Origin of the sequence: Neisseria sp. 83E34 (genome assembly GCF_001308015.1) — a bacterium.
Classification (GTDB): Bacteria; Pseudomonadota; Gammaproteobacteria; order Burkholderiales; family Neisseriaceae; genus Neisseria.
On the sequence record NZ_LGYH01000001.1, the window covers coordinates 284,838 to 342,382 of the forward strand.

General features: G+C 49.5%; 50 protein-coding genes, 8 tRNA genes and 1 pseudogene (1 of these 59 only partly in view). 36 read left to right on the forward strand and 23 right to left on the reverse strand.

The genetic code is table 11. The annotated features are described in order from the left end of the window. A protein-coding gene (infB, locus tag AKG09_RS01325; RefSeq protein ID WP_054617701.1) for a translation initiation factor IF-2 crosses the window boundary here: on the forward strand, window positions 1-1,212 show its end. The gene continues 1,596 nt to the left of window position 1, outside the view; 1,212 of the gene's 2,808 nt are visible here — the last part of the coding sequence; the start codon falls outside the window, past its left edge; its stop codon occupies window positions 1,210-1,212. Between the two features lie 356 nt (window positions 1,213-1,568). Next, a complete protein-coding gene (locus AKG09_RS01330; RefSeq protein WP_054617702.1) occupies window positions 1,569-2,231 on the forward strand; it encodes an OmpA family protein in 663 nt (220 codons plus the stop codon). 76 nt (window positions 2,232-2,307) lie between these two features. Here the strand turns inward: AKG09_RS01330 and AKG09_RS01335 are convergent, their stop codons facing one another. The 9 genes from AKG09_RS01335 to AKG09_RS01375 form a co-directional block, all read right to left on the reverse strand. After that, on the reverse strand, window positions 2,308-2,733 hold the full coding sequence (locus tag AKG09_RS01335) for a hypothetical protein (protein ID WP_054617703.1): 426 nt from the start codon (window positions 2,731-2,733) through the stop codon (window positions 2,308-2,310). 434 nt (window positions 2,734-3,167) lie between these two features. Beyond that, the gene (gene rraA / locus AKG09_RS01340) at window positions 3,168-3,656 is read right to left on the reverse strand and encodes a ribonuclease E activity regulator RraA (protein ID WP_054617704.1); all 489 of its coding nucleotides are present in this window, start codon (window positions 3,654-3,656) and stop codon (window positions 3,168-3,170) included. Between the two features lie 77 nt (window positions 3,657-3,733). Next, a complete protein-coding gene (gene rfaD / locus AKG09_RS01345) occupies window positions 3,734-4,738 on the reverse strand; it encodes an ADP-glyceromanno-heptose 6-epimerase (protein ID WP_054617705.1) in 1,005 nt (334 codons plus the stop codon). Window positions 4,739-4,928: 190 nt separating this feature from the next. After that, window positions 4,929-5,330, reverse strand: coding sequence for a hypothetical protein (locus AKG09_RS01350; RefSeq protein ID WP_054617706.1), 402 nt, complete (start codon window positions 5,328-5,330; stop codon window positions 4,929-4,931). A 191-nt stretch (window positions 5,331-5,521) separates the two neighbouring features. Continuing rightward, the gene (gene rfaE1, locus AKG09_RS01355; protein WP_054617707.1) at window positions 5,522-6,469 is read right to left on the reverse strand and encodes a D-glycero-beta-D-manno-heptose-7-phosphate kinase; all 948 of its coding nucleotides are present in this window, start codon (window positions 6,467-6,469) and stop codon (window positions 5,522-5,524) included. A gap of 47 nt (window positions 6,470-6,516) precedes the next feature. Then, a complete protein-coding gene (pyrF, locus tag AKG09_RS01360; protein WP_054617708.1) occupies window positions 6,517-7,248 on the reverse strand; it encodes an orotidine-5'-phosphate decarboxylase in 732 nt (243 codons plus the stop codon). A 34-nt stretch (window positions 7,249-7,282) separates the two neighbouring features. Beyond that, window positions 7,283-7,765 carry a DMP19 family protein gene (locus AKG09_RS01365; protein WP_156320775.1) on the reverse strand — a complete coding sequence of 161 codons (483 nt, stop codon included), beginning with the start codon at window positions 7,763-7,765 and terminating at the stop codon, window positions 7,283-7,285. Between the two features lie 68 nt (window positions 7,766-7,833). Next, window positions 7,834-9,006: a lipopolysaccharide assembly protein LapB gene (gene lapB, locus AKG09_RS01370; protein ID WP_054617882.1), complete on the reverse strand. Its 1,173-nt coding sequence runs from the start codon at window positions 9,004-9,006 to the stop codon at window positions 7,834-7,836. Further along, window positions 9,006-9,347, reverse strand: a complete 342-nt coding sequence (locus tag AKG09_RS01375; RefSeq protein WP_054617709.1) for a lipopolysaccharide assembly LapA domain-containing protein — start codon at window positions 9,345-9,347, stop codon at window positions 9,006-9,008. Before AKG09_RS01375 ends, lapB begins: the two co-directional genes overlap by 1 nt. A gap of 193 nt (window positions 9,348-9,540) precedes the next feature. On the opposite strand from AKG09_RS01375, the gene AKG09_RS01380 reads away from it, so the two are divergent. Both AKG09_RS01380 and waaF read left to right on the forward strand, forming a co-directional pair. Next, window positions 9,541-9,729, forward strand: a complete 189-nt coding sequence (locus AKG09_RS01380) for a zinc-finger domain-containing protein (RefSeq protein WP_054617710.1) — start codon at window positions 9,541-9,543, stop codon at window positions 9,727-9,729. A 73-nt stretch (window positions 9,730-9,802) separates the two neighbouring features. Further along, window positions 9,803-10,816, forward strand: coding sequence for a lipopolysaccharide heptosyltransferase II (gene waaF, locus AKG09_RS01385; protein ID WP_054617883.1), 1,014 nt, complete (start codon window positions 9,803-9,805; stop codon window positions 10,814-10,816). Between the two features lie 68 nt (window positions 10,817-10,884). Here waaF and AKG09_RS01390 read toward each other — a convergent pair whose 3' ends face one another. The 4 genes and pseudogenes from AKG09_RS01390 to AKG09_RS01405 all read right to left on the reverse strand — a co-directional run. Beyond that, window positions 10,885-11,397, reverse strand: coding sequence for a hypothetical protein (locus tag AKG09_RS01390; RefSeq protein ID WP_054617711.1), 513 nt, complete (start codon window positions 11,395-11,397; stop codon window positions 10,885-10,887). A 182-nt stretch (window positions 11,398-11,579) separates the two neighbouring features. Beyond that, a complete protein-coding gene (locus tag AKG09_RS01395) occupies window positions 11,580-14,012 on the reverse strand; it encodes a DNA translocase FtsK (protein ID WP_054617712.1) in 2,433 nt (810 codons plus the stop codon). Window positions 14,013-14,190: 178 nt separating this feature from the next. Continuing rightward, window positions 14,191-15,300, reverse strand: coding sequence for an anhydro-N-acetylmuramic acid kinase (locus AKG09_RS01400; RefSeq protein ID WP_054617713.1), 1,110 nt, complete (start codon window positions 15,298-15,300; stop codon window positions 14,191-14,193). Between the two features lie 410 nt (window positions 15,301-15,710). Then, a pseudogene (locus tag AKG09_RS01405) lies at window positions 15,711-16,280 on the reverse strand (cytochrome c5 family protein); the annotation flags it as partial. A gap of 278 nt (window positions 16,281-16,558) precedes the next feature. Here AKG09_RS01405 and AKG09_RS01410 point away from each other — a divergent pair. From AKG09_RS01410 to ilvC, 5 genes are all read left to right on the forward strand, one after another. Next, window positions 16,559-16,634 (forward strand) — tRNA-Arg (locus AKG09_RS01410). A 394-nt stretch (window positions 16,635-17,028) separates the two neighbouring features. Next, on the forward strand, window positions 17,029-18,807 hold the full coding sequence (gene ilvB / locus AKG09_RS01415) for a biosynthetic-type acetolactate synthase large subunit (protein ID WP_054617715.1): 1,779 nt from the start codon (window positions 17,029-17,031) through the stop codon (window positions 18,805-18,807). Next, a complete protein-coding gene (gene ilvN / locus AKG09_RS01420) occupies window positions 18,807-19,298 on the forward strand; it encodes an acetolactate synthase small subunit (protein WP_054617716.1) in 492 nt (163 codons plus the stop codon). Before ilvB ends, ilvN begins: the two co-directional genes overlap by 1 nt. Before the next feature lie 105 nt (window positions 19,299-19,403). Further along, on the forward strand, window positions 19,404-19,706 hold the full coding sequence (locus AKG09_RS01425; protein ID WP_054617717.1) for a putative quinol monooxygenase: 303 nt from the start codon (window positions 19,404-19,406) through the stop codon (window positions 19,704-19,706). Window positions 19,707-19,750: 44 nt separating this feature from the next. Continuing rightward, window positions 19,751-20,764, forward strand: coding sequence for a ketol-acid reductoisomerase (ilvC, locus tag AKG09_RS01430; protein WP_054617718.1), 1,014 nt, complete (start codon window positions 19,751-19,753; stop codon window positions 20,762-20,764). 229 nt (window positions 20,765-20,993) lie between these two features. Here ilvC and gyrB read toward each other — a convergent pair whose 3' ends face one another. Further along, window positions 20,994-23,384 carry a DNA topoisomerase (ATP-hydrolyzing) subunit B gene (gyrB, locus tag AKG09_RS01435; protein ID WP_054617719.1) on the reverse strand — a complete coding sequence of 797 codons (2,391 nt, stop codon included), beginning with the start codon at window positions 23,382-23,384 and terminating at the stop codon, window positions 20,994-20,996. A gap of 313 nt (window positions 23,385-23,697) precedes the next feature. Here gyrB and pgsA point away from each other — a divergent pair, with 313 nt between their 5' ends. The 8 genes from pgsA to AKG09_RS01465 all read left to right on the forward strand — a co-directional run bounded on the left by pgsA (window position 23,698) and on the right by AKG09_RS01465 (window position 25,106). Next, a complete protein-coding gene (gene pgsA / locus AKG09_RS01440; RefSeq protein ID WP_054617720.1) occupies window positions 23,698-24,261 on the forward strand; it encodes a CDP-diacylglycerol--glycerol-3-phosphate 3-phosphatidyltransferase in 564 nt (187 codons plus the stop codon). Between the two features lie 103 nt (window positions 24,262-24,364). Beyond that, window positions 24,365-24,440: transfer RNA gene (locus AKG09_RS01445), tRNA-Gly, on the forward strand. Between the two features lie 29 nt (window positions 24,441-24,469). Beyond that, a tRNA-Gly gene (locus tag AKG09_RS01450) sits at window positions 24,470-24,545 on the forward strand. A gap of 29 nt (window positions 24,546-24,574) precedes the next feature. Further along, a tRNA-Gly gene (locus AKG09_RS01455) sits at window positions 24,575-24,650 on the forward strand. Window positions 24,651-24,692: 42 nt separating this feature from the next. After that, window positions 24,693-24,766, forward strand: a tRNA-Cys gene (locus tag AKG09_RS01460). Between the two features lie 25 nt (window positions 24,767-24,791). Then, window positions 24,792-24,869 (forward strand) — tRNA-Cys (locus tag AKG09_RS11800). A gap of 27 nt (window positions 24,870-24,896) precedes the next feature. Beyond that, window positions 24,897-24,974, forward strand: a tRNA-Cys gene (locus AKG09_RS11805). Between the two features lie 42 nt (window positions 24,975-25,016). After that, window positions 25,017-25,106: transfer RNA gene (locus tag AKG09_RS01465), tRNA-Leu, on the forward strand. Between the two features lie 366 nt (window positions 25,107-25,472). On the opposite strand, the gene AKG09_RS01470 is transcribed toward AKG09_RS01465, so the two are convergent. The 6 genes from AKG09_RS01470 to AKG09_RS01495 form a co-directional block, all read right to left on the reverse strand. After that, window positions 25,473-26,054 carry a superoxide dismutase gene (locus tag AKG09_RS01470; protein ID WP_054617721.1) on the reverse strand — a complete coding sequence of 194 codons (582 nt, stop codon included), beginning with the start codon at window positions 26,052-26,054 and terminating at the stop codon, window positions 25,473-25,475. 151 nt (window positions 26,055-26,205) lie between these two features. After that, a complete protein-coding gene (gene trpE, locus AKG09_RS01475) occupies window positions 26,206-27,681 on the reverse strand; it encodes an anthranilate synthase component I (protein ID WP_054617722.1) in 1,476 nt (491 codons plus the stop codon). A gap of 144 nt (window positions 27,682-27,825) precedes the next feature. Beyond that, window positions 27,826-28,140, reverse strand: a complete 315-nt coding sequence (locus AKG09_RS01480; protein WP_009117183.1) for an integration host factor subunit beta — start codon at window positions 28,138-28,140, stop codon at window positions 27,826-27,828. A 12-nt stretch (window positions 28,141-28,152) separates the two neighbouring features. After that, entirely contained in the window at window positions 28,153-29,832 is a 1,680-nt protein-coding gene (rpsA, locus tag AKG09_RS01485; protein ID WP_054617723.1) for a 30S ribosomal protein S1, read from the reverse strand. A gap of 149 nt (window positions 29,833-29,981) precedes the next feature. Beyond that, window positions 29,982-30,641 carry a (d)CMP kinase gene (cmk, locus tag AKG09_RS01490; RefSeq protein ID WP_054617724.1) on the reverse strand — a complete coding sequence of 220 codons (660 nt, stop codon included), beginning with the start codon at window positions 30,639-30,641 and terminating at the stop codon, window positions 29,982-29,984. Window positions 30,642-30,793: 152 nt separating this feature from the next. Next, entirely contained in the window at window positions 30,794-31,222 is a 429-nt protein-coding gene (locus tag AKG09_RS01495; protein WP_054617725.1) for a molybdopterin-binding protein, read from the reverse strand. Window positions 31,223-31,470: 248 nt separating this feature from the next. Between AKG09_RS01495 and AKG09_RS01500 the strand changes: the two genes are divergently transcribed. The 4 genes from AKG09_RS01500 to dusA all read left to right on the forward strand — a co-directional run bounded on the left by AKG09_RS01500 (window position 31,471) and on the right by dusA (window position 39,261). Continuing rightward, window positions 31,471-31,668 (forward strand): CsbD family protein, encoded by a 198-nt coding sequence (locus AKG09_RS01500; protein WP_054617726.1) that lies wholly within the window; start codon window positions 31,471-31,473, stop codon window positions 31,666-31,668. 434 nt (window positions 31,669-32,102) lie between these two features. Then, the gene (locus AKG09_RS01505) at window positions 32,103-35,780 is read left to right on the forward strand and encodes a nitrate reductase subunit alpha (protein WP_054617727.1); all 3,678 of its coding nucleotides are present in this window, start codon (window positions 32,103-32,105) and stop codon (window positions 35,778-35,780) included. A 222-nt stretch (window positions 35,781-36,002) separates the two neighbouring features. After that, window positions 36,003-38,114 carry a nuclease-related domain-containing protein gene (locus AKG09_RS01510; RefSeq protein WP_197272086.1) on the forward strand — a complete coding sequence of 704 codons (2,112 nt, stop codon included), beginning with the start codon at window positions 36,003-36,005 and terminating at the stop codon, window positions 38,112-38,114. A 136-nt stretch (window positions 38,115-38,250) separates the two neighbouring features. After that, window positions 38,251-39,261, forward strand: coding sequence for a tRNA dihydrouridine(20/20a) synthase DusA (dusA, locus tag AKG09_RS01515; protein WP_054617729.1), 1,011 nt, complete (start codon window positions 38,251-38,253; stop codon window positions 39,259-39,261). A gap of 265 nt (window positions 39,262-39,526) precedes the next feature. Here the strand turns inward: dusA and lptG are convergent, their stop codons facing one another. Both lptG and lptF read right to left on the reverse strand, forming a co-directional pair. After that, complete coding sequence (lptG, locus tag AKG09_RS01520; protein WP_054617730.1) at window positions 39,527-40,597, reverse strand: LPS export ABC transporter permease LptG; 1,071 nt, start codon at window positions 40,595-40,597, stop codon at window positions 39,527-39,529. Continuing rightward, window positions 40,594-41,706 carry an LPS export ABC transporter permease LptF gene (lptF, locus tag AKG09_RS01525; RefSeq protein ID WP_054617731.1) on the reverse strand — a complete coding sequence of 371 codons (1,113 nt, stop codon included), beginning with the start codon at window positions 41,704-41,706 and terminating at the stop codon, window positions 40,594-40,596. The genes lptG and lptF overlap by 4 nt, the downstream gene beginning before the upstream one ends. 104 nt (window positions 41,707-41,810) lie before the next feature. On the opposite strand from lptF, the gene AKG09_RS01530 reads away from it, so the two are divergent. The 14 genes from AKG09_RS01530 to AKG09_RS01595 all read left to right on the forward strand — a co-directional run bounded on the left by AKG09_RS01530 (window position 41,811) and on the right by AKG09_RS01595 (window position 52,349). Further along, a complete protein-coding gene (locus tag AKG09_RS01530; RefSeq protein WP_054617732.1) occupies window positions 41,811-43,238 on the forward strand; it encodes a leucyl aminopeptidase in 1,428 nt (475 codons plus the stop codon). A gap of 86 nt (window positions 43,239-43,324) precedes the next feature. After that, on the forward strand, window positions 43,325-43,852 hold the full coding sequence (locus tag AKG09_RS01535; RefSeq protein WP_054617733.1) for a hypothetical protein: 528 nt from the start codon (window positions 43,325-43,327) through the stop codon (window positions 43,850-43,852). Between the two features lie 17 nt (window positions 43,853-43,869). Continuing rightward, window positions 43,870-44,310 carry a DNA polymerase III subunit chi gene (locus AKG09_RS01540; protein WP_054617734.1) on the forward strand — a complete coding sequence of 147 codons (441 nt, stop codon included), beginning with the start codon at window positions 43,870-43,872 and terminating at the stop codon, window positions 44,308-44,310. A 69-nt stretch (window positions 44,311-44,379) separates the two neighbouring features. Then, on the forward strand, window positions 44,380-44,628 hold the full coding sequence (locus AKG09_RS01545; protein WP_054617735.1) for a DUF1289 domain-containing protein: 249 nt from the start codon (window positions 44,380-44,382) through the stop codon (window positions 44,626-44,628). Window positions 44,629-44,753: 125 nt separating this feature from the next. After that, window positions 44,754-45,473 (forward strand): ribonuclease III, encoded by a 720-nt coding sequence (rnc, locus tag AKG09_RS01550; RefSeq protein ID WP_054617736.1) that lies wholly within the window; start codon window positions 44,754-44,756, stop codon window positions 45,471-45,473. A 67-nt stretch (window positions 45,474-45,540) separates the two neighbouring features. Beyond that, complete coding sequence (gene era / locus AKG09_RS01555; protein ID WP_054617737.1) at window positions 45,541-46,464, forward strand: GTPase Era; 924 nt, start codon at window positions 45,541-45,543, stop codon at window positions 46,462-46,464. Window positions 46,465-46,473: 9 nt separating this feature from the next. Continuing rightward, the gene (locus tag AKG09_RS01560) at window positions 46,474-47,043 is read left to right on the forward strand and encodes a class I SAM-dependent methyltransferase (RefSeq protein WP_054617738.1); all 570 of its coding nucleotides are present in this window, start codon (window positions 46,474-46,476) and stop codon (window positions 47,041-47,043) included. A 72-nt stretch (window positions 47,044-47,115) separates the two neighbouring features. Then, the gene (locus AKG09_RS01565) at window positions 47,116-47,487 is read left to right on the forward strand and encodes a SirB2 family protein (protein ID WP_054617884.1); all 372 of its coding nucleotides are present in this window, start codon (window positions 47,116-47,118) and stop codon (window positions 47,485-47,487) included. A 13-nt stretch (window positions 47,488-47,500) separates the two neighbouring features. Then, window positions 47,501-48,457 (forward strand): glutathione synthase, encoded by a 957-nt coding sequence (gene gshB, locus AKG09_RS01570; RefSeq protein ID WP_054617739.1) that lies wholly within the window; start codon window positions 47,501-47,503, stop codon window positions 48,455-48,457. A gap of 66 nt (window positions 48,458-48,523) precedes the next feature. Next, a complete protein-coding gene (locus AKG09_RS01575; RefSeq protein WP_054617740.1) occupies window positions 48,524-48,934 on the forward strand; it encodes a diacylglycerol kinase in 411 nt (136 codons plus the stop codon). An 18-nt stretch (window positions 48,935-48,952) separates the two neighbouring features. Then, window positions 48,953-49,411, forward strand: a complete 459-nt coding sequence (locus AKG09_RS01580) for a copper chaperone PCu(A)C (RefSeq protein ID WP_054617741.1) — start codon at window positions 48,953-48,955, stop codon at window positions 49,409-49,411. Between the two features lie 51 nt (window positions 49,412-49,462). Then, window positions 49,463-50,311, forward strand: coding sequence for a presqualene diphosphate synthase HpnD (gene hpnD / locus AKG09_RS01585; RefSeq protein ID WP_054617742.1), 849 nt, complete (start codon window positions 49,463-49,465; stop codon window positions 50,309-50,311). Continuing rightward, window positions 50,308-51,609 (forward strand): hydroxysqualene dehydroxylase HpnE, encoded by a 1,302-nt coding sequence (gene hpnE / locus AKG09_RS01590; protein WP_054617743.1) that lies wholly within the window; start codon window positions 50,308-50,310, stop codon window positions 51,607-51,609. The genes hpnD and hpnE overlap by 4 nt, the downstream gene beginning before the upstream one ends. A gap of 11 nt (window positions 51,610-51,620) precedes the next feature. After that, window positions 51,621-52,349, forward strand: a complete 729-nt coding sequence (locus AKG09_RS01595) for an SDR family oxidoreductase (RefSeq protein ID WP_369814073.1) — start codon at window positions 51,621-51,623, stop codon at window positions 52,347-52,349. A 280-nt stretch (window positions 52,350-52,629) separates the two neighbouring features. On the opposite strand, the gene purL is transcribed toward AKG09_RS01595, so the two are convergent. Continuing rightward, window positions 52,630-56,595, reverse strand: coding sequence for a phosphoribosylformylglycinamidine synthase (purL, locus tag AKG09_RS01605; RefSeq protein ID WP_054617746.1), 3,966 nt, complete (start codon window positions 56,593-56,595; stop codon window positions 52,630-52,632). Between the two features lie 391 nt (window positions 56,596-56,986). On the opposite strand from purL, the gene AKG09_RS01610 reads away from it, so the two are divergent. Further along, the gene (locus AKG09_RS01610) at window positions 56,987-57,505 is read left to right on the forward strand and encodes a hypothetical protein (RefSeq protein ID WP_156320766.1); all 519 of its coding nucleotides are present in this window, start codon (window positions 56,987-56,989) and stop codon (window positions 57,503-57,505) included. The last annotated feature ends 40 nt before the right edge of the window (window positions 57,506-57,545 follow it).

A 57,545-nucleotide genomic window follows, 5' to 3' on the forward strand; every position in this document is an offset into this window, starting at 1 on the left:
AAAGCAGCCGGTGTGCCGATTGTGGTTGCTGTGAACAAAATCGATAAAGAAGCCGCCAACCCTGAACGTATCCGCCAAGAATTGACCAATTATGAGGTTATTCCGGATTCTTGGGGCGGTACAACCCAGTTCGTGGATGTTTCTGCGAAACAAGGTATCAACATTGATGCTTTGTTGGAGGCCGTATTGTTGGAAGCCGAGGTGTTGGAGCTGCAAGCGCCGGTAGATGCACCTGCTAAAGGCATTATTGTCGAAGCACGTTTGGACAAAGGCCGTGGTGCGGTAGCAACGTTGTTGGTACAAAGCGGTACTTTAAGAAAAGGCGACATGCTGCTTGCCGGTACGGCTTTTGGTAAAGTGCGTGCGATGATTGATGAGAACGGTAAGCCGGTTGATGAAGCTGGGCCTTCTATTCCGGTGGAAATTCTAGGCTTGTCGGATGTGCCGAATGCCGGTGAAGATGCGATGGTGCTGGCAGATGAGAAAAAAGCCCGTGAAATTGCATTGTTCCGCCAGGGTAAATACCGTGACGTACGTTTGGCTAAACAGCAGGCAGCCAAGTTGGAAAACATGTTCAGCAATATGGGCGACGGCCAAGCGCAAAGTTTGTCTGTGATTATCAAAGCCGACGTACAGGGTTCATATGAAGCGTTGGCCGGCAGCTTGCAGAAACTTTCTACCAATGAGGTTAAGGTGAGCGTGTTGCACAGCGGTGTGGGCGGTATTACCGAGAGCGATGTAAATCTGGCAATTGCTTCCGGCGCGTTTATTATCGGATTTAACGTGCGTGCAGATGCTTCAGCCAGAAAACTTGCTGAAACTGAGGATGTAGAAATCCGCTACTACAACATCATTTATGATGCAATTGATGATGTGAAAGCAGCTATGAGCGGCATGCTGGCTCCGGAAGAGAAAGAGCAGGTAACTGGTACGGTGGAAATCCGCCAAGTGATTTCGGTATCGAAAGTGGGCAATATTGCCGGCTGTATGGTAACCGACGGTGTGGTAAAACGCGATTCGCATATCCGTTTGATCCGCAATAATGTGGTTATTCACACTGGCGAGTTGGCTTCTCTGAAGCGCTTCAAAGATGATGTGAAAGAAGTGCGCATGGGCTTTGAGTGCGGCTTGATGCTGAAAAACTATAATGACATTATGGAAGGCGACCAGCTGGAAGTATTTGATATTGTAGAAGTAGCGCGTACATTGTAATGTTGTACGTTGGAATGCCTGTCTGAAATTTTTTCAGACAGGCATTTTTACGGCTATAGCAAGTAAACTTAACTTTTATATGTTGTTGTTGCGCCTCAGCTCAAAAAGAGAGATTTTGTAAGCCGTTAAAGCAGCAACAAAATCAGTCCCGTACTACCTACCTGTACTGTCTGCGGCTTACTGCCTTGTATCAAAAATGTGTTGATTGACTATAGACGGGCAAAAAACAGGCTAGTCGGTATTCAAACGTAATATCTTGTTAAAGAAACTTTTAAAAAAGTATTTTGTCGGATAATTATAAAAACATTACTGTATGTAAGTTTGTTCACACCCCATTCCTGAAAGGACAGTATAAAATGAACATGATGAAAACTTTAACCGTCTTAGCGGCAGCTTCAACAATGGCTTTAAGCGGCTGTGTGACTGACCCTGTAACCGGTCAGCAAAAAGTAAGCAAAACTGCGATGTATGGTTTGGGTGGTGCGGCTGCTTGCGGTGCAATCGGTGCAATCACTCATGGTGGAAAAGGTGCGCGTAATGCTGCTTTGGCATGTGGTGCGGTGGGTGCCGGTGTGGGCGGTTACATGGATTATCAAGAAGCCAAGCTGCGTGAGAGTTTGAAAAATACTGATGTGCAGGTTTCCCGCGAAGGTAACCAAATCAAGCTGACAATGCCGAGCGCGGTAACTTTTGATACAAACAGCGCAGCGTTGAGTGGTGCGGCAATGGATTCGCTGAACAAGGCTGCGGAAACATTGGTGCAATATCCTGAAACCACGATTACTGTGGCCGGACATACCGATAGCAGCGGTAATGATGCGATTAACCAACCCCTGTCTGAAAGGCGCGCCCGTTCAGTGGCGGATTATCTGGTTCAGCGCGGTGTAGCGGGCTCACGATTGAGCACGATTGGTTATGGTTCGCGCCAACCTGTTGCCGGCAATGATACAGCAGCGGGTAAAGCGCAAAACCGCCGAGTGGAAATTCTGATTAATCCGACTGCTAATGCGGGTAAATAGCTATCTGTTTGAATGAAACAAAATGCCTGTCTGAAATTTCAGACAGGCATTTTTGACGTTCAGAATTGATTAAGCTTTAGAAGTTGCTTTTTTTCTTAGGGTGCTCAGGCAGGCATAAAGAAAAAGCCCAGCCTGCAAATGCGCCGCATAAACCGGCTAACAAACCTTGCGTAAAGCTCAATTCATAAATCAGCCATCCGGTAAGCAGGGAAGTGAAAGCAGCGGTAATCATAGTGATGAACGTGCCGAAAACGCCGCGCTTCAAATCCATAATAAATAACACAGCCCATGTGAGCACTGATGGTAGGAAGCCGAAGCGCCAGCCCATTAAGGCTAAACTAATCAACATGTCAGGATTGCGGGCAGCCTGTACTCCGGGGTTGATTGAAAGCGCAACAATTATCGGAAGGATGCCGACCATGCCGCCGATTAAAGCAAGTGTACCGAGCAGCCACCAGTAGCGTCCGTCGGTTTTTCTGTATTCCCATCCCAGTATATTCATGATGATGTTTCCTGTTTGTGTTTGGTTATTAATGATATATAAGAGTAAATACTCTGAAACTCAGGTGGAATTATAACAACTTTTTAATTAACTTTACAATTAAATATAAAGTAATTTTTAGGTAAATATAATCTTGAGAACTTTTTGATACAGCTCAAACGGTATGATTTTTAATCGGTTTTCTTTTTTGATAGAAGGTTGTTTGGAGTTGATTTAAAGTAAAGAAAATTTAAGAAAATATATTTTAATGTATTTTATTGAAAAAATATGTATTACAATAGATGAGCTTGCTTATTTAATAATAGCGCTCTCATACAACGGCTTGCCCCGAATATTGGTAAGTTCCAATGGTGTCGGGGGGTGCTCGGGTCAAGTCCGAGTATGATGAGCCCACTATTTTTAAATTGATTAACTATAGTGTTTTGATAATGGCATCAAGCACGTTCTATCGGTGTTGCAGATACCAAAACGCCGTCTTCATCGCAATAAACATAATCGCCGGGGCGGAAAGTAACGTTGCCGAATGATACTGGTATATCCACTTCTCCTGCACAGTCTTTGGCGCTCTTGCGCGGGTTGGTGCCCAAGGCTTTGACACCGAAATCCATCAAGCCGATAGCGCTGCTGTCGCGTATTACGCCGTAAATCACAGCGCCTGCCCAGCCGTTTGCAGCGCCGGCTCCGGCAATCAGGTCACCCATCAAGGCGCTGGCAAGTGAGCCGCCGCCGTCGATGATCAGCACTTCTCCATCGGAATTGGTGTTCATCAGCTGCTTAATCAGGCCGTTGTCGCGGTCGCATTTTACGGTGCGTGCGCGGCCGCAGAAGTGGGTTCTTCTGCCGAAGCTGCGGAACTGGGTTTCGCATGATGGGGTGTCGGGTGCGATGTCGATTAAATCGGCGGTGCTGAATTCTTGATTCATGGTGTTTCTCCTTTGTTTTATGGTTTTTAAAATGTGCCTGTCTGAAAATATATGTGTTTCAGACAGGCACGGCCGGGTTATTGATTGTTTTCCAGCAGCCAGTAAACGTAGCGGCTGACGCCCTCGTTTACATCAAAGAAGGCTTCTTCGTAGCCCACTTCGCGCAGTCGGGAAATATCGGCTTCGGTAAAGCTTTGGTATTTGCCTTTGAGTGCGTCGGGGAAGGGGATGTAGCGTATCAATTCTTCTTTAACCAATTCCTGCAAGCTCATTGCCGGCTTGCCTTCGGCGGTGCGGCAGGCGTTGACGGTGGCGGCGGCCAAGTCGTTAAACGGTTGGCTGCGGCCGGTTCCGAGATTGAAGATGCCGACAATTTCAGGGTGGTCTAAGAAAAACAGGTTCACTTTAACCACATCTTCCACGCTGACGAAATCGCGGCTTTGCTCGCCGTCGCCATAACCGTCGTAGCCGCTGAAAAGGTTAACGTAACCTTGTTCGCGGTATTGGTTGAAATGGTGAAAGGCTACTGAGGCCATTCGGCCTTTGTGTTGCTCGCGGGGGCCGTAAACATTGAAATAGCGGAAGCCGGTTACTTGGGCTTTGAGGCCTTCCGCCATGCGGCGGCGTACAACTTGGTCAAACAGAAATTTGGAATAGCCATACACATTGAGCGGGCGCTCCAGTTCACGCTCTTCGCGGAAGATTTCGCCTTTGCCGTATACGGCGGCGCTGGATGCGTAGATAAAGGGAATGCGTTCGTCTTGACACCAATCCAGCAAATCCAGGCTGTATTGGTAGTTGTTTTCCATCATATAGTGGCCGTTGTGTTCCATGGTGTCGGAACAGGCGCCATCATGAAATACGGCTTCGATGTCGTCAAACGGCAAAATATGTTCGCGCACTTGGCGGATAAATTCGTGTTTGTCGAGATAATGGGCGATTTCACTGTCGGCCAAATTGGTAAATTTTTCGCCGCGCGTGAGGTTGTCAACGGCAACGATGTCGGTAATGCCGCGCTCGTTGAGCGCTTTTACGATATTGCTGCCGATAAAGCCGGCAGCGCCGGTTACGATGATGGTCATAGATGTTTCCTTAATGTTGCGGGCGGATGTTTGAAAATGTGTAGCGTTGCGTGGAATATGCAGTGTTTATTTGGATTGTGGAGATATTATAACAAAAGAATTTGGAATGAAACGGGCGGCGATGGAGTGGGTGTTGTGAAAGGTTGAAATGCCTGTCTGAACGTTTTTCAGACAGGCATTATGTTTTTGTTTAACGGAACAGGCGGTCGAACCAGCCGCGTTTTTTCTCAATTTCCTGATTGCCTGTATGGTAAGGGCCGGCGGAAAAAATGGTTTTGCCTTTGTGAAATTCGCGCAGCCACATGTCGCCGAAAGATTCTCCTGCGCCACGGGCGTAAAAGTGGATGTCGGGAAAGGCGGAGGCAATGTGAATCAGCAAGGTGATAAGCTGGTCGGATGTCATGCCGGTAAAACCGTAGGAAAAAGGTTCGTCAACGCTGGCGTCGAAATCGTGCGTAGTGTTTGGATCGAAGCCGTGTTGCGCCAACCATTCGGTTACTACAGGTTCGAGTTTTTGCGGGGTAAAATCACCGTCTTTGTATTGGCTGTCGTCCCAAGTGAACTCTAAACGGGTGCGGTAATATTTGGTCATAATTCCTCACTCTCTCTGTTGTTTCGGTCTGTTGTCAGACTCTATTGCCAAAACTAAATAAAAGATAGCAAGCTTTCAGTTTATTATTGCCTTATAGATTAAGGTAAAAGACGTCAAAGCCTTATTTGTATGGGCAGAGCCGATTGGCAAGCCGCATCTATATATTTGCTTGTCCGATTTATATAAGGTATTTAAAGCCCCTCTGCCAACTCCTCAAAAGAGCATACGGCCGTACCGACTTTACCGACAACAACACCCGCAGCAATGTTGGCCAGCTGCATGGCTTCAGGTAAATCCAAACCTGCGGCTAAGGCTAAGCCCATGCCGGCAATCACGGTGTCGCCCGCGCCGGAAACATCATACACTTCGCGCGCTTGGGTGGGTTGGTGGTGTGGGTCGCCGTCGCGGAAGAGCGTCATACCTTCTTCGCTGCGTGTGAGCAGAAGGGCGTTTAAGCCGAGGCGGCGGCGTAGCTGTTGGGCTTTTTCTGTGAGCGTGGCTTCATCTTTCCAGCTGCCGACCACTTCTTTTAATTCCGCGCGGTTGGGTGTGAGAAGGGTGGCGCCTGCGTATTTTTCATAATCATCGCCTTTGGGGTCGATTAACACGGGCTTGCCGGCTTCGCGTGCCCAGTCGATAAAGGTGGTGACATGGGTAAGGCCGCCTTTGCCGTAGTCAGACAAAATCACCAAATCATATTGCGGCAGCAGCGCTTTGTATTGCTCTTGTACTTGCACCAATATTTCGTGATTGGGGTTATCTTCGAAATCAAGGCGGATCAGTTGCTGGTTGCGTGCGATAACGCGCAGCTTCACTGTGGTGGAGATGGCGGCATCGCGTAGCAGATGTGCCGATACGCCCCATTTGTTCATCAGCATATCGAGGCTGTCGGCAGCTTCGTCATCGCCGGTAACGGAAAGTAAAGCAGCCTGCCCGCCGAGCGCGGCGATATTGCGCGCTACGTTTGCAGCGCCGCCCGCGCGTTGGTCGGTTTTGTCGATTTTGGCAACAGGCACCGGCGCTTCGGGGGAAATGCGGGATACATCGCCGAACCAGTAGCGGTCGAGCATCACGTCGCCCACCACTAAAACGCGGGCATTGGCTAAGCGGCTTCTCAGGGTTTCTGCGTAGAGAATCATGGTGTTCTTTCTTGCATCTCGTATGTTTTCAGACAGGCATTGGGGCTTTATGAAGCAGTAAGGGTGTTTATTTCGCGCAATACTGCCACGGGATCGGCCGCTTGGGTAATCGGCCTGCCCATCACGAGGTAGCTGGAGCCTGCAGCGAGGGCTTGCGCCGGTGTCATGATGCGGCGTTGGTCGTCGTTATTGCCGGTGATGTCGAGGCGGATGCCGGGAGTAACCAATATGAAACTGTTGCCTAAAGCGGCGCGTAGCGGAGCGGCTTCCAAGGCGGAGCAGACTACGCCGTCTAAGCCCGAACTTTGGGCGAGCTTGGCCCAGCGCACAACCAATTCTTCCACTGGTAGCGTAAGCCCGATTTCTGCCAAATCGCTTTGCTCCATACTGGTCAGCACGGTGACGCCGATCAATAAAGGTTTGTGGCTGTGGTTAGCCACGGCTTCGGCGGCAGCTTCCATCATGCGGCGACCACCCGAAGCATGCATATCCACCATCCACACTCCCATATCGGCGGCAACTTTGCATGCTTGCGCAACGGTGTTGGGGATGTCGTGGTATTTTAAGTCGAGAAAAAGCTTGAAGCCTTGGTTAATCAGTTTTTCGGCGAGATTTCGGCCGGTGGCGGTGAATAATTCTTTGCCGATTTTCAATTGGCAGAGTGCGGGATCCAGCTTGCGCACGAAATGAAGTGTGTCGGCTTCGTTAGCAAAATCCAGCGCCACGATCACGGGTGAATAGGGAGCGGGCGGGGTGAAATCGGTGATTAAAGGGTTCATGGTGCATCCTTAAATTATGGCTTTCAGACAGGCATTACGGCGAGATGCTGAATTTGGTTGCGTGATGGGCAATGTATTCGGCTGCTGCTGCCATGTCTGCTTCGGCGCAGTCGTAATAATCGGCATCCAGCTCTTCAAATTCGGGAAATTGTGTCCTCAAGCTGTCCAACTCGGCACCTTCCGAGCTTAAATGCTCAATTTTTTCGCCGTATTTCTGATAAAGGGCTTTGGCTTGATCGAGGATTTTGGGTGTGGGTTTGATTTTCCAGCGGCGCAGACTGTCGGCGAGCGGGTTGAGCAACACATATTCGCCGTAGCCCGAAGCGATAAGCTGCACAAAACCGCCTTCCTGCACTTGGCTGTCGAGATAAACATAAGCCATCAAAGTGTGTTGCTCATCGGTAAGCCGGTCGGCTGCCGCGTCGCCGTGGGTTTCTAAATAGGCGAAATAATAGTCGGCCAACGTGTAAATAAATTGTTCGGGTGAATCGTAGGATTGCGGGTTTAAATCAAGCATGATAATCGGCGCTGTGGGTTGTTGGTGTTCAGACAGGCATCGTAAAGACAATGCCTGTCTGAACAGTATCAAACTTCAATTTTGTTCGGTGTGAACGTTTCCCATTTGTTGCAGGCGGGGCAATGCCAGAAAAAGGCTTGCGATTTGAAATGGCAGTGGCGGCAGCGGTACATCCAGTTTTTCTGTAGTTGACGGCCGATAACGCTTCGTACCATATCGGCATCGCTTTTCCAAGTGGGATTCATATCGCGGATTTGCAGGCCGAGCAGGCGGTACACGCCGTTTAAATCGGGCTTGCGGCGCACGATTTCTACTGCGGTTTCGTTGGCGGCTTTCTCGCCTTTAAGCAGCAGGGATTTTTCGTAAATCACGTTGATTAAATCGACTTGCGGAAATGCTTCGGCATAGCTCACCAATACATGCAAGCCTTCTTCGGATTTGCCAAGGGCATCGTAGGCATCGTAAATCCGCTCGCCCACCATGCTCAGGTAAGCATGGTTTTGCTTTTCGATGGCAGCATAGGCATCCAGCGCAGCGCGGTAGTTGCCGCGTTTGAGCTCGATGTCGCCCAAAATCATATTGGCGCGGGTGCATTTTGAATTGGCTGCCAGAGCAGCTTGGGCATGCTGGTGTGCGCTGTCGAAGTCGGATTTGAACAAAGCGGCCTGCGCCATTTCACAATAAAACTGGGCAATCTCGAACTGGTAGGTCAATTCGTCGTGACTGAGCAGCTTAGCCATGGCAATGGCTTTTTCCCAATCGCGGTCTTGCTGGTAGATATTAAGCAGTTTTTCATGCGCTTCTTTGGCCATATTGCTTTGTTGCAATTCCAAAAAAATCTGCTCGGCTCGGTCAACCAAACCGGCATTTTGGTAGTCTTGCCCCAGTTCAAACAGCACGCGCTCGCGTTTTTCGCCCACGGTGTCTGGCGAATCAAGCAAAGCTTTGTGCATGGCAATGGCCTTGTCGTTTTCGCCGCGCAGGCGGTAAAGCTTGCCTAAGGTAAGGCTTAAATCATAAGAATCTGCGGGCCGTAAATCCACCACTTCGGCGAGGTTGCGGGCAGCTTGTCCGGTATTGCGGTCAACCAGAGCGTCCAAGCTTTTGTAAAATCCGGCGGGCACGCTTTTGGCATGGCGCAGCACGGTTTTCATATCTACACGTGCGGCAAACCAACCCATGGCGAAAAATACCGGCAAAAGAATAATCGGCACCAGCCAGATCCAAGTTTCGGTTTCCATCATTTGGTTTCCGCTTCTTTCTTGTTGGCGGCGGCGGCCGGAGCCGGGTTATGGGGCAGGGGAGCGGGCGCATATAAATCTTGCGCATTCATACGGGCGGTTTTTTCTACTTCGCGGCGCAGGCGGTTGTTTTCGCTGCGCAGGGTCAACAGGCGACCGAACATGGCCAGTACGCCGAACACGGCACCGATCACGAAAAAGCCGAACAATAAGGCAATCAGCGGCAGATCAATCTGTTGCGCAGGCAGATAGAAAAACGGTACTTTTTGCAGATTGTTAATAGCCAGAATTAAAAATACGATAAGAATCAGAATTTTAAAAATTAAGGAAATAAATTTCATTATTCGCTCCGGGTCGAGTTGACGCATTCTGCCGCTAGTTTAAACGATTTAAGGCTTTGAGACGAATTTTAATGGCGGATGGGCTATAAAAAATCATGTGTAATCACTTTGCCGGGAGCATACACAACTGCATACTTATGTCGTACAATAACCGCCATAAAACTAACCCGATAACCTGATTAAGGAACCAATCATGAGCGAAACCCGCGAACCTGTTGTTATCACTCCGCATGATTTGCCGCTGCATTGCTCCGGCCCGAAAAATGAAACCTGGAACGGCCACCCGCGTGTGTTTTTGCCCATTGAATCAAACAGTACGGTGGAATGCCCCTATTGCGGCACGGTTTATCGGCTGGACGGTGAAATCAAAGGCCATCATTAAGTGATTGAAGCAATGCCTGTCTGAAAGCCGCACATCGTTGCTTCAGACAGGCATTGGCTATTAGATGACGAATATGTCTAAGAAAATCCTCATTATTTCTCCGAGCTGGATTGGCGATTGTGTTATGACGCAGCCGCTGTTCCGCCGCTTGCTCAAGCTTTACCCGGGCTCTGTGATAGACGTGTTTGCGCCGAAATGGTCGATGGCTGTGTTTGAGCGCATGCCGGAAGTGAGCCGCATTATTGAAAACCCGTTCGGCCACGGTGAGTTGGAGTTGAAAAAACGCTGGAAAGTCGGACGGGAGCTGGGTAAACAAGGGTATGACCAAGTGATTGTGTTGCCAGGTTCGCTGAAGTCTGCGCTGATTGCCGCTGCTACCGGCATCCGTCAGCGCACCGGTTATGTGGGCGAGTCGCGCTATTTGTTACTCAACGATATCCGAAAGCTCAATAAAGACTACCTGCCTTTAATGGTCGACCGCTATACTTCTTTGGCTTATCCCAGACAAGAGGCGTTTAACGGGTATTCCGATAATCCGCAATTTCAGATAGACCCGGAAAACCAGCAGGCTGCATTGGCAGAGCATGGCTTGAACACCGATCAGCCTGTGCTTGCATTCTGCCCGGGTGCGGAATACGGCCCGGCCAAACGTTGGCCGCCCAAGCATTTTGCCGAACTGGCGCGCCGTTATGCGGAGGAAGGTTGGCAAATTTGGATTTTCGGTTCGCAAAAAGATTTTGATATTGCAGAAGAAATCAATGCTTTGTGCGGCGGTATCTGCATTAATTTATGCGGCAAAACCAGTTTGTCGGAAGCGATAGATTTGCTTGCTTGCGCCGATACGGTGATTTGTAATGACAGTGGGCTGATGCACCTTGCGGCCGCTTTGGGGTGCAAATTGTTGGCTATATACGGCTCTTCAAGCCCCGACCATACGCCGCCGTTGAGCGATAAAGCCCAAGTGGTGAGTTTGAATTTGACATGCTCGCCTTGTTTTAAACGTGAATGCCCGCTGGGGCATACGGATTGTTTGAATAATTTGACGCCGGAAATTGTGTGGAATCGGGCGCATAGGGATGCACAGTAAGCTTATTGAGAAATGCCTGTCTGAAAGTGTTCAGACAGGCATTTGTTATGGTTTTCCGCAGGCAACGGCTATTTACCTGATGCGGCAGAAGCAGCCGCGGTTTGGCTTGGCGCCTGGGCTTCGGTGAAGTTGGTGCTGGTGCCGCCTTGCGTAAGTTTGGCGGAAGAACCTTCGGTTTCCCAGGTAATGCTGCCGTTGCTATAAACAGCGCCTTGCGGCAGGGCATCGGTTTGCTTCAACACGGCTTCGGGCTGGCTGCCTATGGTGAGGCGCACAACGGGCATATCGCCGGAATTATCATATACGGCGGTGGCGCTGCCTTTGTCGGAGCGGTAGTTTACGGTGCGGTTGCCGCCGGCGGGAATCAGGTTGTCGTAGTCTTGCGGTGCTTCGCCTGAAGCATAATCATCAGGCAGCATATCGGGAGGGGGAGCTTCGGAGGCGTCTGCGTAGGCACTGCTGGCGCTTTCGATGTGTGCCAGCTCTTCCGAAGAAGAAAGCTCGTTATCGGGCTGGCCGGAGCCGCATGCCGATAAGGCAAGTGCGAGTAGTAGAGGCGTTACAAAATTTTTGTATTTCATTACGGTCAATCTCCTTTGGGCGTTTGACTGCCGTTATGGCGTTAGGTTCAATCGGGTCTGGCCCGGATAAACGGTAAAATTTGTCGATATAAATTGATTGTGGCTTATGGGTTTGAATTTAATCGGGATTCGGTGCAATGTAAAAATGCCTGTCTGAAAAGCGTTTCAGACAGGCATCTGCTTTAAAGATGGTCTTTTTGTGCCAGTATTTTGCGTGCACCGCTTGAATCGGCTTCGGAAAGCACGCCCGCTTCTTCCAGCGCCTGAACCAAATTGGCGGCGCGGTTATAGCCGATCCGCAGATGACGTTGTAGCGAGGAGATCGAGGTTTTACGGGATTCCAATACAAAGGCCACGGCTTGGTCGAACAATTCATCGCTGTTGGCATTGGGATTAACCACGTTGGTGGTTTCCAGCGCTGCTTCGCCGGTAAGCAGGCCTTCGATATAGTTGGCCGGTGCTTGGCGTTTGATATGCGATACCACTTCATGCACTTCGTGGTCGGACACAAACGCGCCCTGCAAGCGGGTAGGCTCGGCATTGCCGGGCTGGAGAAACAGCAAATCGCCGTATTTGAGCAAGTCTTCCGCACCCATTTGGTCGAGAATAGTGCGGCTGTCGATTTTGCTTTGCACGGTAAAGGCCATGCGGGTTGGAATGTTGGCTTTAATCAGGCCGGTAATCACATCCACACTCGGGCGTTGGGTGGCCACAATCATGTGGATGCCTGCGGCGCGCGCTTTTTGCGCCAGGCGGGCGATTTGCTGCTCAACGGCTTTGCGTTCGGTCATCATCAAGTCGGCCAGCTCGTCAATCACCACTACAATCAGCGGCAGTTTTTCCAGCGGCTCGGGGTCGTCCGGGTTCAAGCTGAACGGGTTGGGGATCGGTTTGCCTGCCGCTTTGGCTTCTTCGATTTTTTTATTAAAGCCTTCCAGATTGCGCACACCGGCATGGGAAAGCAGGCGGTAGCGTTTTTCCATTTCGGTAACGCACCAGTTCAGCGCTTGGCCGGCTTCGCGCATATCGGTTACTACGGGGCAGAGCAGGTGCGGGATGCCTTCGTACACGCTCAATTCCAGCATTTTCGGGTCGATCATAATAAAGCGCACTTCATCGGGCGTGGCTTTGAACAGCATCGACATAATCATGGCGTTCACGCCTACGGACTTACCCGAACCGGTCATGCCGCCAACCAGCAGATGCGGCATTTTTGCCAAGTCGCCCACAACCGGCACACCGGCAATGTCTTTACCCAAAGCAACGGTGAGCTTGGATTTGGCATCGTTAAATACGGAAGAAGAAAAGATTTCTTGCAGCAACACTTCCTGGCGGCGCTCGTTGGGAATCTCGATACCCATCGTATTTTTGCCCGGAATAGTTTCCACCACGCGCACCGACTGCATAGAAAGCGAACGCGCCAAGTCTTTGGAAAGGTTCACAATTTGGCTGCCTTTTACGCCCTGGGCCGGCTCGATTTCAAAACGGGTAATCACGGGGCCGGCGGTGGCGCTGACCACTTGCACTTCAATGCCGAATTCCAGCAGCTTGGCTTCGATGCGTTCCGCAGTTTGTTGCAAGGTTTCGGGATTAGGCGGCAGCACATCGTTTTTGGGCGTGCTGAGCAAGTGAAGGTTGGGTTTGGCATATTCGCCGGGCGGCAGCGGCTCGGCTGCTTTGCCTTTGTCATCGAACAGCGCGGTTTGTACGGGAACAGGCGGTGCTATGGAAACAGGCACCGCTTTGCGGTTGCTGCTGCTGTTTTCCAGCATGGGCACAGGCTCGGCTGTGATTTGTTTGGCTTCGCGCACCATACGGCGTGTGGTTTTGGAATCAGGCATTTCAGCGATGTAGCCGTTTTTCCTGCGTTGGAATTTCGTCCATGCCCATTCCATTTTTTGGCCGGTTTTTTCCATCATATCGAGCCAGGAAACCTGAATCAGCAGAGACAAAGCCAAAAGCAGAATCACCAGCATAATCAATAAACTGCCGGTATTGCCGAGCAGCCAGCTCATGCCGGAAGCGATAAACGAGCCGAACAACCCGCCCGCACCAACGGGTAATTCTCCTGCTAATTCATCTTTAAAAATAAACACTTCTAAAACAGGGCTGCATAGTAGCAGCACGGTTAGAGCGGCCAGCGCGATGCCTGTGTTATACGGTTTTTGCTCGGGTTTTTGCAGCGGGCGGAAGTTTTTTACGAGAAAAACCAACCCGGCAATCAGAAACCACCAGAAGGAAAGGCCGAACAGGTAATAGCTGACGTCGGAAAAATAAGCGCCGAATAGGCCGCCCATATTGCGTACATTATCGGCAGCAGGCACACTGCGCGACCAGGCGGGGTCGGTCATGGAAAAGCTCAACAGCGACACGGCAATATAAATGACCGCCACCAAACCGAGCAGCCAGAGTGTATCGCCGACCAAGTTGGCAATGTGTTCGTTGCGTTTGTTTTTTTCTTGGTTGTTTACAACGCCTTTCGGCCGTTTGGGCGGCTTGATGTCGATTTTGGTTTTCGGCAAGGGTTTTTCGGCTTGCGGCTTGGGCGTGGCAAGCGATTTGCGTGTTGTTCTGCCGTGAGGGGATTTGGATTTTTGAGGTGATGTGTTTGCCATAAAAGTTAAGCTAATGCCTGTCTGAATGTTGTGAAGCGGAACATTCCGTTTGTTTGAATAGTGTTATTCAGAGATGAATAGTGTGAATTATACAGTATCCGCCGGAAAGTAAGAAAGCCGATGCCTGTCTGAAAATATGGGTTTCAGACAGGCATGGATGATGTTGGTTGTATGGTAATCAAGCATAGTATCCGGCACCCAAAATGCAGGGCTTGCGGGCGCCTGTGGCGTGATGCGGATTGCTGGGGGTGCGGTTAATCCAGCAGGCGGCGAGCCAGCCGAATGCGGCGGCTTCCAGCCATTGCGGGTCAAGGTTTAATTCGGCGGTGCTGTGTAGTGTTATGTTGTAAGGCTGCAAACAGGTTTGCAGCGTGTTAACCAGCAAAGTGTTACGTATGCCTCCTCCGCCAACGTACACTTGGCGCGCATCAGGGGCGGATTGCGCGATGGCTGAGGCGGTACTCTGCGCAGTATATTCGACTAAGGTGCGCAAAACATCGTGTGGGTTTTCATGGCCGCTTAAGAAGGTGCGCAGCCAATTTAGCGAAAACAGTTCGCGCCCGGTACTTTTAGGCGGTGGAAGCTGAAAGTAGGGATGGGCAAGCAATTTGGCCAGTAAGTCTGGCAGAATGGTGCCTTGCGCCGCTTTTTCGCCATTGGCATCATAAGCCTGTTGCCAAATGGTATCGACCCAAGCGTCCATCAGCATATTGCCGGGGCCTGTGTCAAAACCAAATGCATGCGAATCGGCAGGCAATACGCTGATGTTGGCAATGCCGCCCAAGTTCAACACCACGCGGGTTTCCTGATTGGATTTGAACACGGCCTCGTGGAAAGAAGGCACTAATGGTGCGCCTTGGCCGCCTGCCGCCAAATCGCGGCTGCGGAAGTCGCCAATGGTAAAAATACCGGTTTGTTCTGCAAGCTGGGAAAGGTTGGCCAGTTGGATACTGTATGCTGATTCCGGGGCATGCCGTACAGTTTGACCGTGGCAGCCGATGGCGGTAATTTCATGTGCCTGAACGCCGGTTTCTTTAAGAAGGGTATGAACTGTTTCCGCGTAGAGTGAGCTGAGTTCTTGGGCAAGTGTCATGCTTTTGTGCAGCTCGTTTTCGCTGATGTTTTGCAAGTCCAATAAGGATTTTTTTAATTGGTTGTCATACGGTACAAACGCATGCGCCTGAGCAGCCTGCCATTGTGTGCCGTTCATGCGGATCAGCACGGCGTCTGCACCATCCATACTGGTGCCGGACATAATGCCGATATAAAGTTGATGGGAATTGTTCATACTACCTCGGTTTATATTGGGCAATGCCTGTCTGAAACTTGGTTTCAGACAGGCATTAGGCGATGAGTTCAAAGCGGTAATATAGTCAATCAACTTAATGCTTGCTACGTTGTTGCTAGTGCCTTAGCTTAAAGAGAACGATTTTGTAAGCGCTAAAGCAGCAACAAAACCAGTCCCGTACGACCTGTATTGTCTTCAGCTTGCTGCCTTGCATTAATGTGTTGATCGGCTATAGGTTTATATAATTGAAAAACTTAATATTCTATGGTGTTGTTTGTTTTTGTGTGCGTCTGAACGGCCTTTTACCTGCTATTTTGTATCAATTTATTGACCATTTCATTATATGAAAATTTTAAGCAAAAAGGCGTACCCAGTAGGGTACGCTTTTTATGCAGATTGATAAATTATTTTTTTGCGCTGGCTTGTGCCGGAGAAGCCGGTGATGCGGCAGCTGCGGGCGCTTCTCCTGAAGCAGCAGCATCAGAAGCTGCCGAAGCAGGTACCGCGGGCGCTTCAAATTTGCCGCCGGATTCGTTTGTCATGTAGGCAATGGCGCGTTTTAATTCATCATCAGTCAAATCGCTTGCGCCGCCTTTGGCGGGCATATTGTTAAAGCCGTTTAATGCATGAGTAAATAAGGTATCAAAACCTTTTGCAATGCGCGGGGCCCAGTCTGCATTATTGGTAATACGTGGTGCGCCGGCTACGGTGCTGTCAGTCGCGTGGCATTGGACACATACTTTTTGGAAAATCCGATCACCTTGGCGCATACCCACGGGCACACCATCGCCCATGGTAACGTTGCCTGTAGGCATGATGCGTGTCGCAACAGCATCTGCCGTCATTTCATCAACATTGCTAAAATAGCCGCTGGTTGCCAAGCGCACTAAAAAAAACAAGGTCGCAAGAAGAATAACAATGCCGCTGATCAGGGTAAAAGCGGTTGATCCGCGGACACTTTGTTTGGTTGTATGGTTCATGTGTTTTGGCCTCGCCGATAGATATCGTTTTGGACGAAATTTTATTAATTTGTTAAATTGTATTAACAATAATTTGCTGGATTATACTGAATTCGGGCGTGTTTTCCAATCATTTAAGTTTGGCTTATCTCAAAAAAGATTTAAAAATTATTTTAACACGGTAAATTATAGTTGGGAGGTGAGGTTTTTGGGTTGGTTGCAGGCTGTGTAAAAAATGCAAAACAACATCAGAAAATTTTGCCAAAGTGCCGCTTTTCGGGTATCTTATCGGCTCGCTTGTACCCGTAGCTCAGTTGGAAGAGCGTCAGTTTCCGAAGCTGAAGGTCGCTGGTTCGATCCCAGTCGGGTGCGCCAAAGTTCCCAATATTATCAAAGCAGCCGAAACATTCTCGTTATAATGAAATGCGGCTGTTTTTTGATTTGTTCAATTAATGTGTTGTGATGGCTTTTTGTTTACCGCTCATCTCCAACAAATTGTCTTCTTCAGGTGTTGTTAAATTATTTTGAAACAGCCTGTAATTTCGCTTGATTTCACCGATAATTTGCGCTACCTTACGCAAACTTTATTCTTTTTTAAATTTTTAATAAACCTCAAGCAGCTATTTCAATTGATTGAAGCGCTCTGGTTGTCGCCGGATGATTCCGTATCGCGTACCCTAAATCGTTGTTCGGAAAACAAGCATTACAGATGCTGTGGCGAAGCTGATGTTTCCTATTGATTTACCTGCAGAATATAAAAGAGGCAATCATGCAATTATCAGGTGCACAAATACTCGTGCAGAGTCTAAAAGCTGAAGGCGTGGAATACGTTTTCGGTTATCCCGGCGGCGCAGTTCTTGAAATTTATGATGCGCTTTTTCAATTGAACAAATTCAAGCATATCCTGGTTCGTCACGAGCAAGCGGCGGTACATGCGGCTGATGCTTATGCACGTACAAGCGGCAAAGTAGGCGTGGCACTGGTTACTTCGGGTCCGGGTGCGACCAATGCGGTAACGGGTATCGCTACAGCTTATTCTGATTCGATTCCGATTGTGGTGATTACGGGTCAGGTTGGCACGCCAGCCATCGGCAGTGATGCGTTTCAGGAAGTAGATACCGTAGGCATTACCCGACCGTGCGTGAAGCATAATTTCCTCGTCACCGATATCAATGATTTGACAAGCACGATTAAAAAAGCGTTTCAGATTGCTGCCAGCGGCCGACCCGGCCCTGTGGTGGTGGATATTCCGAAAGATGTTACCCAAGCGATGGCAAAATTCAGCTATCCGCAAGAAGACATTTTTATCCGTTCCTACCAGCCGGTTAAACAAGGCCATGCAGGGCAGATTAAAAAAGCGGTACAAATGTTTGCTTCGGCTAAACGGCCCATCGTTTATTTCGGCGGAGGCATTGTGTTAGGCAATGCTCATCAGGAACTGATTGATTTCGTGAAGCTTACCGGCGCACCGTGTACCGGCACATTGATGGGTTTGGGCGCTTATCCTTCGAGTGATCGTCAATATCTCGGTATGTTGGGTATGCACGGTACTTATGAAGCGAATCTGGCTATGCAAAATGCCGATGTGGTCTTCGCTGTAGGCGCACGTTTTGATGACCGCGTGGTTTCCGTACCTTCAAAATTCTTTGAAAAAGCCAAAAAAATTATTCATATCGACATTGATCCCTCAAGCATTGCCAAGCGGGTGAAAGTGGATGTGCCGATTGTGGGGGATGTGAAAAACGTTCTTTCTGAAATGATTGGCTTGTGGAAAAAGCAAGAGTTGAGTATCAACGCTACTGCTCTTGAAAAATGGTGGCAAACTGTTGAGAGTTGGCGCAGCCGCAATTGCTTGTGGTTTGAAGATGACGGAGAACTTATCAAGCCGCAATATGTAGTGCAGAAGCTTGCTGAAGTGACCAATAATTCTGCCATCATCACATCGGACGTAGGCCAACATCAAATGTTTGCTGCTCAATATTATCCGTTTGAACGGCCGCGCCAATGGTTGAATTCAGGCGGTTTGGGCACGATGGGCGTAGGTATTCCTTATGCTATGGGTGCTAAATTGGCGGCGCCGGATCAAGATGTGTTCTGTATTACGGGCGAAGGTTCGGTTCAGATGAATATTCAGGAACTTTCTACCTGTTTACAATATAAATTGCCGATTAATATTGTGACATTGAACAATGGCTATTTAGGTATGGTAAGGCAGTGGCAAGAGCTGTATTACAGCAACCGAGAATCGGAAACCTATTTTGATTCTTTGCCGGATTTTGTCAAACTTGCTGAAGCTTACGGCCATATCGGTATCCGCGTACACAAGAAATCCGACGTGGAAGGTGCGTTTCTTGAGGCATTGAAACAAAAAGACCGTTTGGTGTTTTTGGATTTCATCACGGATAAGAAACAAAACGTATTTCCGATGGTGGGTAACGGTAAAGGCCTAGATGAAATGGTATTGCCGCTGCATATGCGCCAAACCCCGCAAGATTCTGACGTGAATGAAGTTACAGACCGCGATTACGATACAAGGAGCGTGCCATAATGCGACATATATTATCTATCCTGATGGAGAATGAATCAGGCGCGATGAGCCGCGTGGTGGGCTTGTTTTCGGCTCGTGATTACAACATTGATTCGCTGTCGGTAGCTGCTACGGAAGACAAAACGCTCTCTCGTATGACCATTGTAACCCATGGTGACGAAACGGTTATTGAGCAAATTACCAAGCAATTGAATAAGCTTGTTGAAGTGATCAAAGTGGTGGATTTGAATGAAAGCCGTTTTGTTGAGCGTGAGTTGATGCTGGTAAAACTGCGTGCGGTCGGCAAAGACCGTGATGAGTTTTTGCGGCTTACCGAGATTTACCGCGGCAGCGTGGTGGATGTAACAGATAAAACCTATACTGTTGAAATTACAGGATCTTCTGATAAGCTGGATTCATTTTTGGAAACAGTTGGAAAAGCCCAGATTCTTGAAACTGTGCGCACCGGAGCGGCTGGTATCGGTCGTGGTGAGCGGATTCTGAAAATCTAGATAGAGCTTTTGTCTGTATATTAAAATGCCTGTCTGAAAATTTAACTGGTCCAACCAATTCATAATGGATTTTTAGGATTTTTGATCTAATTCATGAGGAATAAAATGAACAAGGTTAAAATTGCCGCCACTATCACCATTAAACCCGAATACCGGAGCGAGCTGCTTGATGTATTGCGGAAATTGGTTGTTGCCAGCCGTAATGAGGCAGGCAATATCCGTTACGATCTGCATCAAGATCTTGACAATGAAAACCAGTTTGTATTTTTTGAAAACTGGCAAAATACTGCGGCTGTTGAAGAGCATAAAGCTTCAAATCATTTTCAAAATTTTTTACAGTCGATTGAAGGCAAGATTGACGGGCTGGATGTTGTTTTATTGAAAGATGTTTCTGAAAACATTGATTAACCCTCAATTTGTTTCCCGCTTATTGTTTATTTAAGGAAATTTACATGCAAGTTTTTTACGATAAAGATGCTGATTTATCATTGATCAAAGGTAAAACCGTTGCCATTATCGGCTATGGTTCGCAAGGCCATGCCCATGCCGCAAACCTGAAAGATTCAGGTGTAAACGTGGTCATCGGTCTGCGTCAGGGCGGTTCATGGAAAAAGGCCGAAGCAGCAGGCCATGATGTACGTAGCGTTGCGGATGCAACCAAAGCTGCCGATGTGGTAATGATTCTGTTGCCTGATGAAAACCAGCCTGTCGTATATAAAAACGAAATCGAGCCCAACTTGAAAGAGGGCGCGGTATTGGCATTTGCCCACGGCTTTAATGTTCATTATAACCAAATCGTGCCGCGCAAAGATTTAGACGTTATTATGGTTGCCCCTAAAGGCCCGGGCCATACTGTTCGTAGCGAGTACCTGAAAGGTGGCGGCGTGCCGACTCTGATTGCTATTTATCAAGACCAATCCGGCAAAGCTCGCGACATTGCTATGTCTTACGCAGCTGCTAACGGCGGAACTAAAGGTGGTGTGATTGAAACCAACTTCCGTGAAGAAACCGAAACCGATCTGTTTGGTGAGCAAGCAGTATTGTGCGGTGGTGCGGTAGAGTTGGTGAAATGCGGTTTCGAAACACTGGTAGAAGCCGGCTATGCACCTGAAATGGCATATTTTGAATGTTTGCATGAGTTAAAACTGATTGTAGATTTGATGTATGAAGGCGGTATTGCCAACATGAACTATTCAATTTCTAACAATGCGGAATACGGTGAATATGTGACCGGTCCCGAAGTGATTACTCCGGCAACTAAAGAAGCCATGAAAAAAGCGCTTTACCGCATCCAATCAGGCGAATATGCGAAAATGTTTATTCAAGAGGGTGCAACCAACTATGCCAGCATGACCGCCCGCCGCCGCTTGAACGCTGATCATGAGATCGAAAAAGTAGGTGCGCAATTACGCGGCATGATGCCATGGATTGCTAAAAACAAATTGGTTGACTTGGATAAAAACTAAGTAGCCGATTTTGAAGCATATGAAAAATGCCTGTCTGAAAATGTTTTCAGACAGGCATTTTATTTATAGAAAATTCACTTAACAAAATATGCTTATTGTTCCCCGGCTTTCCGTAGTATTGTGGGAAATACTCAGACCAAGTACGAGTACGGCGATAGGGAATGGGAGTTGTGGTAATGCCTGTCTGAAACAGTTTTTTCAGACAGGCATGTATGTAGTAGCTCAGCCTTTACACATCAATATTCTGCGCAATCAGTGCGTTGCTCTCAATAAATGCACGACGAGGTTCAACCTCATCGCCCATTAAAGTCACAAATACCTCATCTGCCGCAATAGCATCTTCAATGCGCACTTTCAGCAAGCGGCGCACTGCCGGATCCATGGTGGTTTCCCAAAGCTGTTCAGGATTCATCTCGCCCAAACCTTTATAGCGCTGGATAGACATGCCTTTCTGTGCGATTTGTAACAGAATTTCCAAAGCATTTTCAAAGCTATCAATATCGTATTCATTGTCACCTTTATACAGCTTGGCATTTTTAGATACCAAACCTTTCAGCATGCCTGAAGTCTGGCTGATGGTTTGATAAGCCTTACTACTCAGAAACTTAGGCTCGATATAACTGATGACGACATTTCCATGAAGTTTTCGCGTGATTTTAATAAACACATTGCCTTCATTACCGATAATGTGTTCCAACGCTATTTCTTTTTCATCTAAAAGATACATCAACTCCGCAATAGCTTTATCGGCACTTTCTGGTGAAGACAAATCGATTGGTTCTGCCAAGAGCATTGCACGCAAAACCAAATCATCAATTATCCGGCTTTCCTGCTCAATAACGGTCTTTGCTTGCAAGAACTGTTTGGCTGCTTTCTCAAGCTCTTCACCCTCGACAACGCGGCCATTAGAAACAATTTTCGCTTTATCAATGGCTAAACCGAGTAGAAATTCATCCTTCTCAGCTTCATCTTTCAGATAACGTTCTTGTTTGCCGTGTTTGGCTTTATAAAGCGGTGGTTGGGCGATATATACATAGCCGCGCTCTACAAGCTCAGGCATTTGGCGGTAGAAAAAGGTCAGTAACAAAGTACGGATATGCGCGCCATCCACGTCGGCATCCGTCATAATGATAATGCGGTGGTAACGCAACTTTTCAGGATTGAATTCTTCTTTTCCGATGCCTGCTCCCAATGCGGTAATCAACGTTGCAACTTCTTGGCTGGCCAGCATTTTTTCGAAGCGTGCTTTTTCAACGTTCAAGATTTTGCCTTTAAGTGGCAAAATCGCCTGAAACTTACGGTCACGCCCCTGTTTTGCAGAGCCTCCTGCAGAATCACCCTCTACCAGATAAAGCTCTGATAAAGCAGGATCTTTCTCTTGGCAGTCGGCCAGCTTGCCGGGCAAGCCCAAACCATCCATTACACCTTTTCTGCGAGTGATTTCACGTGCTTTTCGGGCAGCCTCACGCGCTCTTGCTGCATCAATGATTTTGCCGCAGATAATTTTCGCTTCGTTGGGGTTTTCTTCCAAAAACTCTGTTAGCGCTTGGCTGATAACTTCGTTAACCACAGGGCCGATTTCACTGGAGACCAACTTGTCCTTGGTTTGCGATGAGAATTTCGGGTCAGGCAATTTTACCGATAGCACGCAGGTCAAACCTTCGCGCATATCGTCACCCGCCGTATCCACTTTTGCCTTTTTGGCAATCTCATTGGTTTCAATATAATTATTGATTGTGCGCGTCATTACTTGGCGCAGGGCCGTAAGGTGTGTACCGCCATCACGCTGCGGAATATTGTTGGTGAAACATTGAACCGACTCTTGATAGCTGTCGTTCCACTGCATTGCCACTTCTACGCCCATGCCTTCTTTTTCACCGGCTGCAAAAAATATTTTTTCATGCAATGGTGTTTTTTTGCGGTTCATGTATTGGACAAACCCTGCTACACCACCGGAGAAAGCGAAGTTTTCATGTTTACCGTCACGTTGGTCAAACAATTCAATGTCCACACCATTGTTCAGGAATGATAGCTCACGAATACGCTTGGCCAAGATATCAAAGCTGTATTCAACCTTACCAAATGTTTCTTCACTAGCGAGGAAGCACACCGTGGTGCCTTTTTTGTCTGACGGGCCAACTTCTTTTAATGGTTCTTCCGCTACACCATTTACGAACTTCACGAAGTGTTCTTTACCATCACGGTGAATTGTCAGAGTTACCCAATCAGAAAGCGCATTCACGACCGATACGCCCACCCCATGCAAACCACCGGAAATTTTATAACTGTTATTATCAAATTTACCGCCCGCATGGAGCACGGTCATAATTACCTCTGCAGCCGAGCGACCTTCTTTAGGGTGAATGCCTGTAGGCATACCACGACCGTTATCTTCAACGCTTATTGAGTTATCAGCATGAATAATAACGTTGATCTTGTCGCAATGGCCGGCAAGCGCTTCGTCAATCGCATTATCCAATACTTCAAACACCATGTGGTGCAAACCTGAGCCATCCTGCGTATCGCCAATATACATACCTGGGCGTTTCCGAACTGCTTCCAATCCTTCCAAAACCTGAATGCTTTCCGCGCCGTATTCTTCTCGTTGCTGATCGGTCATAATAAATAATTCTTTGAATTTAAAACTGATTTAATGATATTTGAGCATCACGGAAGTGACACAAATATTAGAAACTAAAGGCTTCACATTATACCCTATTTTTAATACCCTCGCTTATGGAAATGAGTATACGAAAAACCTAATTAAGACTAAAAACGTATTTATTTTGCAGCGCGCAATAATTCATTTCCTGCCGATTATATCGATGCTCCAACAAACCTCATCTAATCCGTTATAATGCACAAAACTATTCAGACAGGCATTTCTTAAAATCATGCCTGTCTGAAACTTACCCTGCCAGAGAACACTAATTATGCCGTGGAACATACCCATATTTTTAACCTGGATGCGTATTCTTCTTATTCCAGTATTTACTACCCTGTTTTACTTACCTCATAACTGGATAGACCCGCAAACCGTCAATTGGGCTGCGGCATTTATTTTTGCGGCGGCAGCTGTAACCGACTGGTTCGATGGTTTTTTGGCACGCAGATGGAAACAAACATCAGATTTCGGCGCATTTTTAGATCCGGTTGCCGACAAGCTGATGGTTGCTGTTGCTTTGATTTTATTAGTCAAACTAGACCGAACCTTAGCCTTGTTTGCCATGATCATTATAGGCAGAGAAATCACTATTTCGGCATTGCGTGAGTGGATGGCACAAATGGGCAAACGCGGCAGCGTAGCAGTTGCCACCATAGGCAAACTAAAAACGACTGCACAAATGGCGGCCATTCTGTGTTTGTTGGCGGGGTTGGATGATTTTCACGGTTTAAATCTTCTAATTATTGGTAACGTCTTGATGTTTATCGCATCCATATTAACTATCTGGTCGATGTTTTATTACTTGAAAATGGCATGGCAGGAAATTCGTTAAAAAAATTAAAACAATCTATTGACACAAATTTTAAAATATTTATAATGGCGTCTTCTTTTGCAGATAGACTTACTTTCTGCATTAGAAATAAAGAATTGTAAATGCGGGAATAGCTCAGTTGGTAGAGCGCAACCTTGCCAAGGTTGAGGTCGCGAGTTCGAGACTCGTTTCCCGCTCCAAACATTCCGTAATTATCGAATATGCCCGTGCGGGAATAGCTCAGTTGGTAGAGCGCAACCTTGCCAAGGTTGAGGTCGCGAGTTCGAGACTCGTTTCCCGCTCCAAACATTCCGTAATTATCGAATATGCCCGTGCGGGAATAGCTCAGTTGGTAGAGCGCAACCTTGCCAAGGTTGAGGTCGCGAGTTCGAGACTCGTTTCCCGCTCCAGATTTTAAACTTCTTTCTTCGAATAAAGAAGTTTTTGAATATGGCGAGATGGCAGAGTGGTTATGCAGCGGCCTGCAAAGCCGTGGACGCCGGTTCGATTCCGACTCTCGCCTCCAAAATTTGTTGATACATCCAGTTTACGGCGGGGTGGCAGAGTGTTTATGCTGTGAAGGGTGCAACCTTCATATAGGCCGGTTCAAATCCGCGCCCCCGCCTCCACAATTTGATTAATTTCATCCAGCTTACGGCGGGGTGGCAGAGTGTTTATGCTGTGAAGGGTGCAACCTTCATATAGGCCGGTTCAAATCCGTGCTCCCGCCTCCACTTTTATATGGCTGCCGTAGAGCAGCCTTAAAATTAATCATCGCCCGGGTGGTGAAATTGGTAGACACAACGGACTTAAAATCCGTCGGCCCTAATACGGCCGTGCCGGTTCGATTCCGGCTCCGGGCACCAAATTTAAAACAAGTATTTGAAAATTTTTCAAATACTTGTTTTTTCTTTTAAAAAAGCAGTAATACGCTTTGAACGATTTTATATAGTTAATTAAATTAATTTTTGAACAAGGTAACAAACTGCAGACAGTACAGGTAGTACGACAAGGAGCAGAAACGCCGTCGCAAAGGTTAAGTTGATTGACTATAAGTGAATCAACTTAAAAAATAGTGCACTCGCTATGCCCGGATTTAGTGCGAGTATCTCCCAAGGTCATTGGAACTCAAGATGATTGGGTCGACACCGAGTTTTATGATTGTAACCAATAAAAAACATCCGTCCGAATATTTCATTGTATTCAGGCGGATGTTTTGCTGTAAGTGATAATTAAGCAGCAAAGCGTTTGGCTACTTCATCCCAGTTTACAATTTCCCAAAAACCTTTCAAGTAGTTCGGGCGGCTGTTGCGGTAATCGATGTAGTAGGCATGTTCCCATACGTCGCAAGTCAGTAATGGGGTGTTTTCTGTGGTGAGCGGGGTGGCAGCATTTGAAGTGGAAGCCAAGTCCAGCTCGCCGGTGGGGGTTTTAACCAGCCATGCCCAACCTGAGCCGAATGTACCGGCTGCGCAGGCATTGAATGCTTCTTGGAATTTTTCAAAGCTACCCCATTTGGCATCAATTGCAGCAGCTAATTCGCCGGAAGGCTTGCCTTGGCCTTTAGGGGTGAAGCCTAGCCAGTAGAATGTATGGTTCCAGGTTTGGGCTGCGTTATTGAATACACCGCCGGAAGATTTTTTAACGATGTCTTCCAGTGAGGCGTTTTCGAATTCGGTGCCTTTGATTTGGTTGTTGAGGTTGGTAATGTAGGTTTGGTGGTGTTTACCGTAGTGGTATTCCAAAGTTTCTTTAGACAGATGAGGCTCTAAAGCATCTAAAGCATAGGGGAGTTCTGGTAATTTGTGTTCCATTTCGTGTTCCTGTTGTGGTTGTTTTCAATAGGTTTTTTGGTTATGGGTGCTGTTTTTGGGTAGAACGGCACATGGCGATTCTACCTGTTTTGGTTTTAAAAGACCAATAAAAGTTGAGCCTGTCTGAGGAAAAGGCCTGTCTGAAAAAAGTTTATTTGTCCAATCCCTCCTGCACCATTTGGGCTGCACGCAATACGGCACGGGCTTTGTTTTGTGTTTCCTGCCATTCGGCTTCTTCATCTGAGTCGGCCACGATGCCGCCGCCGCTTTGAACGTACAGAGTGTGGTCTTTGATCACGGCGGTGCGGATGGCAATGGCTAAGTCCATATCGTTATTGAAGCTCCAGCAGCCGACAGCTCCGCCGTAAATACAGCGTTTTGTGGGCTCCAATTCTTCGATAATTTCCAGAGCGCGTATTTTGGGGGCGCCCGATAGTGTGCCGGCAGGGAAGGTAGCTGCCAGAATTTGCATGTTGGTAATGCCTGTCTGAAGTGTGCCTTCTACGTTGGATACGATATGCATTACATGCGAATAACGTTCGATGACCATTTTGTCGGTTACTTCAACCTGACCGATTTGGCTGACGCGTCCAACGTCGTTGCGTCCCAAATCTATTAACATGATGTGCTCAGCAATTTCTTTTGCGTCGTTTAATAAATCTTGTTCGTTGGCTAAATCTTCGGCAGGTGTTTTGCCGCGTAGGCGGGTGCCAGCAATTGGACGGACAATGATGTTGTTGCTTTCACGGCGCACGAGAATTTCGGGGGAAGAGCCGACTACATGGAAATCGCCGAAATCGTAATAAAACATATAAGGCGAGGGGTTTAAGGTGCGTAATGCGCGGTAGAGTGAAAGTGGGTTGTCGGTAAATTTCAATTTCATCCGTTGGCTGGGAACGACCTGCATGCAGTCGCCGTTTAGGATGTATTCGCGTATGCGGCGCACATATTCTTTGTAACGCACTTCACCGGTTTCGTGTTCTGGTTCGGTTTTCTCGCTGCCGAGAGAGAGGGGAATAGCGCAGCTTTGGCGAAGTTGGGTGCGCAAATTTTCCAAGCGTGTGCGGGCTTGTTCGTAACTGTTGGGTTCGGTCGGATCGGCATAAACAATCAGGTAAATTTTGCCGCTGAGGTTATCGACTACTGCTAATTCTTGTGAAAGCATGAGCAGAATGTCGGGTGTGCCTATGGTGTTTGGTTTGTTTCGGTTTTGAAAGCGGTGGGCGAAGTGTTCGAAATGATAAATGGTTTCATAGCCGAAATAGCCGACCAGCCCGCCGGTGAATCTAGGAAGATTGGGTATTTCAGGTGTTTTGAAGCGATTGTGGAAGGCTTCAATGAAGTTTAGTGGGTTACCTTCGTATTGTTCGACAATTTCGCCTTTGCAATATACATAAACCTGATTGTCGGTGGCTTTCAGATAGGTTTGACAGGGTAGGCCGATGAAGGAATAGCGGCCAAACCGTTCACCGCCAACCACGGATTCGAGTAAGTAGGTAAAGGGTTTGTTGGCGAGTTTTAGGTATAAAGAAAGCGGGGTATCTAAGTCGGCCAGTAATTCCTGCACTAGAGGAATGCGGTTGTAGCCTTGATTTGCCTGTTCTTGAAATTGTTGTAGGGTGTTCATGGATGAAAATTTGATGGGAAATATCAGTAATCTAAAGTAGTCAGTGAGTATAGCAGATTCATTGTTGAGCGACTTGATTCTTTTCAGACAGGCATGAGAAAACGCCGCATCATATTAAAGATGCGGCGTTTGATACTTTAAGAATTACTTGGTGCCGTTCAGCATGGCTTGATCCACGCGTTCACGCAATTCCTTGCCCGGTTTGAAGTGCGGCACATATTTCTCCGGCACTTCAACTTTTTCCCCGGTTTTGGGATTGCGGCCGACACGAGCCGGACGGTGGTTCAGGTCAAAACTGCCGAATCCGCGGATTTCGATGCGCTGGCCTTTAGCCAGTGAGCGGGTCAGCGTGTCAACCAAAACTTTTACGCTGTACTCAACATCTTTGGCTTGTAGCTGGTTGCCGTTTTTAGCGGCAAACACTTCGGCCAAACGAATCATCAATTCGGATTTTGTCATGATGCACCTAAATTATTCTTGATCGCCAGACAATTTAGCTTTCAGCAAATCACCCAGGCTGGTTGTGCCTGCGCTGGCAGTAGCAGCAGCGTTTACTGAACTCAGTGCGTCGCGGTTTTCTTTGGCGTCTTTCGCTTTAACAGACAGTTTGATGCTGCGGTTTTTGCGGTCAACGGTCATGATTACGGCTTCAACTTCGTCGCCTTCGTTCAGTTTGGTTGTCAAGTCTTCAACGCGGTCTGCGGCAAATTCAGAAGCAGGCAGGTAGCCTTCAACTTCGTCGCCCAGAGCAATAACGGCGCCTTTGGCTTCAACTGATTTTACAGTGCCTTTAACCAAAGAACCTTTGTCGTTCACGCTGATGAAGTTGCCGAACGGGTCGCCTTCCAGCTGTTTGATGCCCAAAGAGATGCGTTCTTTTTCAACATCAATGGCCAATACAACGGCTTCAACTTCTTCGCCTTTTTTGTATTTGCGTACGGCTTCTTCGCCTGATTCGCTCCAAGAAAGATCGGAAAGGTGTACCAAACCGTCGATGTTGCCGGGCAGTCCAACGAATACGCCGAAGTCGGTGATGGATTTAACCGCGCCTTTGATTTTGTCGCCTTTGTTGTGGTTGGCGGCGAAATCTTCCCACGGATTAGCTTGACATTGTTTCATGCCCAAGCTGATGCGGCGGCGGTCTTCGTCGATTTCCAAAATCATCACTTCTACTTCGTCACCCAATTGAACCACTTTGCTCGGGTGTACGTTTTTGTTGGTCCAGTCCATTTCGGAAACGTGTACCAAACCTTCGATACCTTGCTCGATTTCAACGAATGCACCGTAGTCGGTCAGGTTGGATACTTTACCGAACAAGCGGGTGTTTTGCGGGTAACGACGGGCCAAGCCGCTCCAAGGATCTTCGCCCAGTTGTTTCATGCCGAGAGAAACGCGTTGTTTGTCTTGGTCGAATTTCAATACTTTGGCTTCTACTTCTTGGCCTACTTCCAGCACTTCGCTCGGGTGCTTCACGCGGCGCCAAGCCAAATCTGTGATGTGCAGCAAGCCGTCGATGCCGCCCAAGTCAACGAATGCACCGTAGTCGGTGATGTTTTTAACGATACCTTTAACCACTGAACCTTCTTGCAGGTTTTCCAGCAAGGCTTTGCGCTCTTCGCCCAAAGTGGCTTCCAGTACGGCGCGGCGTGATACCACAACGTTGTTGCGTTTTTTATCCAGCTTGATCACTTTGAATTCAACTTCTTTGCCTTCAAAATGAGAAGTGTCTTTAATGGGGCGAACGTCAACCAAAGAACCCGGCAGGAATGCGCGGATGCTGTTGATCATAACGGTCAGGCCGCCTTTTACTTTGCCGTTGATTACGCCTGAAAGAATGTCGCCGTTTTCCATGGCTTCTTCCAAAGTGATCCAGTCGGCAGCGCGCTTGGCTTTTTCACGAGACAGTTTGGTTTCGCCGAAACCGTTTTCCACTGATTCGATGGTTACGGTTACGAAATCGCCTACGTTTACTTCAACTTCGCCTTGTGCGTTTTTGAATTCGTTGATGTCGATCAGGGATTCAGATTTCAGACCGGCATTTACGATAACGAATTTGTCTTCGATGGCAACCACTTCGGCGGTGATCACTTCGCCTTGGTTCATTTCTTGTACGGCTGAATATTCTTCCAATAACTGGGCAAAATTTTCCATGTTATATAAGTCTTTCGATACACGGCTAAGGCGTGCGGGGTCTGAGTGGATAAAAACTTGTTTTCCTTAGCAAAACAAGTGAAGGAAAAACTGTATGACGGACAGCTTTCATGCTGCCTGCTTCAAGCGTTGCGCATTATACAGTGTTTTTAAATTTTTTCATACCAATCAAGCACTTTTTTTACGGATTCCTCAATTGTGAGGTGGGATGTGTCGAGCAATCGGGCATCGGGGAGCTGGACTAGGGGGGCGGCCTTTCGGCGGCGGTCGGCTTCGTCGCGTGCTTCGATATCGGCCAGAATGCGGTCGTATTCGATGCCTTCGCAAGGCAGGCCGAGTTGTTTGGCGCGGCGTTGTGCGCGGGTTTCGGCTGATGCGGTTAGAAATATTTTCAGACAGGCATCGGGAAAGACGACTGAACCCATATCCCTTCCGTCTGCCGCCAAGCCTTTTTCCGTGAGGAAATCGCGTTGGCGTTGGAGAAGGGCTTGTCTGACTGAGGGCAGGGCGGCGATGGTGGATGCACCCATGCCGATGGCTTCGGTGCGGATGTCGGCGGAAACGTCTTTGCCGTCAAGTAAGATGCGTTGTGCTTCGAAAGTAACGGGCAATTTGGCGGCTAGGGCGGCTACGTTTTGTTCGTCGTTCCATTCGGTATTGTTTTGTTGTGCGTAAAGGGCGGTTAGGCGGTAAAGGGCGCCGGAGTCGAGATAGTCCCAACCTAAAGCGGCGGCTACGCGCGAGGCTACCGTGCCTTTTCCTGATGCGCTCGGACCGTCGATGGCGATCACTTTTTGGCTTGGTTTCATAAGGTTCTCTGCGTGATGTAAATGTTTGGCATCATACTGGGAAAGCTTTTGTGTTGAAAGGTTTTTCTGCTGGTTTGGTCGGTAACAAGGCCTGTCTGAAAAATAGTGTGTGTTTCAGACAGGCCTTGTTTCAGACAGGCATTTGTTATGCTTTAAGCCAACACGCCTAAGATTACGTCGCTTGCTTTGAAGAGTGCGGTGGCGGATTGGCCGGTGGTGAGGTTGAGCTGTTCGGTGCTTTTTAGGGTGATGCCGGCGCTGAGGGTGGTGCCGTCGCCCAAGTCAATTTCGATAACGGAATTGACGGTGCCGCGGTTGATATCGCTGATAATGCCGCTCAGTTGGTTACGCGCGGAAAGTTTGACGTGGTCGAGGTCGGTGGCCACGATAACATTGGTTGATTTGACGAGTGCGATAACCGGGCTGCCGGTTTTTAATGCCAATTGTTCACTGCTCTCGCAGGTAATGATGGCGGCAAGTTCTTGCCCGCCGGAGAGGGAAATAATCACTTCATCATTAACGCTGCCTTTTTTAATGGTTTTTATGATGCCTGTTAATTGATTGCGGGCGCTGGTTTTCATGATGGGTATTCCTTGTGTTTGAAGAGTTTAAATTGAAAGTATTGCAGGTATCTTACTATGCAAGTAAAGAAATATTAAGGTTAATTAGTTAGTATTTTGATTTTATTTGTATTTTTAATTGGGTTAAGATAATCAAAATTCATAAAACTTGAAAATTTATATAGTTAGATTTATTGTTATGGCGGCGTTTGATGGTATCGTTTGTTTTTAAATCATAATTTTAATAAGAAAGTAGTAAAGGAGAAGATATGAACTGGGACCAAATAGAAGGAAGATGGGAGCAATTTGTCGTTAAGGCGAAAGAAAAATGGGGAAATCTAACCGATGATGATTGGAAAGCAGCAGAAGGCAGACGCGACCAATTGACGGGTAAAATTCAAGAACGTTACGGTTATAGCCAAGAAAAAGCTGAAAAAGAGTTAGAAGATTGGCTCCATGATAATTGATTTAAACATTCTATCAAATAACAAAAAACCGAAAGGTATGGGTTGATCTCAAAAAATTGAACCGTTGGATCAAGCGGATCACCAAGACTGAATCTTGTAGTGTACGGGATTCAGTCTTTTTTATCGTAAGTTTGGCTTTATCCGGATTTCGGCACGGCACTGTTTGGCAGATTCGGTTGAGTGCTGATCATTTTTTCAGATAGGCCTTGTTGCGAAATCAACTTTCATGATTGATGGCAAAGGCCCAAGCTGCCTAATCCGAAAGGACTATATCCGGTAAGCTGAAAGGCTTTTTCCTACTTATCACTCTGAAGCCGGTTTAAACCCTTTCGGCGCATATTTTCCTGCAGGCGGCTGGATTATATTCTAAGGCGTAGAAAAATTATTTTCAGACAGGCATTTCCTGCCGGAACGATAAGCATAAGGAACCCGCCATGAGCCACTTTTTAGACCGCCTGAAATTCTTCAGCCAAAAACACGAACCCTTTGCCGACGGGCACGGTGTGCTCACCGAAGAAGACCGCAAATGGGAAGATGCCTACCGCAGCCGCTGGCAGCACGATAAAGTGGTGCGTTCTACCCACGGGGTAAACTGTACCGGTTCGTGCAGTTGGAAAGTTTATGTGAAAAACGGCCTGATTACTTGGGAAACCCAGCAGACCGACTATCCGCGCACCCGCCCCGATTTGCCCAACCACGAGCCGCGGGGTTGCCCGCGCGGGGCTTCGTACAGCTGGTATGTGTATTCCGCCCAGCGTGTGAAATACCCGATGATACGCGGCGTATTGGCGGAGATGTGGCGTGAAGCGCGCAAAACCATGTCGCCGGTGGAGGCTTGGGCGTGGATTGTGGAAGATGAAAACCGGGCCAAGTCTTATAAAACCCAACGCGGCTTGGGTGGCTTTGTGCGTGCTTCGTGGGACGAAGCCAATGAGATGGTGGCGGCTGCTAATGCTTACACCGTTAAAAATTATGGCCCCGACCGTGTGATCGGTTTCTCGCCGATTCCTGCCATGTCGATGGTGAGCTATGCCGCAGGCGTGCGCTATCTGAGCCTGCTTGGCGGTGTGGCGATGTCGTTCTACGACTGGTATTGCGACTTGCCGCCGGCCAGCCCGCAAATTTGGGGCGAGCAAACCGACGTGGCCGAGTCTGCCGACTGGTATAACTCGAATTACCTGATGGTGTGGGGTTCCAACGTGCCGATGACGCGCACGCCCGATGCACACTTCTACACCGAAGTGCGCTACAAAGGCACCAAAACTGTGGCCGTGTCTTCCGACTTTGGCGAGATGGCGAAATTCGGCGACATTTGGCTTGCGCCGAAACAAGGCACCGATGCGGCTTTGGCGATGGCGATGGGTCATGTGATTTTGAAAGAGTTCCACATCGACAATCCTTCTCCTTATTTCACCGATTATGTGCGCCGCTTAACCGATATGCCCGTATTGGTGCGCTTGGATGCCGACGGTAAAGGCTATGCGCCTAAATATTTCCTGCGCGCGTCCGAATTGGCCGCATTCGGCGAAGAACAAAATGCCGATTGGAAAACTTTGGTGTGGGACGAGCTTTCAGACGGCCTCTGCCTGCCCAACGGCTCTATCGGTTTCCGCTGGGACGGCAGCCAAAAATGGAACTTGGAAACCCGCGCACAAGATAAAGAAGTTCATGCCGCCCTGTCGCTGAAAGAGCGCGCCGATGAAGTGGTAAACGTAGGCTTTACCTACTTCGGCGGCGAATGCGACGACATGATTTACCGCAAAGTGCCCGCCAAACGCATTCCGCTGGCCAACGGCGAAACCGCGTTGGTAGCGACCGTGTTCGACCTGATGGTGGCCAACTACGGCGTGGACAACGGCTTGGGCTGCGAAAATGTTGCCAAAGATTATTTCGACGACAAGCCTTACACGCCGGCATGGCAGGAAAAACACACCGGCGTGAAACCGGAGCTGGTGATTCAGGTAGCCCGCGAGTTCGCCCAAAACGCCCACGACACCGAAGGCCGCAGCATGGTAATTGTCGGTGCCGGTCTGAACCACTGGTATCACATGGACATGGCGTATCGCGGCATCATCAATATGCTGATGATGTGCGGCTCTATCGGTAAATCCGGCGGCGGCTGGTGCCACTATGTAGGCCAAGAAAAACTGCGCCCGCAAAGCGGCTGGATTCCGTTGACGTTTGCCACCGACTGGCACCGTCCGCCGCGCCAAATGAACAGCACCTCGTTCTTCTACGCCCATACCAGCCAATGGCGGCATGAAAAAGTGCATGTAGATGAAATTCTTGCACCGGATGCCGACGGCGATATGAGCAAGCTCTCCATGATCGATTACAACGCCAAAGCCGAACGCATGGGCTGGCTGCCGAGCGCGCCGCAATTGGGTGCAAACCCCTTGGATATTGCCGACCAAGCCGATGCCGCAGGAGTGGATACGGCTCAATATGTGGCAGGCCGTCTGAAAGACGGTTCGCTGGATCTGGCGTGTAACGACCCCGACAACCCGCAAAACTTCCCGCGCAACCTGTTTGTATGGCGTTCAAACCTGCTCGGTTCTTCGGGCAAAGGCCATGAGTATTTCCTGAAATACCTGCTGGGCACGCAAAACGCCGTGTTGAGCGACGAAAACGACGAAGAATGCATCAAGCCGTCTGAAATCACCGTGCGCCCCGCCGCAGAAGGCAAACTCGACCTGCTGACCGTACTCGATTTCCGCATGTCCACCACCTGCCTGTACGGCGATATCGTGTTGCCGACCGCCACATGGTACGAAAAAGACGACCTCAACACCTCGGATATGCACCCGTTTATCCACCCGCTCACCGAGGCCGTGCAACCGCTGTGGCAAAGCAAAACCGACTGGGAAATTTACAAAGGTTTCGCTAAAAAATTCAGCGAGTTGGCCAAAGACTACATCGGCGTACGCAAAGACATCGTGCTCACTCCGCTGATGCACGACAGCCCGCAGGAACTCGGCCAGCCGTTTGACCCGAAAGACTGGAAACACGGCGAATGCGACCCGATTCCCGGCAAAACCATGCCTGCAATTACCGTTGTCGAGCGTGATTACGGCGCCATTTACGAAAAATTCACTTCGGTCGGCCCGTTGCTGGAAAAAATCAACAACAACGGCAAAGGCATGGCTTGGGATACCAAGCATGAAGTCGAATTCCTGCGCAAACTCAACGGCGTACAAGCAGCCGGCGCAGGCAAAGGCCAGCCGAAAATCGAAACCGCCATTGATGCCTGCGAAATGGTGCTGACCCTTGCGCCCGAAACCAACGGCCATGTTGCCGTTAAGGCATGGGAAGCATTGAGCAAAGCCACAGGCCGCGACCACTCGCACCTGATTAAATCGAGCGAGCACACTGCCATCCGCTTCCGCGACATCGTCGCCCAGCCGCGCAAAATCGTTACCTCGCCGATTTGGTCGGGCGTGGAAAGCGAAGAAGTGTGCTACAACGCCGGCTATACCAACGTGCACGAATTGATTCCGTGGCGCACCATCACCGGCCGCCAGCAGTTCTACCAAGACCACAAATGGATGCGTGATTTCGGCGAACACCTGTGCGTGTACAAGCCCGCCGTCGATTTCAAAACCACCAAAAAACTGCTCGGCAAATACCCCAACGGCAACAAGGAAATTACGCTTAACTTCCTCACGCCGCACCAAAAATGGGGCATCCACAGCACCTATTCGGAAAACCTGCGCATGCTCACCCTGTTCCGCGGCGGCCCGCACGTGTGGATTTCCGAAATCGATGCCAAGAAAGCCGGCATTGTCGATAACGACTGGGTGGAAGTGTTCAACGCCAACGGCACCATCGCCTGCCGCGCAGTAGTGAGCCAACGCATCCCCGAAACCATGATCCTGATGTACCACGCACAGGAAAAAATCGTCCACACACCCGCGGGCGAGGTTTCGCAAAAACGCGGCGGCATCCACAATTCCGTTACCCGCGCCATTCTGAAACCCACCCACATGATCGGCGGTTACGCCCAGCTTGCCTACGGTTTCAACTACTACGGCACGGTCGGTTCCAACCGCGACGAATGGGTGATTGTGCGTAAAATGAACAAAGTGGATTGGATGGATGAACCGGCAAGGTAAAGCCGTCTGAAAAGCTTGGTAAAAAGGAATGCCTGTCTGAAAGGGAATTTTCAGACAGGCATTTTTTAGATCGCCCAAACGAACTAACTAAATTGGCTACATAGATAGAATTGCAACAATATCTGAAAAAATAATCTGAAATAGCACAGTTACGCTACAGAGTTTAAATTGATGCAACATATAATTACACTCTTAACTAAACATATAAAAATCATAGATATCATGCGAAATTACTACGAAAAGAAATACCAAACATTACGAGAAAATAATTCAAATGCACTATTTCAAATTGTCGAAATATTGTTATATCAAAGCACTCCACCCAGAGTGCCTGAAAATAGCAATAAGTTTCAAGTTTTTTGGCAATCTGATTTTATTTCCGAACTTACATCTATCCACTTAAAAAATGAGAACTACCGTATCGCATTTGCCCAATATGTGCGCTACGGCAAGATTGATCTTCTTTTATGCCAAACAATTGCGGATATTTGTCCTGAAAGCTTTGTTATTGCAATACGAAAGTCAGGAATTATCAGTAAGATACAACATGAGAGTTGGCCAATCATTAAAGAATTATGCAGTACCAGCAAAAAACATGAATTACATGACTTTATTTCAATAGTTGAATATCTACAACATAGATATCAGAAACTGTTAAATACTTACAATGCCTTAAAGCAGAAAATTAACCTCGGTCAAATTACCATTATGCTTTACAGTAGCTTGTACGCTTATGAGCATCTGTTAGCGGAATCTAATCCGGGAAATCATGAAGTAACCATACCTTATCAAGTAGACAGCACTTGCCCAGTTACAATAGACGACTTGTGGCAGGCATTTGATGCCATCATCAGACAAACTTCTCCAGCTAAGAAGACCATTACAGAAAAAAGCCTCGCTTTGTTATGCCGAAATAAACTGATGCCTTTTCTAGTGGGCGAAGGTTTGACGCCTTTATTAATACAAGAATATGAGCAATTTAAACAACTGGTTGCATTAAGAGTTGAGTTGAGTTTGTACCGAAACTTTGTATTCAATACTTATAGTTATCAAGAAAAAACTGAATATTCTCTCTGTAATGAAAAACTGCGCCTGCATACGTCAGAAAAAGCTGATGCATGCGAATTTTTTGATGAAAAATTCAGCATCATTGGAGCTTACTGGCGGTGGCGTGGTATGCAGGAGTGTCAAGAAACACCATATTTTTTGCGTATGGACAGAGGAAAAAATTTAAAAGGAAATTTAATTGCCCTATCGGAAACACAAGCTGTTATTTTGCGCTTGCAGGAAGTGTTTGGTATCTACGAGCATATTTCCAATCAGCAGCACTTTGATTTGTTTGAAGCTGTTTTATCGCTAATGTTGTCTCAACAATTTTATAGAGCAGATTTCATTAGCAAATTTACTGATATGCAGAAAGAAGGCATCCATCCCTTTGAAGCCCTTTTTCTGTTGCTAGCTGAGGGGGTGATGATCGGAGAAAACCGTTTGCCGGTTACCTTTTCAGAAAAAAATCACAAGGCTGAACGCATGTCAAACTGGATTTTGACCAGTAGTAATTCTGTCAAAAAGAAAAAGGCTGAAGCCATTTTGGATTTTTGGTCACAAAATCTGCGTGAAATGTATAAAGGATCTTTTCAAGAATTACCTTATTATCAAATTGATAACATTGTTTTATCCCTTCCGCACCGCTTTGCTATACAAAATCTACATACCTCAGTCATTAATCATTTCCGTAAATTAAACAAAAACCGTGCAACGTTACTCCAAGAAACCAGTCGTATGGAAAAACAACTGGGCGACTTATTTAAAAAACATGGTTGGCAAGTTTTTGTGCAGCATATGCCTGAAAGCAATAATGTTGGAGAAATAGATTTAATTGTTATTTCAGATAAACATGTTTTAGTAATTGAATTGAAATCCAGCTTTATCAAACAAAGTATCCGTGAAATTTATGAATACCAGTATTTCGTATTAAAAAAAGCTGCTTATCAGCTTTCTCGAAAATGTGCCTATATTAAAAATACATTACTACCTAAGCTTGGCTACTCTTCCGAGCAATTATTACTGCATTCATGGATTGTTGATACTACATTGGAATTCGATCATCAATATATCGATGGGCACTTAAAAATTTCTTTGGAAGAGTTATTGATTCATCTGAATCAACATTCTGATTTTATGGAACGTTTTTTTGAAAAAGAAAATTCAAATAATCTACAAGAAATTGCTTTTTCAAGCCTGATTAAAGACATTGAACAAGATTGTTTTTGGCAAAACGAGCTGCCGCGTTTCTCAGGTAGACTGAAAGATTTAGAAGCGCGCTTTGGCTAGAAGAAATTAAGGTTACTTCAGGAGCTGTCTGAAATCTTGTTTTCAGACAGGCATTTTGTTGTGTCTGTTGCGCTATATACCACTAAATCATCCCGCTATATAATGCGGATTTTTCAAAACTGGTACTCAGATTTACATGACAAACAAACTGCCGCCGCGCCGTTTATCCGTGGCGCCCATGCTTGATTGGACAGATCGGCATTACCGTTATATGGCGCGGCAGATTACGCGCCATACGTGGCTTTATAGCGAAATGATTAATGCGGGAGCGATTGTTTTCGGTGATAAAGACCGATTTCTGCTGCGCAATGAATGTGAAAATCCGGTGGCATTGCAATTGGGCGGCAGCGAGCCGGCTGATTTGGCGAAAGCTGCGAAGGCTGCGGAGCAATATGGTTATGATGAAGTAAACCTTAATTGCGGCTGCCCCAGCCCGCGTGTTCAGAAAGGTGCGTTCGGGGCGTGTTTGATGCATGAGGTTGATTTGGTTGCCGATTGTTTGAATGCGATGCAGGATGCGGTGCAGATAGACGTGACCGTGAAGCACCGCATCGGCGTGGACAGGCAAACCGAATATCAGAGCGTGGTTGATTTTGTGGGCACGCTGGCTGCTAAAACGGCCTGCAAAACTTATATCGTACATGCCCGTAATGCTTGGTTGGACGGCCTTTCGCCGAAAGAAAACCGCGATGTGCCGCCGCTTAAATATGATTATGTTTACCGCTTGAAGCAAGAGTTTCCCGATTTGGAAATTATCATCAATGGCGGCATCAATACCAATGAGCAGATTGCTGCTCATCTGGAGCATGTTGACGGTGTGATGGTAGGGCGGGAGTGTTATCACAACCCGATGATTATGCGGCATTGGGATAGTTTGTTTTATGGCGATACTCGCGAGCCGGTTACTTACGAGGTGTTGGTGGCTAAGCTGCACGCGTATTCAGCCGAGCAGATTTCTGCGGGACGGGGCACGATTTTGCGCCACATGGTGCGCCATTATCTGGGCTTGATGCACGGCTTGAAAGGCGCGCGTACTTGGCGGCGTATGCTTTCGGACGCGGCATTGCTGAAGCCCTCCGATCCTAAGCTGATTAAAGACGCTTGGGCTGAAGTGGCCGGAGCCAATGATTTTCAGACAGGCATTTAAGTATGGCAAATAAACTTATTTTTTATCATGGTTTCGTCATGCTCGGGCTTGACCCGAGCATCCCAAGGGCATTGGAACTCACAAGATACCCGGGTCAAGCCCGAGTATGACGAAAGTGTTATTTTTTAAGTTTATTTGCTATAAGTTCAATAACTTAAATGCAGTGTTTTGAAAATTAACAATGCCTGTCTGAAAACTTTTTTCAGACAGGCATTGCTTTATGCAACGTTATCGGATTATTACCGCATCTATCAAACCTTGCGGATTACCGTTTCTCCTGCTTGCGGATAAGGTAAATTGCCCATGTGGCGAAAATGGCGGTGGGCAGCATGGCGGCGAGGAAGGGGGGCACGCCGTAGAGTTCGCTGGTAAAGCCGAACAGCCGGCCGGCGAAGTGAAATGCCAAGCCCAAGCAGATGCCGCCGAAGAGTTTCAAGCCCATATTGCTGTTGCGGGTGGATTGCGGGGTGAACGCATAGGCAACCAGCGCCATAATGGCCGCCGCAATCGGATACATCAGCTTGCGCCACCATTCAATCCGGTAAGTTTGAACCTGTTGGTTGTTGGCGCTCAGATGATTGATGTAGGCGGTAAGCGATGTGAGCGACATTTTGGCCGGGTTAACCAGCAATACGTCGAGCAGGCTGCTTTTCAGGCCGGTTTGCCATTGTTCTTCGGTTGCTTTGGCCGTTTGCACGCGGTTTTCACCGATGATGCTGCGTTCGATGTTGCGCAGGGTCCAAGTATCGTCTGCGCCGATCTGGGCGGACTCGGCAAACAGGCTTTCGCTCAGGCAGAAATTACTGTCGTGGCGGTAAATTTTGATTTGGCGCAGGCTGCGGTCGGGCAGCATTTCGCCCACATTGATGATGTCGTTGTTTTCCTTAATCCACAAGCCTTGCGAGCCGGCGCTGATGCGGCCGCTGGTGGCGGTGGCTTTCATGTTTTGAGCGTATTGGCTGGCTGCCGGAGCGGCAAATTCGCCCAATAATACGGTGGCAACGGCAAAAATCAGGCCGAATTTCAACAGGATGGTAATAATGTTTTTGGTGCTCATGCCGCTGGTTTTAATCACGGTCAGTTCGCTGTTGGATGCGAGCTGGCTCAGTGCAATCAAGCCGCCGATCAATACGGCCAGCGGCATTAAGTCATAAGCGTGAGAAGGTACTTGCATCACCACATACTGCATCACTTTCATGCCGTTGTAGCTGCCTTTGTCCATATCGCCGATTTCGTTGATGATGTCGAAAAAGCTGTATAAAGCCAACAGGGCAAGCAGCGAATAGGCAGACATGACGGTTAGCTGCTTAATCAGATAGCGGCTGATCAGTTTCATTTGACACCGCCTTTCAATGCCGTTTTCAAGGCTTGCGGAAAGGGTTGGGCGGGCATGGAGCGTATGCGCAGCAGGATAATGGCAGAACCTAAAATAATCAGATGCATGGACAGCAGGCCGAGCCAGAAATTCAGTTTGCCGTCTTCTACTGCGTTGCGTAAAAAGGTTAACCCGTTTTGATAAATCAGGAAAAAGCCGATGGCAAACAATATATTGTAAGTGTGGCCGGTGCGCGGATTAAAGTAAGACAGCGGCACTGCCAGCATACTCAGCAGCAACACGGAAATCGGCAGGCTGAGCCGCCACATAAGTTCGGCCTGATACTGCGGATTGTCGCTGCCGAACAGTTTCATGGTGGGAATGGTGCGGCGGTGGTCGATGGGGTTGATGATTTTCGGCGTGGCGCTGATAACGAGGCTTAAATGCTGAAATGACACTTCGTTCCAATCGGCTTTACCTGCGCTGCCGTTGTAGCGGTAGCCGTTACTGAGCTCCAAAGTGCGCTTATTGTCTTTTAGTGAAAACGTGCCTTCTTTGGCAAACACGATGCTTTCGCGCCCTTTGTCGTCATACTCGCGTAGAAACAGGTTTTTCATGATGCCGGATTCCGTGTCGAACCGCTCAACGAAATAAATGCGGCCGTTACTTTTGCCCAGCGCGCGGAACACGCCTTGCTCCACCAATGATAATTCCTGTTTTTGCTTTAAAATCTCGGCAAACTCGCGGCTGCGCAATTCGGCCCACGGCAACACGGCAAGCTGCATCACGGCAATTAAAATCGCGAAAGGTACGGCAAACTGCATCACCGGCCTGACCCATTGCTTGAGCGATAAACCGCAGGCAAGCCATACCGACATTTCACTGTCGCGCCAGTAACGGGTGAGCACCGTCAGCGTGCTGATATAGGCAGTGAGCACCAGCAAAAGCGGGGTCATGCCCAAAGTCCAGAAGCCGATTAGGGCGGCCACGGCATCCACGGCAACGCGCCCGTCGGCCGCACGGCCGAGCAGGTTGATGGCTTGGGTGGACACCAGAATAGCCAGCAGCACCAGAAAAATGCCGATGGCGGTAAACGTTAGCTCTTTAATGAAATTGCGCTGATAAATCATGTCGGGGTTTCAGACAGGCCTGAATGGAGTACAATCAGACATTTCTGCTTCATTTAGGTTCAAACAGGAAAGATGCCTGTCTGAAAAAAGATTAGGAGATAAACGTGGAATTTAGCACAAAAGCCGAAAAATTGCAGCCGAGCCAGAGCGCGGCAGCCCTGTATATTTGCACCGAAGCGCAGCCTTGCTGCCAAAACGGCGTGGAGCAAACCGCCGCTTTATTATGCGACTCGTTGGAAGAGAAAGAGAGCTTTGCGGCCGCTAAAACCGTTGAAAACGGCAAATTGCGCGCGGTAGCGGTGGTGCGTTTGAAAGATTTGGAGCGCAAAACCATTGAAAAAGCGGCAGAGGAAGCAGCGGCTTGGGCGCAAAAGCAAGAAAGCCTCGATATCTGCATTGCACCGTTTTGCAGCGAAAACGCGCCGCGCGTGGCCGAAGTGTTTACCGTTGCTTTAGGGCAGGCGGTGTACCGTTTCGACCGTTTCAAAAAAGAAGCCAAACCGGCGAAGCTGCAGCAGGTTGCATTTTTCCATCCCGAGCAGGCCGATAAAGTTCGGGCAGTGGTGGGAGCCACTGAAGCGCTGGTGTACGGCATGAATCTCTGTAAAGACTTGGGCAATACCGCGCCGAATGTGTGCACTCCGAAATATCTTGCCGACACCGCTAAAATCGAAGCCGAAAAATTCGGCGCTTCGGCTAAAATTCTGGAGCAATCCTATATTGAAAAAAACATGGGTTCATTTTGGTCGGTGGCCAAAGGCAGCGCGCAGGCGCCTTATCTGATTGAACTGAGCTGGTTTGGCGCTGCCGATAAAAACGCCGCGCCCGTGGTGCTGGTAGGCAAAGGCATCACCTTCGACACCGGCGGCATCTCTCTCAAGCCCGGAGAAGCCATGGACGAAATGAAATACGATATGTGCGGCGCGGCCAGCGTGATCGGCACGTTTGTTGCCGCCGTCAAAGCCAAGTTGCCGATTAACCTGATTGCCGTGGTGCCCACTTGCGAAAACATGCCGGATGCCGCCGCCAGCAAACCCGGCGACATCGTAACCGCTATGAACGGCACCACCATCGAAATTCTCAACACCGATGCCGAAGGCCGCCTGATTTTGTGCGACGCATTGAGCTATGCCGAGCAGTTCAAGCCCAAAGCCGTGGTGGACGTGGCTACACTTACCGGCGCCTGCATCATCGCATTGGGCCATATCGCCAGCGGCGTGATGGGCAACGATCAGGATTTGGTTGACAAGCTGCTGGAAGCGGGTAAAGAAACCAACGATAAAGCGTGGCAGCTGCCTCTGTTTGAAGAATACAAAGAGCAGCTCAAATCGAATTTCGCCGACTTGCAAAATATCGGCGGCCGCCCCGCCGGCACGATTACCGCAGCCATGTTCTTGTCAAACTTTACCGAAAACTACCCGTGGGCGCATTTGGATATCGCCGGCACCGCGTGGAAATCCGGCAAAGAAAAAGGCGCCACCGGCCGCCCCGTGCCGCTTCTGCTGCAATTTTTGAAAAACAGCGTTCAGTAAAAGCAGCATGTTTTTCAGACAGGCATTGATGTTTGCACACAAATGCCTGTCTGAAAAAATGATTCAGCGAGAAAACGGATTATTTAATGAACAAAAACATTATCTTCTGCTTGGCATTGCTGGGCTTAGCCGCCTGCCAACCGCAACAAAACGACGCACCCAAACAGCAGGCGGATGTGGTTGTTAAAGCGGACAAAGCAGCGCAGGGTGCGGTAAGCTCCGAGCAGAAACTCAAAGAATACCAAGCGCTTTTGGCTTGGGAAGCGCAGGCTGACAAGCAGATTGAAGGCTGGATGCAGGAATGGCGCAAGCGCCGGGCCGCGCATAAAAACGGCAGGCTCACAGATGAAGAAAACCGCGAAATGGCTAAGCAGGCCGGCGAAATTTACAGCAGCATCAACCAGCTGAATATTCACGATGCCGAAGTGAAAGCCTTGCAGCAAAATCTGCAAAAAAACCATCAGCTTTATATCCGGATGGGTGATTTCATCAATATTCAGCCCAAAGCGCGCACCGCCGAAATGCAGCGGGCATTTGCAGACATCACGCTGCTAACCCGGGAAGTTGAGCGGTTGAAAAATAAGCTGAATCAAGAATTCGGCATTAAACCTTAATACTGTTATACAAAACTATGCCGCAAGCCACTTTCTATACACATGTTGCCGATATTGCCGATTTTATCTGCCGCCTCAGCGTGCGGGCAGTAGAAAAAGGCGCGCGCGTGTTGGTGTGGGCGGAAGCCGAAGAAGAAATCGAGCGGATTGACCTCGATTTGTGGCGTAATCCGCCCGAAGGCTTTTTGCCGCACGAAATCTGGCATGCCGATACGGCCTATCCGCAGGATGTGCCTCTGGCGCTGGCCTATGGCAGCGAATTGCCGGAAATCGATGCTGAAATTGTGGTGTTGAACATTTCCGAGCACTTTTGGTGCGATGCGCCGGCGGCGCCTGAACGCGTGCTGGAAATCGTTGGCGAAAGTTTGGAAGAGCTGGCGGCTGCGCGGGAGCGCTTCCGGGCTTACAGGCAGCAGGGTTTCACCATCGAACATCACAATATGCAGGGAAAAGCCTGATTTTGCTTGCTGCGGGATTGGGCTGTCTTTAGAATGATGATTTAATAAAAAATCATTTGCTGAACTATCATGAACCAGCCCGACTTTTTCGAGATTCCCAGCCCGTGCATCGGCGTGTGCCGCATGAACGGCAAGGGCTATTGTCAGGGCTGTTTCCGCAGCCGCGAAGAGCGGCTTTATTGGCTTCAGATGACCGATGAGCAAAAACATCAAGTCATGCGCCTGATTGCCATGCGGCGCAAAAAAGTGCAACACGCGGCGTGGGAAAAAATGCAGCCGCACGAAGAAGCGCCTGAGCAGGAAGACTTGGGGTTTTAGGGCTTGAGAAACTCAATTCTCTTATAGAAACGGGTTTTCAGACAGGCCTTTCCTAATCCGTTACAATAATGCCTGTCTGAAACTTTTCAGACAGGCATTTCTACCTGATAACCAAATAATACACAATGAAACTCGACCGATTTAAAACCGCTGCGCTCGACCATATCGAACGCGGCTTGGGCTACACTTTCCGCGACCGCACCCTGCTTGCGCGTGCGCTCACCCACCGCAGCTATTCCGCCAACAATAACGAGCGGTTTGAATTTGTGGGCGACGCGATTCTCAACTACACCGTTGCCAAAATGCTTTACGACGTGTTTGCCAAGCTTTCCGAAGGCGAGCTTTCACGTTTGCGCGCCAATTTGGTGAATCAGGATGTGCTGGCCGAAATAGCAGTTGGGCTGAAAGTGGGCGACGGGCTGTTTCTCGGGCCGGGCGAATTGAAGAGCGGCGGTTTCAACCGCCCGTCTATTTTGGCAGACGCGATGGAGGCCATGTTTGCCGCCATCAGCTTTGATGCGGATTTCCATACCGCCGAGCAAACCGTGCGCCGCCTGTTTGCCGAAAAAATACGCACGATTGACTTTAAAAACCAGGGTAAAGACCCGAAAACTTTGTTGCAGGAAGCTTTGCAGGCGCGGCGTTTGGCTTTGCCGAAATACCGCATAGAAGCGCAAACCGGCGAGGGAAGCGATGCCGTTTTCGATGTCGCCTGCGATTTGGGGGAGCTGGGCTTTATTTCCTATGCACAAGCTTCCAGCCGCCGGGCCGCCGAGCAGGCCGCCGCCAAAGAGGCTTTCGGCTGGCTTGAGCAGCAACATCCTTTGAAAACCAAATCCAAGTAATGAAACAATGCCTGTCTGAAAAGTTTTCAGACAGGCATTCAAGAAAGCCAAATTAATGAATAAGACGATGAATATTGAAGAATTTCTCGCCGAGTCGCCGGAAAAGCAAGGCTACCGCTGCGGGTTTATCGCCATTGTGGGCCGCCCGAATGTGGGCAAGTCCACTTTGATGAACCATTTAATCGGCCAGAAAGTGAGCATTACCAGCAAAAAAGCGCAAACCACGCGCCATAAAGTGACCGGTATTTATACCGACGATACGGCGCAGTTTATTTTTGTGGACACGCCCGGTTTCCAAACCGAGCACCGCAATGCGCTCAACGAACGCTTGAATCTGAACGTAACCGAGACCATGGGCGGTGTGGACGCAGTCGTGTTTGTGATTGAAGCCATGCGCTTTACCGAAGCCGACCGCAGAGTCGTGCGCCTGTTGCCCAAGCATATTCCGGTGCTTTTGGTAGTAAACAAAATCGACCAAGCCAAAGCGCAAAACAAAGCCGCGCTGGATGAATTCATCACCCAAGTGCGTGCCGAATTTGAATTTGCGGGTGTGGAAGTGGTGAGCGCGAAACACGGGCTGGGTATTGCCAATCTTTTGCACGCACTCAAGCCCTTTTTGCCGGAAAGTGCGCCGCTTTACCCGGAAGACATGGTTACCGATAAATCCAGCCGTTTTCTGGCCACGGAAATCGTGCGCGAAAAATTGTTCCGTTATTTGGGCGAAGAGCTGCCTTATGCCATGAATGTGGAGATGGAGCAGTTTAAAGAAGAAGACGGAATGTACCGCATCTATATTGCCGTGTTGGTCGAGCGGGAAAATCAGAAGCCGATTGTGATCGGCAAAGGCGGCGAGAAGCTGAAGAAAATTTCCACCGAAGCGCGTTTGGATATGGAAAAGCTGTTTGACTGCAAAGTGTTTCTGAAAGTGTGGGTGAAAGTGAAGTCCGGCTGGGCGGACGACGTACGCTTTTTGCGCGAGCTGGGTTTGTAAGGCTTTATCATGCATTTATCGCCGGTATTGCAGTTTGCCCACGCGCTGATCAATGCCTGTCTGAAAAGCGGCGATTGCGCTTTAGACGGCACCGCAGGCAACGGGCACGATACTTTATGCCTGGCGCGCTGTGTGGGCAAAACAGGCAAAGTGTGGGCGTTTGACGTGCAGCCGCAGGCCTTGGCCAACACCGCCACGCGTTTGGAAGAAGCGGGTGAACGCAGCCAAGTGGAATTGGTTCAGACAGGCCATGAAAAGCTGGCAGATTATGTAAACCGGCCCATATCGGCCGCCGTGTTTAATTTCGGCTGGCTGCCCGGCGGCGATAAACGCTGTACCACGCAGGCTCATACCAGCATTCGGGCTTTGGCGGCCGCGCTGGCGCTTTTGAAACCGGGCGGGCTTTTGCTGGCCGTGCTCTATCCCGGGCATGAGGCGGGTAGGGAAGAGGCGGATGCGGTGGAACAATGGGCGGCCGCCTTGCCGCAAAACGAATGCTCGGTTTTGAAATACGGATTCGTCAACCAGATAAACCGGCCGCCTTATTTGTTGGCGGTGGAAAAAAGAGCGCATCATTGAGTTGGTTTCAAACAGCGCCGCGTGCTCTTGGGTTACAATAATGCCTGTCTGAAAAAACCAAAAAACCGGATTATGCCTTTTCTTGCTATCAAACATGCGCATGTTACCTTTGTGGTGATTACCATCATTTTATTTAACCTGCGCTATTTTTTACGCGTTGCGAAGCCCAACCGGCCGTTGCCTACCGTGTTGAAAATCGTGCCGCATATTAATGATACTTTATTGCTGATTACCGGCTTGTGGGCGATGAGCGTGGCCAAATGGGTGCCGTTCGGCAATGCTCATTGGCTGGGTGTGAAGCTGGTGTTGCTGGTGGTGTATATTATTGTCGGCTCCATTACCATGCGCGCCGTACCGCGTTCGCTGAAGTCTTCAATCGGCTACCTTGCCGGCTTGGCCTGTATCGCGGCTATTGTGTATTTGGCGTATGTCAAACCGTTTTGAATCAGGAATTTAAATGAATATTTTATTTATCGCCGACCCGATGGGCGGCTTTAAAACCTATAAAGACACCACTTACGCCATGATGCGCGAAGCCGCTGCTCGCGGCCACAAGCTTTTCCATACATTGGCTTCAGACCTTTCGGTGAAAAACGGTAAAGTGTATGCCAATGCCGCGCCGTTTGAATTTGTCGGCGCAAAAGATGATTACGACCGCAACTGGTTTGCCGCCGGTGCAGCCGAACCGGCAGCCTTAACCGGTTTCGATGCTGTTATTATGCGTACCGACCCGCCTTTTGATACGCAATATCTTTATTCCACGCAATTGCTCACGTTGGCCGAAACGAAAGGTGCAAAAGTGTTCAACAGCGGGCAATCTATGCGAGATTTCAACGAAAAGCTGGCGATTCTGAATTTCAGCCGGTTTATCTCGCCCACATTGGTTACCACTCGCGCAAACGATGTGCGCGCATTTTTGGCCGAACACGGCGACATTATCGTAAAACCGCTCGACGGCATGGGCGGCATGGGCATTTTCAGGCTCACGCAGCAGGACTTAAATATCGGCAGCATTTTGGAAACCTTGATGCAGATGGAAACGCGCACCATCATGGCGCAACGCTATATTCCCGAAATCGTGCAGGGCGACAAGCGCGTGCTGGTGATTAACGGTGAAGTAGTGCCTTTCGCTCTGGCGCGCATTCCGCAACAAGGCGAAACGCGCGGCAACCTCGCTGCAGGCGGGCGCGGCGTAGTGCAGGAATTGCGTGCGCGCGATCGTGAAATCGCCGAAGCGCTTGCGCCCGAATTGAAACGCAGAGGCATTATGCTGGCCGGTTTGGATGTTATCGGCGACTATCTCACCGAGGTAAACGTGACCAGCCCGACCGGCTTTCAGGAAATCATGAAGCAGAAAAACTGGGACGTTGCCGCCGCATTCATCAATGCGGTCGAATCGCAAGCGGCGCGTTGAACCGATATGTCTGTCTGAAAAAGCAGGCTTTCAGACAGGCATTGATTGATCAGGAAACGCAACACCATGAAACCGCAAGAAAAACCATCTTATGCCGAAGAGGTCAAAGGTAAAACGGGCATCAAACGCATTATTAATGCCATGCGCTATTCCGCCGAAGGTTTTGCAGCCGCTATGAGCGAGCAGGGCTTTAGGCAATTGGTTTATCTGAATACCGCGCTTACCGCCTTGAACCTGTTTCTGCCTTTCGGCCCTGCCACACGCATGATGCTGTTTATGGCTTCATGCATCACATTGATAGTAGAATTGTTCAACACCGGTTTGGAAGCTGCAGTCGACCACACTTCAATGGCGCGCCATCCTTTGGCCAAACGTGCGAAAGATGTGGGCTCCGCCGCGCAGAGCGTTGCTCTATTGTTGCTTGCAGTATTGTGGCTGATGGCTTTGTGGCGCGAATATGGTTTGAATCTATTTTGAAATATGAGGAGTGCAAAAATGAAAAAAACATTGTTCGGTTTATTGGCTGCCGGTATGTGCCAAATGGTTTTGGCGGATGCCATCAAAATAGAGCAACCGTGGGCGCGGCCTACCGTGGAAGGTATGCGTAATGGTGGCGCGTTTATGGTGTTAGAAAACCAGAGCGGTAAAGACGATGTGTTGGTGGGCGCATCTACGCCTGTTGCCAAATATACGGAAGTTCACGAGCATGTGCTTCAAGGCGATGTGATGCGTATGCGTGAAGTGAAAGGCGGATTGCCGCTCAAAGCCAATGAAAGCGTGGCTTTGAAACCAGGTGGCTACCACGTGATGCTGATGGGTTTGAAGCAGCCTTTGCAAAGCGGCAGCAAATTCCCGCTTACGCTGAAATTCAAACATGCCAAGCCGCAAACGGTGGAAGTGGAAGTGAGAAAAGCCGTGCATATGCCCGAGCATGGTCATCACCATAATCATTAATCTAGCTGTATAGCGATTGGTATTCCATTGACCTGATTATTTCGAGCACCCATGCAGCCGATTGAATATTGCCAGCACAAAGCCGCCGAAAGCGGCTCCAGCTTTTTGGCCGGATTCCGCTTCCTGCCGCAAAACCAGCGCGATGCTATGACCGTTTTATATGCTTTTTGCCGCGAAGTGGACGACGCAGTAGACGACTGCTCTGACCCGGGCGTGGCGCAAACCACGCTCAATTGGTGGCGCGGCGACTTGGCTGCCGTGTTTTCAGACAGGCTTCCCGAGCATCCGGTGAACCAGGCTTTGCAGGGCATTGTGCGCGAATTCGGCTTGCCGCATGAAGAGCTGGAAGAAATCATCAACGGCATGCAGATGGATTTGGAACAATCGCGCTATGCCGATTTTGAATCGCTCAAGCTTTATTGCCATCGTGTGGCCGGCGTAGTGGGGCGGTTGATTGCCCGCATTTTGGGCTTTAGCAACCCGAAAACACTGGAATACGCCGATAAAACTGGCTTGGCGCTTCAATTGACCAATATTATCCGCGATGTGGGCGAAGATGCCCGCCGCCGCCGCATTTATCTGCCGGTAGACGAGTTGCAGCGCTTCAATGTGCCGGCGCATGCCATTATGCAGAGCCAAGATACGCCGGAGTTCAAGGCTTTGATGGCATTTCAGATTGAACGCGCCCGGCAGGCTTACCGCGAAGCAGTGGCAGCGCTGCCGCCCGAAGACAGAAAAAACCAAAAAGCCGGCTTGGTGATGGCGGCGATTTATTATGCGTTACTCAACGAAATCGAGCACGACGGCGCGCAAAACGTGTTGAAATACAAAATTGCCATTCCCGGCCCGCGCAAAAAACGCATTGCCTTGAAAACCTGGCTGTTCGGATTCAAACCATGAAGATAAACCGCAAACCGAAAATCGCTGTGATCGGAGCAGGCTGGAGCGGATTGGCTGCCGCAGTCGGCCTTTGCCGCAAGGCAGACATAACCGTGTTTGAAGCCGGCAAGGCTGCAGGCGGCCGGGCACGTACGCTCAATGCCGACAAGGGCGGCTTCGCTTTTTTAGACAACGGCCAGCATATTCTGATCGGTGCGTATCACGGCGTGCGCACCTTACTGGAACACATCGACGTGAAGCCGGATAGCGTGTTCTTGCGTCAGCCGCTGCAATGGCATATGGCAGACGGCATGAAGTTTCAGACAGGCATTCTGCCCGCGCCGCTGCATATCCTAACCGCGGTATTGGGTGCGAAAGATATCGGGCTGGCCGATAAACTCGGTTTGCTTTGGCAAATGTCGGTGTTGCAGAAGCGGCAGCCAAGCGAGCCGGACGAAGCGGTTGCGCCGTGGTTGAGGGCGCAGCGTGCATCGCGCAGGCAACTGGCCGAATTTTGGACGCCTCTGGTGTTGGGCGCATTGAATACGCCGCCGGAACAAGCCAGCCTGAACACGCTTTGCCATGTGTTGCGCGACGGCGTGTGGGCGGAAAAAAGCGCAGGCGATTTCTGGCTGCCCAAATGCAGCTTGGGCGAATTGCTGCCCGAACCTACCGTTGCCTGTCTGAAAAAATACCATGCCCAAGTGCGCTTGGGCGAACGTGCTGCTGCTTTGGAATGCCTGCCTTATGATAAAGTCGGCGTGAACGGGCAGACTTTTGATGCAGTGATTCCGGCTGTGGCGCCTTACCATATAGCCGCGCTGTTACCCGAAGATACGCCCGAGGCTTTCAGACAGGCATTGGATACTTACCGTTACCATGCGATTACCACGGTTTATCTGCGCTATCGGGAAGAAATCAATCTGCCCGCCGCGATGACCGGCTTGGCAGTTGGTACCGCCCAATGGCTGCTCGACCGCGGCCGCTTGGGCTTGGGCAAGCATGAAATAGCGGCTGTGATCAGCGTGTCGGAAACGCTGGGTTTGAGCAACGAAGCGCTGGCAACGCGCGTACATGCAGATGTGGCACGCATTTGCCCGAATATCGGCCAACCGCTGGAATCACGCGTGATTACTGAAAAACGCGCCACTGTGGCTTCTACCGTTAACCGGGTGCGCCCTGATTGCGCATGGCTGCACCACAAAAATATTTATCCCGCAGGCGATTACCTGCACCCGCATTATCCCGCCACGCTCGAAGCCGCCGTGCAAAGCGGCCAGCAGGCAGCCGCGTTGGTGGCAAACCGGTTTAATCTTTAAAACAAAAGGAAATGGTTATGGGCGATAAGCTTCAAAATAGAAATATTCTGATTACCGGCGCATCACAAGGCATCGGCGCGCAAGTAGCCAAAGCATTTGCAGCCGAAGGTGCAACCGTGATTCTGGTGGCGCGTCATCAGAAAAAAATGGAAAAAGTGTATGACGAAATCGTAGCCGCCGGACATAACGAACCTTATGCCGTTTGCTTCGATTTGATGGTAGCGGAAGAGAAAGAATTTGATAATTTGGCCAAAACCATTGCCGATGCTACAGGCAACAAGCTCGACGGCATCGTGCACTGCGCCAGCTATTTTTATGCACTCTCTCCGCTGGACTTCCAAACCGTAGCGGAATGGGTAAACCAATACCGCATCAATACCGTAGCGCCTATGGGGCTGACCCGTGCGTTTTTGCCGCTGCTGAAAGAATCGCCCGATGCTTCCGTGATTTTCGTGGGCGAAAGCCATGGCGAGAAACCGCAAGCCTATTGGGGCGGCTTCGGCGCATCCAAAGCCGCGCTCAACTATTTATGCAAAGTGGCTGCCGACGAGTGGGAGCGTTTTGAGAACTTGCGCGCCAACGTGTTGGTGCCGGGCGCAGTCAATTCCCCGCAGCGCATCAAAACCCATCCGGGCGAAGCGGCCGTAGAACGCAAAGAAATCGGCGACATCATGCCCGATTTCGTGTATTGGGCAAGCGGGGAAAGCAGAGGGCGGACGGGAGAAATCGTATATCTGTAATGCCTGCATTAAAAAATGCCTGTCTGAAAAGTTTTCAGACAGGCATTTACTTTTGTAACGACTTATGTAAGTGGATTAACTATAGTCAATCCACTTACATAATAACGATACCGTCATACTCGGGCTTGACCCGAGTATTTCCTAAATTTACCGAAACTCAAGATACTCGGGTCAAACTCAAATATGACGAGTGTGTTATTTTTAAGTTGATTCACTATATAACAAGTGTACGGTTTTTTATCGGCAAAGGGCAGCCTGTTAAAGTCGCCCCTTAATTGTTTTATCCCAAAGCCTTGCGCGCGCCGGCAAACAGGCGGTACCAGCCGGAAAGTTCGCTGTCTTGCCAATCGTCGGGATGCCAGCTCATTTGGGCGGTGCGGTATACGCGCTCGGGGTGCGGCATCATGATGGTGACGCGGCCGTCGGCGTTGGTAACGCCCGCGATGCCTTGCGGCGAGCCGTTGGGGTTGAGCGGGTAGGTTTGGGTAACTGCGCCCAAGCCGTCCACGTATTGCAGGGCGATATTGAGGCTGTCTGAAATCTTGCCACCGATATGGGCGAAATCGGCGCGACCCTCGCCGTGGCTCACCACGACGGGGAGGCTGCTGCCTTGCATTTCGGCCAGAATCAGCGAGGGCGATTTGGGCACGTTGATCATGCTCAGGCGGGCTTCAAACTGTTCGCTTTGGTTGCGTTTGAACTTCGGCCAGCCTTGCGTGCCGGGAATGATTTCCGCCAAGTTGCTCACCATTTGGCAGCCGTTGCACACGCCCAAAGTGAGCGTGTCGCCGCGCTCGAAGAAGGCGCTGAACTGGTCGCGCAATTCGGGATGGAACAGGATGGATTTCGCCCAGCCTTCGCCCGCGCCCAACACGTCGCCGTAGCTGAAGCCTCCGCAAGCAGTGAGCATTTGGAAGTCGGCCAGTTTCACGCGGCCGGCCATCAAGTCGCTCATGTGTACGTCGTAAGCGTCGAAGCCAGCGCGGGTAAAGGCGGCGGCCATTTCCACCTGCCCGTTCACACCTTGTTCGCGCAATACGGCGATTTTCGGCTTGGCACCGCTTGCGATAAACGGTGCGGCGATGTCTTCTTTGAGGTCGAATGTCAGGTCGGCAAACAGTGCGCTGCGTTGGTTGTCTTTCAGCAGGGCAAATTCGCTGTCGGCGCATTCAGGGTTGTCACGCAGACGTTGGATTTGGTGGCTGGTTTCTTGCCAGATTTGTTGCAGTTTGATTAAGTCGTCAGAAATAAGGTGTGTCTGCCCGTCGTGGATGATGAGCATATTTTCATCGGTCGGAACACCAATTTCAAAGACATTGTGATGCAGCTGTCGTTGATAGAATAAATTGATAATATTGCCAACATCTTGTTTCTTAACTTGGATAACCGCACCTAATTCTTCATTAAATAATGTGCGGGCAATGGTTTCTTGCCATTCTGCCAACGTTTTTACCTCTTCTGTTTGCAATGATTGAGACAGAGCGGTATGGTTGGTAATAAATGTTTGTGCAAGCAATAAATTTAAATCTACATCTAAGCCGTAACGTCCCGCAAACGCCATTTCCGCCAGAGTCGCAAACAAGCCGCCGTCGCTGCGGTCATGATAGGCCAGCAGTTTATCTTCGGCCACAAGCTGCTGCATCACTTCATAAAACGCTTTCAGACGGCCTGCCTCGATATCCGGCGCTTCGCCTGCCATATCGTTATACACTTGGCTTAAGGCCGAGCCGCCCATGCGCGCTTTGCCGAAGCCCAAGTCCACGGCCAGCAATACGCTGTCGGCCACGTTTTTCAATTCGGGCGTAACGGTTTTGCGCACGTCTTGTACCGGCGCGAAACCGGTGATGATCAGGCTCAACGGCGATGTAACCGATTTTTGCGCGCCGTTGTCTTTCCACACGGTTTTCATCGACAGCGAATCTTTGCCCACGGGAATGCTGATGCCCAGTTCCTGACAGGCTTGCGACACGGCTTCGACGGTGCGGTAGAGTTTTTCGTCTTCGCCGGCATTGCCGCAGGCGGCCATCCAGTTGGCAGAGAGTTTGATGTTGCCGATGTCGCCGATATTCACGCCGGCGAGGTTGGTCAGCGTTTCGCCGATGGCCATGCGGCCGGAAGCGGGTGCGTCGAAGAGGGCGACGGTCGGTTTTTCGCCCATGGCCATGGTTTCGCCTTTGTGGGTGTTGAAGCCCATCATGGTAACGGCGGCATCAGCCACGGGGGTTTGGTATTTGCCGACCATTTGGTCGCGGTGGGTCATGCCGCCGACGCTGCGGTCGCCGATGGTAATCAGGAAGTTTTTGGCGGTCACGGTGGGCAGGCGCAACACGCGGTAGGCGGCCTCTTTCAGGTCGATATGGCTACCTGAAAACGGTTTTTCAGACGGCCTTACGGTGTGGTCGCTGCGGGTGGTTTTGGGTGGTTTGCCGAGCAAGACGTTCAGCGGCAAATCAACGGGGTTGTTGCCGTACAAATCGTCGCGCACTTGCAGATGGCCGTCGTCGGTGGCAGTGCCGACCATGGCAAACGGGCAGCGTTCGCGTTCGCAGATTTCGCGGAATAAATCGAGGCTCTCCGGCAAAATCGACAACACATAACGCTCTTGCGCTTCGTTACACCAAATCTGCATCGGGCTTAGGCCGTGTTCTTCCAGCGGTACGTCGCGCAGTTTGAACACCGCGCCGCGGCCGGCGTCGTTGACCAATTCTGGGAAGGCGTTCGACAAGCCGCCGGCACCGACGTCGTGAATCGACACAATCGGATTGTTTTTGCCGAGCTGCCAGCAGCGGTCGATCACTTCCTGCGCACGGCGTTCGATTTCGGGGTTGCCGCGCTGTACCGAGTTGAAGTCCAAATCGGCCGCGTTGCTGCCGGTATCCATAGACGAGGCCGCGCCACCGCCCAAACCGATCAGCATGCCGGGGCCGCCGAGTTGCACCAATAACGCGCCTTCGGGAATTTGGTCTTTATGGGTTTGGCCTGCCTGAATGTTGCCCAAACCGCCGGCAATCATGATGGGCTTGTGGTAGCCGCGCATTTGGCCTTCGAATTCTTCTTCAAATGTGCGGAAATAGCCCAAGAGGTTGGGGCGGCCGAATTCGTTGTTGAACGCCGCGCCGCCGATGGGGCCTTCGATCATGATGTCGAGCGGGCTGCTGATGTGGTCGGGCTTGCCGTAGCCGCCTTCCCACGGTTGTTTGAAGCCGGGGATGTTGAGGTTGGACACGGTAAAGCCGGTCAAACCCGCTTTCGGGCGCGCGCCTTTGCCGGTGGCGCCTTCGTCGCGGATTTCGCCGCCCGCACCGGTGGCTGCACCCGCGAAAGGCGCGATGGCGGTGGGGTGGTTGTGGGTTTCCACTTTCATCAGAATGTGTGTTTCTTCCTCGCTGAAGCGGTAGCCTTGCTGTTCGCCCGCGCGCGGGTAGAAACGCTCGATTTTCGCGCCTTCGATAATGGAGGCGTTGTCTTTATAGGCCACAATAGTGCCTTCGGGATGGGCGTTGTGGGTGTCGCGGATCATGCCGAACAGCGATTTGGGCTGTTTTTCGCCGTTTAAGATGAAGTCGGCATTGAAGATTTTGTGGCGACAGTGTTCTGAGTTGGCCTGAGCGAACATCATCAGCTCGACATCGCTGGGGTTGCGCTGCAAGGCTTGGTAGTTTTCCAGCAGATAGTCGATTTCGTCGGGCGACAGCGCCAAGCCCAGTTCGCTGTTGGCTTGTACCAAAGCGTCTTTGCCTTTGCCTAACACATCAACGGTGGCAAAGGTCTGCGCTTCGGGGTGGGCGAAGAGCTGTGAGGCCGTCTGAAAATCAGGCAGCACGCTTTCGGTCATGCGGTCGTGCAAGAGGGCGGCCCATTGCTGCTTTTGTTCGGCGTTCAGTTCGCCTTTCACCCACACCGCCATGCCGCGCTCGATGCGCTCGATGTGTGCCAAGCCGCAGTTGTGCGCGATGTCGGTGGCTTTGGATGCCCACGGCGAAATGGTGCCGATGCGGGGGGTGATTAAAAACAAATGCAGGCTGTTTTCGGCTTCGGGTGTTTTCTCGACACTTTCTGCTGCTAACAAAGCCTGCAATTTTGCTGTGGTTTCGTTGTTTAGCGCGGATTCGCTGCTTACGAAATACCAGAATTCGCTGCTTAATTCTGCTTTCGGCAGGCCGGCGGCCGCGGCTTTTTGCAGGAGTTTTTCGATGCGGAAATCAGACAGGGCGGCAACGCCGCGCAAGGGCAATACGACGGACATGTGGCTTTCTCTTAAAATCAGTTGGGAGATAGGGTAGATTCAGAAAAATGAAGCTGAATTATACGTTGAAAACGCTTTTTCCGCTTGGGAAATTGTTTGCAATTTGAGTGGATTTTGCTTGTGTGTGAATAAACGGATTGGATGGTTTGATCGGGCGTGTGAATTCCAATTGCATAATGCTTTGATTTTTTTTCAGCGCAGAATTGCACGGAAAAGTTGGGCAAGATCATGGAATTATTGGGTTGGGCAACTATAAACGACATAAAGTAGCAGGCTGTGTCATAATGCCTGTCTGAAAATGAAATAAGCTTTTGGGAAAGGTTGCGGAATTTTGAACGTCAATATATGGTTGGTCCGGCGCAAGCATAAGATTGTACGGATTATGCTGTGGATGCTTTTGTTTAGCTGGCTGATGCTGGGTGTGAGCATGTATAAAACCGGCAAAGTCGATTGGCAGAGTGCGCAGCTTTATTCAGAGCACGGTATGGCGGTGTGGTTGGGTGAGGAAGGCAAGGAATTTAAAGCTGAGAAAGACGGGCGCGAGTTTACGTTTTTCTGCGGCAAAAACCATCCTTTCTGCCGCGCGTTGAGCCAGTATGAAAACCGGCATAATGTAGCGGCCAAGCCGCAGGAGCGGCTGGTGGCGGATTTGAAATATTTGGGCGTGGAGGAAGGCAATGTGTTGCTGGCTGCTGCCTTTACCGATGAGCTGACGCAAGAGCGGGTGGAACAGAATTATCCGAAAGCGCTGGTTGACGAGCAGGTTACGCTGCTGGAGAAACAGGCGGCGGGCTGGGCGCGCGTGTTTGTGTATCTGCGCCATGTGTTTTTTACAGTGTTTTTTCTCCTGCTGCTGGTGCGGCTTTATATTGTGGTTTTCGAGCAGAAAATCTTGCGGCGGATGCAGTAGGGAAATTAAAGCGTCATTATTATTGTTTCAGACAGGCATA

Bases quoted from the DNA above. Each gene is read 5' to 3' on its own strand.
- gyrB (WP_054617719.1), bottom strand. From the start codon at position 23,384: ATGACCGATCAGCAACGAGAAGAATACGGCGCGGAAAGCATTCAGGTT.
- lapB (WP_054617882.1), bottom strand. From the start codon at position 9,006: ATGGAAACCGAAACTTGGATCTGGCTGGTGCCGATTATTCTTTTGCCG.
- AKG09_RS01350 (WP_054617706.1), bottom strand. From the start codon at position 5,330: ATGACCAAATATTACCGCACCCGTTTAGAGTTCACTTGGGACGACAGC.
- hpnE (WP_054617743.1), top strand. From the start codon at position 50,308: ATGAAGATAAACCGCAAACCGAAAATCGCTGTGATCGGAGCAGGCTGG.
- AKG09_RS01470 (WP_054617721.1), bottom strand. From the start codon at position 26,054: ATGGAACACAAATTACCAGAACTCCCCTATGCTTTAGATGCTTTAGAG.
- cmk (WP_054617724.1), bottom strand. From the start codon at position 30,641: ATGAAACCAAGCCAAAAAGTGATCGCCATCGACGGTCCGAGCGCATCA.
- AKG09_RS01580 (WP_054617741.1), top strand. From the start codon at position 48,953: ATGAAAAAAACATTGTTCGGTTTATTGGCTGCCGGTATGTGCCAAATG.
- rfaE1 (WP_054617707.1), bottom strand. From the start codon at position 6,469: ATGATTCTCTACGCAGAAACCCTGAGAAGCCGCTTAGCCAATGCCCGC.
- era (WP_054617737.1), top strand. From the start codon at position 45,541: ATGAATATTGAAGAATTTCTCGCCGAGTCGCCGGAAAAGCAAGGCTAC.
- AKG09_RS01560 (WP_054617738.1), top strand. From the start codon at position 46,474: ATGCATTTATCGCCGGTATTGCAGTTTGCCCACGCGCTGATCAATGCC.
- purL (WP_054617746.1), bottom strand. From the start codon at position 56,595: ATGTCCGTCGTATTGCCCTTGCGCGGCGTTGCCGCCCTGTCTGATTTC.
- AKG09_RS01375 (WP_054617709.1), bottom strand. From the start codon at position 9,347: ATGAAATTTATTTCCTTAATTTTTAAAATTCTGATTCTTATCGTATTT.
- AKG09_RS01365 (WP_156320775.1), bottom strand. From the start codon at position 7,765: ATGCTTGATTTAAACCCGCAATCCTACGATTCACCCGAACAATTTATT.
- AKG09_RS01380 (WP_054617710.1), top strand. From the start codon at position 9,541: ATGAGCGAAACCCGCGAACCTGTTGTTATCACTCCGCATGATTTGCCG.
- AKG09_RS01500 (WP_054617726.1), top strand. From the start codon at position 31,471: ATGAACTGGGACCAAATAGAAGGAAGATGGGAGCAATTTGTCGTTAAG.
- AKG09_RS01575 (WP_054617740.1), top strand. From the start codon at position 48,524: ATGAAACCGCAAGAAAAACCATCTTATGCCGAAGAGGTCAAAGGTAAA.
- rnc (WP_054617736.1), top strand. From the start codon at position 44,754: ATGAAACTCGACCGATTTAAAACCGCTGCGCTCGACCATATCGAACGC.
- hpnD (WP_054617742.1), top strand. From the start codon at position 49,463: ATGCAGCCGATTGAATATTGCCAGCACAAAGCCGCCGAAAGCGGCTCC.
- AKG09_RS01400 (WP_054617713.1), bottom strand. From the start codon at position 15,300: ATGAACAATTCCCATCAACTTTATATCGGCATTATGTCCGGCACCAGT.
- AKG09_RS01335 (WP_054617703.1), bottom strand. From the start codon at position 2,733: ATGAATATACTGGGATGGGAATACAGAAAAACCGACGGACGCTACTGG.
- AKG09_RS01425 (WP_054617717.1), top strand. From the start codon at position 19,404: ATGAACAAGGTTAAAATTGCCGCCACTATCACCATTAAACCCGAATAC.
- dusA (WP_054617729.1), top strand. From the start codon at position 38,251: ATGACAAACAAACTGCCGCCGCGCCGTTTATCCGTGGCGCCCATGCTT.
- AKG09_RS01395 (WP_054617712.1), bottom strand. From the start codon at position 14,012: ATGGCAAACACATCACCTCAAAAATCCAAATCCCCTCACGGCAGAACA.
- lptG (WP_054617730.1), bottom strand. From the start codon at position 40,597: ATGAAACTGATCAGCCGCTATCTGATTAAGCAGCTAACCGTCATGTCT.
- gshB (WP_054617739.1), top strand. From the start codon at position 47,501: ATGAATATTTTATTTATCGCCGACCCGATGGGCGGCTTTAAAACCTAT.
- AKG09_RS01545 (WP_054617735.1), top strand. From the start codon at position 44,380: ATGAACCAGCCCGACTTTTTCGAGATTCCCAGCCCGTGCATCGGCGTG.
- lptF (WP_054617731.1), bottom strand. From the start codon at position 41,706: ATGATTTATCAGCGCAATTTCATTAAAGAGCTAACGTTTACCGCCATC.
- AKG09_RS01595 (WP_369814073.1), top strand. From the start codon at position 51,621: ATGGTTATGGGCGATAAGCTTCAAAATAGAAATATTCTGATTACCGGC.
- rraA (WP_054617704.1), bottom strand. From the start codon at position 3,656: ATGAATCAAGAATTCAGCACCGCCGATTTAATCGACATCGCACCCGAC.
- AKG09_RS01330 (WP_054617702.1), top strand. From the start codon at position 1,569: ATGAACATGATGAAAACTTTAACCGTCTTAGCGGCAGCTTCAACAATG.
- AKG09_RS01510 (WP_197272086.1), top strand. From the start codon at position 36,003: ATGCGAAATTACTACGAAAAGAAATACCAAACATTACGAGAAAATAAT.
- AKG09_RS01540 (WP_054617734.1), top strand. From the start codon at position 43,870: ATGCCGCAAGCCACTTTCTATACACATGTTGCCGATATTGCCGATTTT.
- ilvB (WP_054617715.1), top strand. From the start codon at position 17,029: ATGCAATTATCAGGTGCACAAATACTCGTGCAGAGTCTAAAAGCTGAA.
- ilvC (WP_054617718.1), top strand. From the start codon at position 19,751: ATGCAAGTTTTTTACGATAAAGATGCTGATTTATCATTGATCAAAGGT.
- AKG09_RS01535 (WP_054617733.1), top strand. From the start codon at position 43,325: ATGAACAAAAACATTATCTTCTGCTTGGCATTGCTGGGCTTAGCCGCC.
- trpE (WP_054617722.1), bottom strand. From the start codon at position 27,681: ATGAACACCCTACAACAATTTCAAGAACAGGCAAATCAAGGCTACAAC.
- AKG09_RS01495 (WP_054617725.1), bottom strand. From the start codon at position 31,222: ATGAAAACCAGCGCCCGCAATCAATTAACAGGCATCATAAAAACCATT.
- AKG09_RS01505 (WP_054617727.1), top strand. From the start codon at position 32,103: ATGAGCCACTTTTTAGACCGCCTGAAATTCTTCAGCCAAAAACACGAA.
- pyrF (WP_054617708.1), bottom strand. From the start codon at position 7,248: ATGAACCCTTTAATCACCGATTTCACCCCGCCCGCTCCCTATTCACCC.
- pgsA (WP_054617720.1), top strand. From the start codon at position 23,698: ATGCCGTGGAACATACCCATATTTTTAACCTGGATGCGTATTCTTCTT.
- rpsA (WP_054617723.1), bottom strand. From the start codon at position 29,832: ATGGAAAATTTTGCCCAGTTATTGGAAGAATATTCAGCCGTACAAGAA.
- AKG09_RS01565 (WP_054617884.1), top strand. From the start codon at position 47,116: ATGCCTTTTCTTGCTATCAAACATGCGCATGTTACCTTTGTGGTGATT.
- rfaD (WP_054617705.1), bottom strand. From the start codon at position 4,738: ATGACCATCATCGTAACCGGCGCTGCCGGCTTTATCGGCAGCAATATC.
- AKG09_RS01480 (WP_009117183.1), bottom strand. From the start codon at position 28,140: ATGACAAAATCCGAATTGATGATTCGTTTGGCCGAAGTGTTTGCCGCT.
- AKG09_RS01610 (WP_156320766.1), top strand. From the start codon at position 56,987: ATGCTTTTGTTTAGCTGGCTGATGCTGGGTGTGAGCATGTATAAAACC.
- ilvN (WP_054617716.1), top strand. From the start codon at position 18,807: ATGCGACATATATTATCTATCCTGATGGAGAATGAATCAGGCGCGATG.
- waaF (WP_054617883.1), top strand. From the start codon at position 9,803: ATGTCTAAGAAAATCCTCATTATTTCTCCGAGCTGGATTGGCGATTGT.
- AKG09_RS01390 (WP_054617711.1), bottom strand. From the start codon at position 11,397: ATGAAATACAAAAATTTTGTAACGCCTCTACTACTCGCACTTGCCTTA.